Genomic DNA, 57671 nt, shown 5'->3' with positions numbered 1-57671 from the left:
AGCCAGATCGGCGTGGAAATCACCGACAGCCCCTATGTCGTGCTGTCGATGCGCATCATGACCCGTATCGGTACGCCGGTGTTGAAGGAATTGGGCGAACATGGCTTCTTCGTCCGCTGCGTCCATTCGGTCGGCATGCCGCTTGCGCCGGGTCAGGCCGATGTAATCTGGCCGTGCAATGACGATAAATGGATCTGCCATTTCCCTGAAACCCGCGAAATCTGGTCTTATGGTTCGGGCTATGGCGGCAACGCCCTGCTCGGCAAGAAGTGCTTCGCGCTGCGCATTGCTTCGGTCATGGCCCGCGATGAGGGTTGGCTTGCGGAACATATGCTGATCCTCAAGCTCACCTCGCCGGAAAATAAGGTTCATTATGTCGCGGCGGCATTCCCAAGCGCCTGCGGCAAGACCAACATGGCAATGCTGGAGCCGACGATTCAGGGCTGGAAGGCCGAAACCATCGGCGATGACATTTGCTGGATGCGTTTTGGCAAGGATGGCCGCTTGTACGCCATCAACCCGGAAGCCGGCTTTTTCGGCGTGGCACCGGGCACCAGCGTCAAGACCAACAAGAATGCGGTCGAAACCCTCTATGCCAACACCATCTACACCAATACGGCGCTGACCGCCGATGGCGATGTGTGGTGGGAAGGCCTGTCGGCCACCCCGCCGGAAGGCATGACCGATTGGCAGGGCAATGCTTGGGACCAGAGCAAAGGCACCCCGGCAGCGCATCCGAACGCGCGTTTCGCCGTACCGGCAGCACAATGCCCGTCGATTGCCGATGAATGGGACAATCCGGCTGGCGTGCCGATTTCGGCAATCCTGTTTGGTGGCCGTCGCGCATCGACCGTGCCGCTTGTCACCGAAGCCTTTGATTGGCAGCATGGTGTGTATCTCGCTGCGAATATCGCGTCGGAAGGTACGGCAGCGGCAGAAAACAAGGTCGGCGTTGTCCGTCGCGATCCGTTCGCGATGCTCCCGTTCTGCGGTTACAACATGGCCGATTATTTCGACCATTGGCTGAAAATCGGCGCGGAAGCCGCTGCCGATCCGGGCCAGTTGCCGCGCATCTATCTCGTCAATTGGTTCCTGAAGGGCGCGAACGGCAAGTTCCTGTGGCCGGGCTATGGCGATAACAGCCGCGTGCTCAAGTGGATCGTCCAGCGCCTTGAAGGCGAAGCAGCTGCCGTCGACACGCCGATTGGCCGTTTGCCGGAAGCAGGCGCCATCGACACCACCGGCCTCGATATCGATGCGGGTGCGTTGCAGGAATTGCTGACGGTCGATGTCGCCCGTTGGCAGGATGAAGCCAAGCTGAGCGCTGCCGATCTCGGCAAGTTCGGTGACAGCGTGCCACCCGCCTTGTGGGATGAGCAAAAGGCGCTGGAAGCACGGCTCGCTGCGGCGAACTGATCGCCTGACGCCTCAAGCGTGTAAGAAAAGCCCCCGCGATGACCAATGGTTGTCGCGGGGTTTTTCATGTCATCATTTCGCGTTACCCTCCCTCCCTTCGCGGGAATGACGAAGGCGGGAGAGGTTTCCTTTCAGACCAAAAGATTCTAGCCTTGGGGGATGCAAAAGCCGCGCATCCTGTTGACCCGAAAATGGCCCGATGAAGTCGAGGCCACGCTGGCCGATCATTTCGACGTGACGCTGAATGTCGCGGATCGGCCCTTATCCGGAGACACATTGGCGGCGGCGATGCGTGAATATGATGCGCTTTGCCCGACGGTGACGGACCGGATCGACGCGACAGTGTTTGCGGGCGAGGGTATCCGTGTTCGCCTGATCGCCAATTATGGCGCGGGGGTCGATCATATCGACCTTGATGCGGCACGTGTAGCCGGGGTGGCAGTATCGAACACGCCGGATGTGTTGACGCAAGCAACGGCGGAAATCGCGTTGATGCTGATGTTGATGGCGGCGCGACGCGCGAGCGAGGGCGAACGCGAATTGCGGGCAGGGGCGTGGACCGGCTGGCGACCGACCCATATGGTCGGCCAATCGCTGCATCAAAAACGGCTGGGGTTGGTGGGATTTGGCCGGATCGCACGGGAAACTGCCCGGATGGCGCGGGACGCATTCGATATGGAGATCGTCTATCATAGCCGCAGCAGGGCAGGTGTCGATGTCGAGGCGGCGCTTGATGCCCGATTTGAACCCGATCTGGGCAGATTGGCTGCGGACAGCGATATATTGTCGCTCCATTGTCCCGGCGGGGAGGCGACCCATCATCTGGTCGATGCGGCGTTGCTGGCGCGGATGAAGCCGAGCGCGATCCTGATCAACACCGCGCGGGGTAGTGTTGTCGACACAAAGGCGCTGGTCGATGCCCTTGCTAACCGCCAAATCGCAGCGGCAGGCCTTGATGTGTATGAAGGCGAGCCAGCAGTGCCGCCTGCATTGTTGACCCTGCCCAATGTCGTTTTGTTGCCGCATCTGGGAAGTGCGACGGTGGAAACGCGGCGCGCGATGGGGATGCGGGCGATTGATAATCTCATCGCCTTTTTCGCGGGTGAACCGCTGCGCGATCCATTGCCATGACCATGATGACTGATCCGGCTCACAAAGCGCTGGATATCGTCTTGTCCGCGATCATCGCGGCGCTTCGGCAGCATGCGGATGGGCCGTTGGTGGTCGGCATTTGCGGGGCGCAAGGATCGGGAAAATCGACGCTCGCCCGCCAATTGGAAGGCGCGTTGGCGGCACAGGGCCTGCGCAGCGTGACCTTGTCGCTTGATGACCTGTATCTGCCGGTTGAGGCGCGTATCAGGCTGGCGGATGAGGTGCATCCGTTGTTGCGGACGCGCGGCGTGCCGGGGACGCATGAGGTCGCGCTCGGCCTATCGGTGCTGGATGATGTGCGCGACGGGAAAGCCGTTCATCTGCCGCGTTTCGACAAGGCGACGGATAGCCGTGCACCCAAGGCTGCATGGCCGTTGGTGGCGGAACCCGTGGATGTAGTGCTGTTCGAGGGCTGGTGTGTGGGGGCGGTGGCCGAGGACGAGGCGGCCCTTGCCGTGCCGGTCAATGCGCTGGAGGCGGAAGCTGACCCGGATGGCCGGTGGCGGCAAATGGTGAATGCAGCGCTCAAGGGTCCATATCAGGATTTATTTGCGCGGATTGACCTGCTGGTCCTGCTGGCTGCGCCCGGTTTCGATGTGGTCGCAGGCTGGCGGATCGAGCAGGAGCATGAATTGCGCCGCCAACACGCAGGAGTCTCCGGCGGCACCATCATGACAGATGCCCAAGTCATGACATTCATCCAATATTATGAGCGACTGACGCGCCACATCCTGCGGGAAATGCCGGGCCGTGCCGATCTTGTGCTGTATCTGGATGCCCAACGCCGGGTCTTGCGCTGCGTTCATCGCCATGACGACACCGATATGGGGTGAATTGATCGCGAATATCCCCACGCCCCCCTTGGCAATATCGCTGGCGACTGCCTATATATTTCGCATGAGCGAAGAAAAAGAGCCAACACAGGCAGATGCAGCCTCCTCAAACGAGGATAAGGCCAAAAATGAAACCCCGGAAACGGCGACCGGCAAAAACCGCGCTTTATGGACAGGCGCAGCCGTCGGGATCGGTTCCGCCGCCATCGTGGCCGCCTTGTTGTACGCGAACAAGCGCCGCAAATAAGTTGAATTACTCCAGCGCGATGATGCGCTCGGCCATTGCCCTGTGACCTGACTTCCGACACTATATGTCTTCGGTCATATAAGGGGGGAGGGCGACGGAGAGATGACGAACATCGCGTTGCCTTGGATCGCAGCGATTTATGCGCTGGCCCTGTTCACGGGTGCCGCTTGGGTCCAGCGTCGGCGCGAACAGCTTGATCGCTCCCCCTATCGTATCCACGCCTATATCCTCGCCATCGGGGTCTATTGCACAAGCTGGACCTATTTCGGCGCGGTTGGCAGCGCCGCTGTCGATGGCTGGAGCTATCTGCCGATCTATCTCGGCCCGATCCTGTTGTTCGCCTTTGCGCCGCGTTTTCTCGAACGATTGACCGCCACGGTGCAGGCCGAGGGCGCGACCTCGCTGTCAGACTTTATCGGGGCGCGTTTCGGCAGGAGCCGGGGCGTCGCGGCGCTGGTGACGTTGTTGGCGCTGTTCGGCACGATCCCCTATGTCGCGCTGCAATTGCGGTCGGTCGGGATCAGCTGGTCCTTGCTGTCGGGCGAACCGGGCATCGCGATGCCGATCCTGTGGGCAGCGGGTGCGCTGGTCCTGTTCGCGATCCGATTTGGCACCCAGCGTTACGATGTCGCGACCCGGAACGAGGCGGTGCTGTTCGCGGTGGCGGCGGAATCGGTGTTCAAGCTGTTTGCGCTTGGCTGTGTCGCGTTGTTCGCCTGCCTGCTGTTTATAAAAGCGCCGCCCGCGCTGCAGCAGATGGGATTGCAGCATCTGCGTGCCAATTTTGCGATAGATCAGCTCGATAGCGATTTCGCGGTGATCACCATGCTGGCGATGATGGCGATCATCTGCCTACCGCGTCAATTCGCTATCGCGGTGCGTGAGGCGCGGGAGCCGGGCGATATCGTCCGCGCGCGCTGGCCGTTCATCATCTATCTGTTGCTGACCATCGCGGCAGTGATCCCGATCACGCTGGCGGGCCTGTCGTTATTGCCGCCACAGGCATCACCCGATCTGTTTGTGCTGGCGCTGCCGATTGCGGCCGGTTCTGGCATGTTGTCGATGCTGGTGTTTCTCGGCGGTGTATCGGCGGCGGTGGCGATGGCGGTGACCGAGACGATTGCCCTGTCGACCATGGTGTCGAATGATTTCGCGGCGCCGTTACTGCTGCGCCATCGCAGCGCTGAAGATGCAAATTTTGGCCGGATTCTCTTGTGGACGCGACGGGCGGCCATTGTCATCGTGATGGCGGCGGCGGCGAGCTATGCGCTGTTAATGCCGAGCAATGCCCAGTTGGCCTCGGTCGGCCTCATCGCCTTTGCCGCTATGGCCCAATCGGCCCCGTGGCTGTTGCTGGCGGTCTATCGCGCCGATAATGATCCGCTGGCGGCCAAGACGGGCTTGGCAACGGGGCTGGTGCTGTGGATGTACACTTTGTTCCTGCCGGGCATTGGTGGGAGTTTGCGCCTGCCGGGTCATGGGTCGCTGCTTGATCCGTCGGCGCTGTTGGGGGTGACCGGGCTTAGCCCGATTGTGCATGGCACGATGTGGAGCCTGGGCGGCAATCTACTCGCCTTTGCATTGGTCTCGATGCGGCGGGTGCCGCGTCCCGGTTTCAAGCTGCTGCCGCTTGGCCAGCGGGGGATCGGCACGATCGGCAATCTTGGCGCACTGCTCGATATGGCGGAGCGTTTCGCCGGGGCGGAGGTGGTGCGCGAGGCCTTTGGCGCGGAGATTGATCGCGATGGGCTGGTGGACCGCGCCTCGGCGCGCAAGGCGGAGCGGTTGATCGCGGGCGTGGTCGGGGCATCATCAGCGCGGCTGATCATGGCATCGGCCCTGTCTGGCGCACGTTTGGGGATTGAGGACATTGCGCAGGTGCTGGATGCATCGGGGCAGAGCCTGCGATTTTCGCGCGGGCTGTTGGCGGCGACGCTGGAAAATATCGATCCGGGCGTATGCGTGATCGACCGCAATCAGCGGCTGATTGCGTGGAATAGCCGCTATCTCGATCTGTTCAACTATCCCCCCGGCATGGTGCGGGTTGGAGCGTCTATTGCCGAGTTGATCCGCTTCAATGCCGAGCGCGGCGATTGCGGGCCGGGCGAGGTCGAGGGCCATGTCGCGCGACGGATGGATCATATGCGCGAGGGACATCCGCATAGTTTCGAACGCCGTCGCCCCGATGGCCGGGTGTTGAAAACGGTGGGCGGACCGATGCCGGATGGCGGTTATGTCATGTGCTTTACCGATGCGACATTGGAGGCGGAAACGCGCGATGCACTGGAACGCGCCCGCGCCGATCTTGAAAACCGGGTGGCATCGCGCACAGCGGAATTGTCGGATGCGAATGAACGGCTGGCGAGCGCCATGGCCGACAAGACCCGATTTCTCGCCGCCGCCAGCCATGATCTGTTGCAGCCTTTGCATGCGGCACGGCTGTTTTCGGCAGCGCTGCAACGCGATGTCCCTGAACATGCGAAAGTGACGTTGAACCGGGTGGATCGATCGATTGAGGCGGCGAATGATTTGCTGCGCGCGTTGCTTGATATTTCCAAGCTGGATGCGGGCGGGATTGTGCCGCACCCGACCCGTTTTCCGCTGCGCCGGATGCTGGAAGAACTGATCGAGAGTTTCGAACCATTGGCGGCGGAGCGCGGCCTGTTCTTGCGGCTGGGGCCATGCGATGCGGTGGTGGAGGCGGATCGTATCCTGTTGCGGTCCATCATCCAGAATTTCATGTCGAATGCGGTGCGCTATACCGAAAAGGGCGGGATCTTGATCGGTGTGCGGCGCAGACGCGGGGACGCTGGCGAAAGCAAGGCGCGGATCGAGGTCTATGATACCGGCCCCGGCATCGCGCCCGACAAGCAGCGCGTGATTTTTCGCGAGTTCGAGCGGCTGGGCACGAATAATGAGGCGGGAATCGGCCTCGGCCTCGCGATTGTCGAACGCACGGCGCCATTGGTCCATGGCCGGATCAGCTTGCGCTCCCAACTGGGGCGGGGGAGTTGTTTCTCGGTGGAATTACCCGCCTTGGCCGCCTCTACGGTCGTGGAAGAGCCAGTGGTCGAGCGCGTGGCGGTGTCGGCGGCGATGCGCTTGTTGATTGTTGATGACGATGCGGCGATTTGCGCGGCGATGTCGTCGCTGCTCATCAGCCGGGGGCATGAGGTGATCGCTTGCCAAGACCCGCATGCCGCCTTGGAGCAGGGCGGGCGTTTCGATGTGGCGCTGGTCGATTTCAACCTGAATGCAGACATGGACGGGATCGAATTGGCCGAAAAATTGCGTGCTCAACGCCCCGACTTGCGGGTGGCGCTGATCACGGCGGATCAAAGCGTCGGTATGCGCCAACGCGCGGCGGTGATCCGTTTGCCGGTGCTGGAAAAGCCGCTCGCGCCGATGCGGCTGGATGAATATCTGGCGCAGGAAAGCGCGGATTAGGTCTGAGTCATAGCCGCATCATAGGGGCTGTTATTGTCGCGCCTTCTCTTGCCGCTTCAGTTGTGGCCTCTTGCGGTTTCGGCCCCCCTTGTCATTTGTCTCTCCACCCTCGTCATTCCCGCGCAGGCGGGAATCCAGACAAGACGGACCTATAAGGAGCACATGCCCTTCGATTCGGTGGTGCTTATGGATTCCCGCCTGCGCGGGAATGACGAGTGTGGGGGTACGGGGGGGCAACCTAAGCTTTAATGCTGCATTCCGATGCCGAGCGCACGGGCAGCAAGCGCGGCCTGTGTCCGGTTCTGGACGCCGAGCTTGCCCAAGACCGCCGTCATATGCGCCTTGACCGTGGCTTCGGTGACGTTGAGGTCGAAGGCGATCTGCTTGTTCAACCGGCCATCGAGCACGCCGAGTAGCACCCGCAATTGGGTCGGCGTCAGTGACGCGACCTTTTCCGCCATGTCATCGACCGGTTCGGCCTCGATTGTGATGGGTGCCGCAGGGCGTTCGCCCGCAAGGGCGGCACTGATCGCGGCTTCGATGGCCTCCAATGGCTGGTCTTTACCGATAAAGCCGACCGCGCCGAAACGCCGGGCCTCTTGCGCGGCGATTTCCGCATCGGCGCTGGAGACGACGAGAATCGGCACGGACGGGCGTTCGGCATGGATCAATGCGACTCCGGAAAATCCGGTCGCGCCCGGCATTTTGAGGTCCAGGAGGATCAGGATCAAATCACTGGTCGCGCCCGCCATTTTGGTCGCGACATCCAGCGTTGACGCCTCGATTACCCGGCAGTCGGGGCACACATGCGTGACTGCCATGGCCATCGCCTGTCGAAACAGGGGATGGTCATCGGCAATCAATATGGCCCCTCCCGGCCCGGTCACGTGTTTCGCTTGTTCATTTGATCCTTGTTTAGGACCAAAGATCAGGCAGATACAAGCCTTGAGTCAGCCACCAATTTATCGACCACCGAGGGGTCGGCGAGGGTGGACGTATCGCCCAGCGACGACACATCGCCTTCCGCGATCTTGCGCAGAATCCGGCGCATGATCTTGCCCGACCGGGTCTTGGGCAGGCCGGGGGCGAACTGGATCACATCGGGCGTCGCAATCGGGCCGATTTCATGGCGGACCCATTGGATCAGCTCCTTACGCAGCGCATCCGATTCGGGCACACCCGCATTGAGCGTGACATAAGCGTAGATGCCCTGACCCTTGATGTCGTGCGGCATGCCGACGACGGCGGCCTCGGCGACCTTGGGATGGGCGACAAGCGCGCTTTCGACCTCTGCCGTGCCCATGCGGTGGCCGGACACGTTGATGACATCATCGACCCGCCCGGTGATCCAATAATAGCCATCCGCATCGCGGCGGCAGCCATCGCCGGTGAAATATTTCCCCGGATAGGTGCTGAAATAGGTCTGAAAGAACCGCGCATGATCGCCGTACACGGTTCGCATCTGGCCGGGCCAGCTTTGGGTGATGCAGAGATTGCCTTCGGTCGCCCCTTCCAGCAATTGCCCCTCAGCATCGACCAGCACCGGCTCCACCCCGAAAAAGGGCTTGGTCGCAGAGCCGGGCTTGAGATCGGTTGCACCCGGCAAGGGGGCTATCATGATGCCGCCGGTTTCTGTCTGCCACCATGTATCGACCACCGGGCAGCGGCTGTCGCCGACAACGCGATGATACCATTCCCAGGCCTCCGGATTGATCGGTTCGCCGACACTGCCAAGAATACGCAGAGATTGGCGCGAGGTGGCGGTGACATAGCTATCGCCTTCACGCATCAACGAGCGCAGCGCGGTCGGTGCGGTATAGAAGATGTTGACCTTCCATTTGTCGATGACCTGCCAGAACCGGCTGAAATCCGGGTAATTGGGCACGCCTTCGAACATCAGGGTCGTCGCGCCATTCGCCAGCGGGCCGTAGAGCACATAGCTATGGCCGGTGACCCAGCCGATATCGGCGGTGCACCAATAGACATCGCCCGGCTTGTAATCGAACACCAATTGGTGCGTCATCGCCGCCCATAAGAGATAGCCGCCGGTCGTGTGCAGCACGCCCTTTGGTGTGCCGGTCGATCCGGACGTGTACAGGATGAACAGCGGGTCTTCCGCGCCCATCGCCACAGCCTCGCAATCGGCGGTGACAAGCGCGCGTTCCGATTCATACCAGCGGTCGCGGCCTTCCACCATGTTGACCGGTCCGCCGGTGCGGCAGACGACCAGCACGGTTTCCACCGAGGGGCAGCCGTGATTGAGCGCCTCATCGACATTGGTCTTGAGCACGACTTTCTTGCCGCCGCGCAGGCCCTCATCGGCAGTGATGATCAGCTTGGAATCGCAATCGCGGATGCGGCTGGCGAGGCTGTCAGGCGAAAATCCGCCGAAAACCACGGAATGGACCGCGCCGATCCGGGCGCAGGCGAGCATGGCAAAGGCGGCCTCCGGGATCATCGGCAGATAGAGCGTGATGCGGTCGCCCTTGACCACATTATTGGCCTTCAGCACATTGGCGAAGCGGCAGACTTCCTCATGCAATTCGGCATAAGTGATGATGCGCTGATCATGCGGGCTGTCGCCTTCCCAGATGATCGCGACCTGATCGCCACGTTCGACGAGATGTCGGTCGATGCAATTGGCCGCCACGTTCAACTGGCCATCCTCGAACCAGCGAATGCCGAAATCCGCCTCATCAAAGCTGCTGCGATTGGTGGTGGTGAAGGGCGTGATCCAGTCGAGACGCTGCGCCTCGCGCTGCCAGAATATATCAGGGTTCTGGGACACCTCCATCCGCATCGCATCATATTTGGCGGCGTTGACATGGGCGGTAGCGCTGATGGCTTCAGGCACCGGAAAGATATGTTCCGACATTTAGCTCTCCTCTTTGTTTTCCATATTAATACGCAGCGCCAGCGCCGACACCCTCGACCAAGGTCTAACATGCCTTCGACCAAGGTCGCGCTATGCCATGACCTCCTACAGCGCAGATAAGCGAGATTGGCGGCGCAGAGATTCCGAAGAGCGGAACCGGCGTCAATAGTCCAAGCGTCACCAGTCAGCGTCAGGAGAGGGATATGGATAGACAGAGTTTACGGACCAAATACGGTTCAAGGCACAAATATCTGGCGGGTATTGCCACAAGTGCGATGCTGATCGCCACTGCGCCTGCGTTCGCTGCGCCACAGACGGCGCGCGAGGCAGAGTTGGAGAGCCGGCTGGAAAAACTGGAAGCCGCCTATTCCAACATGAACAATGAAGTGTTGCAGTTGCGGGCAGAACAAGAAGCAACCGCCGCCAAGGCGACTGCCGCTGCCGACGCGTCAGTACAGGCTGGACAGAAGGTGGCGGCGCTGGAAGCCAAGCCGACTGCCCCGCTTGAAGGGTTCAACGTGGGCGGGACCACGATCAAGATCAATGGCTTTATCAAGGCGAATGCGAGCTTCAGCCGCTATAGCGATGGCGATGCGGCGACGGGTTCGTTGATCAAGGATTTCTACGTGCCGGGGCAGGTGCCGGTCGGCGGGGTCCGCGAAGGCAATGATTTTACCGGCATCGCCAAGCAGAGCCGCTTCTGGCTGACGACAGCGACACCGGTTGGCAAGAAAATGCTGAAGGGCCATCTCGAATTCGATTTCCAGACGGCATCCGGCACACAGGGCAGCCAGCGCACGACCAATGGCTATAATTTCGCCTTGCGTCGCGGCTTTTTCACTTATGATCGATTGCTGGTCGGGCAGGAATGGTCGAACTTCCAATATGTCGCGGCCTTGCCTGAATCGACGGATTTCGTCGGCCCGACCGAAGGCACGGTGTTCGTGCGTCAGGCGCAGGTGCGCTATGCCTTCCCGTTGAGCAAGCAGGCGACGCTGACAGTTTCACTCGAAAGTCCGGAAACCGCATCGGTGACGACCGGTTCGCCGACAATGATTGAAAATGACGATGATCGCATGCCGGATGTGACCGCGCGGTTGAACTATGCGGGGAGCTTTGGCGAATTGTCGCTGGCAGGGATCGTCCGGCAATTGTCGGTTGATAATACGGTTGGCAGCAAGGTGATCGGCGATAATGCCACCGGCTGGGGTATCAGCGCGGCGGGCAAGATTCCGTTCGGCGCGAATAAGCAGCATGATTTCCGGTTCATGGCGACCTATGGCGATGGCATTGGCCGTTATCTGGGCCTCAATTTTGCGCCGGATGCAGTGCTGGCGAGTGCGGCCACGGGCCGGTTGGAAACCGTGAAGAATTTCGCGGGTCTAGCGGCGGTGCGGCTTGGTTGGACCAAGGTTGTGCGCTCGACCTTCATGGCGGGCTATCAAAAGGCGGATTATCCGAACGGTATTTTGATCCCCGGCCTTGCCAATCTCAAGTCATGGAGCGTGGCCGGCAATTTGTTCTGGTCACCTGCCAAGGGTTTCGACGTAGGCGGCGAATATCGTCACGGCGAACGTGAAGTGGTGAATGGGTTGACGGGGCAGTTCGATCGCCTCGAATTCGTTGCGAAATACAGTTTCTAACATACACAAATAGGAGAGGTTCAATGGCTACAGTGCTGAATGACAGCCTGCCTAAGCACCACACGGCCAACCAGAATGAAAAGCTGGTTATCGCCGCGTCGTCGCTTGGCACAGTGTTCGAATGGTATGATTTCTATCTTTACGGGTTGCTGGCCACCTATATTTCGGCGCAGTTTTTCTCGGGCGTGAATGAGACGACCGGGTTTATTTTCGCCCTCGCGGCCTTTGCCGCAGGCTTTGCAGTGCGACCATTTGGTGCATTGGTATTCGGGCGCATCGGCGATCTGGTCGGGCGCAAGAACACCTTCCTCGTCACCATGGGGATCATGGGTCTGTCGACCTTCGCGGTCGGTCTGTTGCCGTCTTATGCGTCAATTGGCGTGGCGGCGCCGATCATCCTTATCGTGATGCGACTGGCCCAGGGTCTTGCCCTTGGCGGTGAATATGGCGGTGCGGCGACCTATGTCGCGGAACACGCCCCCAATGATAAGCGCGGGCTGTACACCAGCTGGATTCAGACGACGGCTACCTTGGGCCTGTTTGCGGCCCTGCTGATCGTGATCGGCACGCGACTGGTCATCGGCGAAGAAGCCTTTGCCGCATGGGGTTGGCGTTTGCCGTTCCTGATTTCGATCGTCCTTTTGGCCGTGTCGATGTGGATCCGCTTGCAGTTGAACGAAAGCCCGGTCTTCCAGAAGATGAAGGACGAAGGCAAAACCTCCAAGGCCCCGCTGACGGAAGCCTTTGGTCAATGGGGCAATCTGCGCTGGGTCATTATCGCCTTGATCGGCGCAGTCGCAGGGCAGGCTGTGGTCTGGTACACCGGCCAATTCTATGCGCTGTTCTTCCTTGAAAAGATGATGAAGGTCGATGGTGCGACGGCGAACATCCTGATCGCCATTGCGCTGGCGCTCGGCACCCCGTTCTTCGTGTTCTTCGGCTGGCTGTCGGACAAGATTGGCCGCAAGCCGATCATCCTTACCGGTTGCGCGATTGCGGCATTGTCCTATTTCCCGCTGTTCACTGCCTTGACCACTGCCGCCAATCCGGCGCTTGCCAAGGCGCAATTGTCCGCGCCAGTCTCGATTGTCGCGCATCAGGATGAATGTTCGTTCCAGTTCGATCCAGTGGGCAAGAACAAGTTCGACACCAATAGCTGCGATATCGCCAAATCCTATATGGCCAAGACCGGTATCACTTATGGCAATATCGAAGCTGTGCCGGGTAGCGTGGCGCAGGTTCGTGTCGGCGAGAAAGTGCTGAGCGCACCGGATGTGGCGACATTGACGGGCGATGCGAAAAAGGCAGCGATCACCGGTTTTCAGGATGAGTTGAAGGCGGCGTTGGGCGAGGCAGGCTATCCTGCCAAGGCCGATCCCGACCAGATCAACAAGCCGATGGTCGTGGCAATCCTGTTCGCCTTGGTCTTGCTGGTGACGGCAGTGTACGGCCCGATTGCGGCCCTGCTGGTTGAATTGTTCCCCAGCCGGATCCGTTACACCTCGATGTCCTTGCCTTATCACATTGGTAATGGCTGGTTCGGTGGGTTCCTGCCGACCACCGCCTTTGCGATGGTCGCGGCGACCGGGAATATTTATTACGGCCTGTGGTATCCGGTCGTGATCGCAGGGGCGACGGTGATCCTCGGATTGCTGTTCCTGCCGGAAACATTCCGTCGCGATATCGACCAATAAAATTTGCGGCCCATTGGGTGGTAAAAAATGGGGGCGGTGGCAGCAATGCCGCCGCTTTCATTTTGTTGTCCTTTATTGCCCGTTTTGGCCATGTTGCAGTTGTTCAACCGACAGCGGCACTCTACCTTGGTCTAATGGCGAATGACGCGCTTCTTCGCCAAGGATGAGATGAACGCTGCGGAGTCCAGCAGCGCCCTTGCCAGTCAGGAGACCATGATGTCTGATCGTTACATCGAAGCCCATCGTCGCAGCATGACGGACGGCGACGGTTTCTGGCTGGAGGCCGCAAGCAAGCTGGAATGGGACGTGCCGCCGACACAGGGCTGGGTCGATGGCTTGGGCTGGTTCGCGGATGGCATGATCAACACCTGCCATAATGCGGTGGATCGCCATGTCGCCAATGGGCGCGGCGATGATGTCGCGGTGATTTACGACAGCCCGGTCACCGATCAACAGCGCCGTTTCACCTTTGCCCAATTGCGAGATGAGGTGGCGTTGGTCGCGGGCATGATGGCGGGGCTTGGCATCGCCAAGGGCGACCGGGTCGTGATTTATATGCCGATGGTCCCGGAAACATTGTTCGCGATGCTGGCATGCGCGCGGATTGGCGCGATCCATTCGGTGGTATTCGGCGGCTTTGCCGCGCCTGAACTCGCCAAGCGCATCGACGATGCCGCGCCGCGATTACTGCTGACCACCTCTTGCGGGATCGAGGGGCAGCGCGTGATTCCCTATAAGCCTTTGGTCGATCAGGCGCTGGAACTGGCAACGCATCGCATCGATCATGTCGTGCTGTTGCAGCGGCCACAGCTTGAGGCCGAGATGCAGGCCGGACGCGATCTCGATTGGGCAGAATTGCGGGCCAAGGCCCAGCCGGTCGGTTGTGTGCCGGTCAAGGCGACGGACCCGCTCTATATCCTTTACACCTCCGGCACGACCGGCACGCCAAAGGGCGTGGTGCGCGAAAATGGCGGCCATGCCGTCGCGTTGTCATGGAGCATGCAGCATATCTATGGGATGCAGCCGGGCGAGACATTCTGGGCGGCATCGGATGTGGGCTGGGTCGTTGGCCATAGCTATATCGTTTACGGGCCGTTGATTGCGGGCTGCACGACGTTGTTGTTTGAGGGGAAACCGGTTGGCACGCCCGATGCCGGGACGTTTTGGCGGACGATTGCCCGCCACAATGTCGATGTGTTTTTCACCGCGCCGACCGCCATTCGCGCGATCCGCAAGGAAGATCCGGACGGGCAATTCATCAAAGACATCGGGATCGGCAAGCTGCGCGCATTGTTCCTTGCGGGGGAACGCGCCGACCCGGATACGATCCATTGGGCAGAAGATATGTTGAATGTGCCAGTGATCGATCATTGGTGGCAGACAGAACTCGGCTGGCCTGCGCTCGCGACTTGCCTGGGGCTGGACGATAATAGGCGGCAGGCGGGGAGTGCGGGTTTCCCGGTTCCCGGCTATGCATTTTCGGTGCTGGATGAAGAGGGGAAAGACGTCACCCCGGGCCATAGCGGCCATGTCGCGATCAAATTGCCGCTTGCGCCCGGCGCTTATGCGACCTTGTGGAACAACCCGCAGGGCTATGCGAAATCCTTTCAGACCTTTCCGGGATATTATGAAACGGGCGATGCCGGGTTCATCGATGTGAACGGCTTTGTCCATATCATGGGGCGCACCGATGACATCATCAATGTCGCGGGCCATCGCCTGTCCACCGGGCAGATGGAGCAGATCGTCGCAAGCCATCCGGCGATTGCCGAATGCGCGGTGATCGGCGTGGATGATGATCTGAAGGGCATGGTGCCAATGGCCTTTGCGGTCGCCAAGGCGGGTTATGTGGCGGATGACAAGCTGGCACAGGCATTGATCGGGATCGTGCGGGCAGAGCTTGGCCCGGTCGCGGCGTTGAAACAGGCCTATATCGTCGATGCGCTGCCCAAGACCCGGTCGGGCAAGATCCTGCGCGCCACCTTGCGCCGGATCGCCAATGGCGAACAGGTCGAAACCCCGCCGACAATCGAAAATCCGGCGGTGTTGATCGGCATTCGGGAATTGTTTGCGCCGGAACATGCGGGCTGAAGCTGGGGCTGGTGCTTTCGGCCAAGCCTGAATGCGCGCAAGCGATCGGTTGCGTTATTTATCGCGGCGCGGCGCTGTCGGTGGACCAGCCGAGTGCCGGGATGCTGATCGATCGTTTGCCCGACATATCTTCGCGGCAGACGATCAGTTCGCGTTCCTCGATATAGGTCAGTAGGCGGCGCACGCGGCCAAGCGAACTTGTGCCATAAGTCCGGGCGATGCGTTCGTCATTCGGGCAGGGCGCATTGTCCCGCGCCGCCCGCGCGATCAACAAAAACGTGCCGAGCATATCATCCGGCAGGCCGGTGGCGACGGCCAGCGCACGTTGCCAATCCTCTTCATCCACCTCGTAAATCCCGGCGCGGGCACAGGCGAGGCGGCTGTTGAAGCCATTGGCATCCAGCGGCGGACGGGTAATCCCGGCCATCCGGCAGCGCACCTGAAAATCCTGAAACAACAAAGCCGCAGGGCGGAAGACATTTTCCTGTTCTTCTTCCGCCATCATCGCGCGCAGGGCATCGGCGATGACGGTTTCGACCTGTTCCGGGCTTTTGGCCTCGACCTGCGGCACCTTGATCGCATGGGCGATGACAGGCCCGCTGATCGCGGCGACCAGATCATCGGCAGCGGGCGGTGGCGGTGGCGTCGGTGCGGCAAACAGGAAGGTCGGCGCATCGACCGGTGCGGCCTCTGGCGCGAACAGCAGGGCTTCCATCTCCTCGCCACGCGCCTTGGGAAGGGGGACTAGCTTCGGGCTGATGCTGCGGGCCGAGGTCGCGACCGCGCCGATCTGCACTTCTACTGGGCGGCGCGAGATGGCGGGGCCAAGGGCAAGAAAGCGCCCGCGCTGCAATTCGCGGATCTGTTCGGCCTGACGCCGCTCCATCCCCAAGAGATCGGCGGCGCGCGCCATGTCGATGTCGAGGAACGTGCGCCCCATCAGAAAGTTCGAGGCCTCCGCCGCGACATTCTTCGCGAGCTTGGCAAGCCGTTGTGTCGCGATCACGCCCGCCAGACCACGTTTACGGCCACGGCACATCAGGTTGGTCATCGCGGTCAAGGACGCACGGCGCACTTCTTCCGACACATCGCCACCAGCAGCAGGGGCGAAAAGCTGCGCCTCATCGACCACGACCAGCGCCGGATACCAATGTTCGCGCGGGGCATCGAACAAGGCACCAAGGAAGTTGGCGGCACAGCGCATCTGGCCTTCGGCATCCAGCCCTTCGAGATTGAGTACGACCGATGCGCGATGTTCGCGGATGCGGGTGGCGAAATTGGTGATTTCCTTTACCGCATATTCGCCGCCATCGATCACGACATGGCCATAAGGTTCGGCCAAGGTGACGAAATCGCCTTCCGGATCGATGATGATCTGTTGGACATGCGGGGCCGAGCGTTCGAGCAGACGACGCAGCAGATGGGATTTGCCGGACCCAGAATTCCCCTGCACCAGCAGGCGGGTCGCCAGCAGTTCCTCGAGATCGATCGGCAGGGCGCTGCCCTTGCTGTCGATTCCCATGTCGATCTCTATCGTCATGCAGGCCAATTGCCGGTCAATGGTCTCAGGCGCAAGGGGGGCTAGCGATTTCGAGTGAAATGGCACATTTCACGGCTCGGAAATCGCGGTAAAAAGACTTTTAGGTTATTGGTTCTAAAATCTCAGGATCAGGGCCTTTGGACGAGATTATTTCAGCGTATTGCCGCCCGAGGACGAACCGGCGCGTTGGCCGCTGCCCGTTTTGAACTTGATGGTTGGTTTGAGCACCGCAGGCTTCAGCATCGTCTCCGGATCGACCTGTTTGGCCGAGACTTGGCGCAGGGCCGAGATAGCGTTGATCTTGTCGCCGATGATGTCGGTGGAGTCGACGCGGGCAGAGACGGTGTCGCCCTTGCGGCCTGCTTGGCGTTCTTCCAGCATGGCATAGCCTGCGCGCAGCAGCGCCTCGACATTGTTGTTGCGCGCAATCGAGGTCGGTGCGCCCAGCACGACCGCGATCAGTCGCTTGCCATTGTGGCTGGCGGCAGCGGCCAGCGTAAAGCCAGACAGCGCGGTATAGCCGGTCTTGATTCCATCGACGCCCAGCGCATTGCCAAGGAGCTTGTTATGGTTCGGCATGACCCGGCCACCCCAGGTGAACTGGCGCTGGCGAAAATAGGTGTAAAAATTCGGGAATTGCGACAGCATCGCGCGGCTGAGCGTCGCAATGTCGCGCGCGGATGAGCGGTGCGCAGAATTTGGCAGGCCCGAAGCATTGGCGAAATGGGATGATTTCATGCCGAGTTCGGCTGCGCGCTTGTTCATGCGTTCGGCGAATTTCGCCTCGGTCCCGCTGATATGTTCGGCCACGGCATAGGCCACGTCATTGGCCGATTTGGTGACGAGCGCCTGAATGGCTTCATCCACCGACAGGGTTTGATTGGGGCCGACACCAAGGCGCGAAGGGGCTTGCGACCGCGCGGTGTAGGAAAAGGAGATACGATCCGACATTTTCACGCGACCGGCACGGATTTCCTCAAACAGGATGAACAAGGTCATGACCTTGGTGATCGAGGCCGGATGACGGGCAGCATCGGCCTGATGGGCGTACAGCACTTCGCCCGACTGCGGGTCGATAAGAATTGCTGCATATTTCGGAATAGAGGTAAGACTGGCGCTATCGGCGGCCTGCGCAACTGTCACCTGTGCTGACATGCAACTCATTGCGAACGCAAATAAAATGCCGGTCATCTTGCGATTCATCTAAAAACCCCGAAATTTAGCCCTTTGCTTAGAGTAACAGAGTTAATTTCTCGTGTGAATCCCCGTTCGGCGCGGAAATCAGGCGGTCCGTCTAAGCGATTCAAATGGGCAGCAATTTTTTATAAATAATATACAAAAACCATATTTCAACCGGATCGCAACGCTGAATTTTCGTCAATTTTTGGTTTAACAGGCAGTTAACCATCATATTGGCCATCCTTTGGGCCATTTCTTTGATTGTGCCGATTTTCACAACGCAGGTGCAGCAATCTATCGCATCTGCCGTCATTTTGCTGTATGCGCCCGCCTTATGCTCAATCTCAACGGAATCACCGTGCGCCTTGGCGGCCGCACTATCCTCGACCGCGCGACCGCTGCGTTGCCCCCGAAAAGCCGGATCGGCTTGATCGGCCGCAATGGCGCGGGCAAATCGACGCTGATGAAGGTCATGATCGGCAGCTTCGATCCGGACGAGGGCAGCCTTGAAATGCCGCGCAATACGCGTATCGGCTATATCGCGCAGGAAGCGCCGAGCGGTACCGCGACCCCGATCGACACCGTGTTGGCGGCGGACAAGGAACGCGATGAGCTGATGCTCGAAAGCGAGACCTGCGAAGATCCGGACCGTCTGGGCGAATTGCATGATCGGCTGATGGCGATTGATGCCTATACGGCGCCCGCGCGCGCATCGCGGATTCTCGTCGGCCTTGGCTTTGATGAAGAGATGCAGGCGCGGCCATTGGATAGCTATTCCGGCGGCTGGAAGATGCGGGTGGCGCTCGCGGCCTTGCTGTTTTCCGAACCGGATTTGCTGTTGCTCGATGAACCGTCGAACCACCTCGATTTAGAGGCGACCCTTTGGCTGGAAAACTTCCTGAAATCCTATCCGGGGATGATGGTGGTGATCAGCCATGAACGCGATTTGTTGAACAACGTCGTCGATAACATCCTCCATCTGGAGAATGGCAAGACCACATTGTACACCGGCGGCTATGATGCGTTCGAGCGCCAGCGGGCTGAACGCGCGGCGCAATTGGCGGCGGCCAAGGCATCGCAGGACGCGCAGCGCGCCAAATTGCAGGACTTTATCGCCCGTAACAGCGCCCGCGCATCGACCGCGAAACAGGCCCAGTCGCGCGTCAAAGCATTGGCCCGGATGCAGCCGATTGCGGCGATGGCCGAAGATCCGACGCTCAGCTTCGATTTTCCCAGCCCGGATGAATTGAAGCCGCCGTTGATCACGCTCGATCTGGCGAGCGTAGGCTATGCCGACAAGCCGATTTTGCAGCGCTTGAACCTGCGGGTCGATCCGGATGACCGGATCGCGTTGTTGGGTCGCAATGGTAACGGCAAGACCACGCTTGCGCGGTTGCTGGCGGCGCAACTGACCCCGATGGATGGCGAGATGCAGTCATCGGGCAAGATGAAGGTCGGCTATTTCACCCAATATCAGGTCGAGGAACTGGACGGCACGGATACGCCGTTGCAGCATATGACCCGCGAAATGAAGGGCGCAAGCCCCGGCGCAGTGCGTGCACAGCTTGGTCGTTTCGGCTTTTCCGGCGACCGGGCGACCCAGCAGGTCAGCAAGCTGTCGGGCGGCGAACGCGCGCGTCTGGCGCTCGCGTTGATCACCCGCGATGCGCCGCATCTGCTCATCCTCGATGAACCGACGAACCACTTGGACGTCGATGCCCGCGAAGCACTGGTGCAGGCGTTGAATGCCTATGAAGGCGCGGTCGTGCTTGTCAGCCATGATCGCCACATGCTGGAATTGACCGCCGACCGTCTGGTGTTGGTGGACGATGGCACGGCCCGCGAATTCGCGGGCAGCGTGGAGGACTATACCGACTTCATTTTGGGCAAGAATCAGCCCAAGGGCGGTGCCAATGGCAAGGTCGGCGGTAAGAAAGATAAGAAGGCCGCGGCCCAAGAGCGCGAGCAATTGCAGCAACTTCGTAAGGCGGTGTCGACGGCAGAGGCCGAGCTTGCCCGCGTAACGGCGGAACGCAGCGCGGTTGACCGCGCGATGTTCGACCCTTCAGGTGCCGAGCCAAAATATGCGAAGCTCGCGATGGGCGCGTTGATGAAGCTGCGGGCGGAATTGGACGATGCGGTCAATGAGGCGGAAGCCAAATGGCTGGCGGCATCCGAGGCGCTGGAACCGGTGGAAGCGGTTTAAACTACCGCTCGAACCGTAAGATCACGCTCAAAAACGCCTGCCCATAAGCGTCGAGCTTGCGGCTGCCCATGCCGGAAATGTTGGACATGGCCTGCAAGTTGATGGGCCGGATCACCGCCATTTCGCGCAAACTGCTGTCATGGAAGATAACATAGGGCGGGACGCCCGCTTCCTTGGCCATTTCGCGGCGGCAGGCGCGCAGCGCGTCGAACAGGGGATCGTCGACCGGGTTTTCGGCATTGCCGCGTTTTGCACGGCGTTCGCGCTTGGGCGGGAGTGCGAGCGCAACCACATCTTCGCCGCGCAGGATCGCGCGGGCATTCGGCCCCAATTCCAGCCCGCCATGTTCATTCGCGCTGAGTGCATCGCGCAGCAGCAACGCGCGGGATACCGGCTTTAACAGCGCCGTTTCCTCGCCATCGACAATGCCGAACACCGACAACAGATCATGGCCGCGTTGTTTGACCTTGTCGTTCATCGCGCCAGTCAGCACCGCCTCGATATGGCCGCTGCCGAAGCTCTGGCCGGTGCGATAGACGGCGGAGAGGAATTTGCGGGCCGTTTCGGTGGCATCGATGGTTGCGGGCGGGTTGAGGCAATTATCGCAATTGCCGCAGGTCGCGGGCGGGTTTTCGCCAAAATGCCGCAACAATATCGCGCGGCGACAGGTGCCGGTTTCGACCAATGCGCCCAGCGCCGAAATGCGCGCGCGTTCGCCTTGTTGGCGCTTGTCCTCCAGTTCGGCGATCCGCATCCGGGCGCGGGCGAAATCCTCTGCGCCCCAAAACAGATGCGCTTCCGCCGGTTCGCCATCGCGGCCCGCGCGGCCACTTTCCTGATAATAGCCCTCGATTGATTTTGGCAGGCCCGCATGGGCGACGAAGCGCACGTCCGGCTTGTCGATCCCCATGCCAAAGGCGATGGTTGCGACCATCACCATGTCTTCGCTCGCGATAAAGGCGGATTGATTGGCGGCGCGGACCTCTGCGGGCAGGCCCGCATGATAGGCGCGGACTTCGCGCTTGCCATTACGGCCCAAGATCTCGGCCCATTTCTCGGTCGCGGCGCGGGTCTGGGCATAGATGATGCCGGGGCCGGGATTGGCCGCCACCAGATCGGCAATCTGGCGCGACAGGCCATCGCGATGATGGACGGCATAACGGATATTGGGCCGGTCGAAGCCGGAAATGATCATGCCCTCGCGCGGGATGCCCAATTGGACGAGAATATCCTCGCGTGTATGGGCATCGGCGGTGGCGGTCAGTGCGAGGCGGGCAATATCCGGAAATTCATCCAGCAAAGGCCGCAGCATGCGATAATCGGGGCGGAAATCATGGCCCCATTCCGACACGCAATGCGCCTCGTCAATCGCGAACATGGCGATGTTTGCCTGACGCAGCAATTGGCGGAAGCCCTCAGTGCTGGCCCGTTCCGGCGCGACATAGAGCAAGTCCAGTTCGCCCCGTTTCAACCGATCCTGCGTTTCGCGCCAATCGCTATCGACCGAGGTCAGGCTGGCCGCGCGAATGCCGACCGACTGGGCGGCGCGCAACTGGTCGTGCATCAATGCGATCAGCGGCGAGATAACGACGCACACGCCATCAAATGCGACCGCAGGCAATTGGTAACAGAGGGATTTGCCCGCGCCCGTCGGCATGATCGCAAGGGTATGCAGGCCCGCCATGACGCGCCCGATCACATCGGCCTGCACCCCACGAAAGGCGGGAAAGCCGAACACCTCATGCAACAGGGCAGACGGATCGCGGGTCATCACCGGATCAATGCAGCTTGGCGATCTTCAGTCCGTCCAGCTTGGCGCGATCCTTGACCGATTCTTCACTTCGGGTCAGCGCCTTGGCGATCTGTTTCAAGGGCATGCCCTTTTTGGCAAGGGTGTGCAGCTTTTGAATTTCGGCGCTGTTCCACGGTTGGCGGTGGCGCTCGAACTTGTCACCCGCCATTATCGGCGCTCCTTGGTTGCGGTAAAGCGGATCGTTGGGTGGCGGCCCATGACGTAATTCAGGTCCCAGCTGTCCTTGGCCATGAATACCGGCGCGCCATCGCGGTCGGTGGCGATGGCGGTGCGGTGGAGGCTTTGAAATTCCTTCATCGCCGCCGCATCGTCCGAAGCGATCCAGCGCGCCGTATCCCAAGGCGACATTTCCAGCGCGGCATCGACCTTATATTCAGCCTCCAGCCGCGAAATCAGCACTTCCAACTGCAATTGCCCGACCACGCCGACGATCATCTGCGCGCCAATCGAGGGGTGGAAGACCTGGGTCACGCCCTCTTCGGCCATGTCGTCCAGCGCCTTGCGGAGTTGTTTGGTCTTGGTCGGGTCTTTCAACACGACGCGGCGCAGGATTTCCGGCGCAAAGTTCGGCAGGCCGGTGATCGTCACATTCGGCCCATCGGTTAGCGTATCGCCGACGCGCAACGTGCCATGATTGGGAATGCCGATGATGTCGCCCGGCCATGCATCGTCCACGACTTCGCGGTCTTGGGCGAAGAACAGGATCGGACTGTGGATCGCAATCGCCTTGCCGGTGCCGACCTGATTGAGCTTCATCCCGCGTTTGAACCGCCCGGAACACAGGCGCATGAACGCGATGCGGTCGCGGTGCATCGGGTTCATATTGGCTTGCACCTTGAAGATGAAGCCGGTGACATTGGGGCTGTCGGGCGATACCGGGGCCGGGTCCGCCGGTTGCGGGCGGGGCGAGGGGGCGAAGCGCGCAAGAGCGCTGATCAATTCCGCCACGCCAAATTCTTTGAGCGCCGACCCGAAATACACGGGCGTCAAATCGCCGCGTCGATAGGCCTCGACATCGAACGGTTCATAGCCCGCCTGCGCCAGTTCCGCCTCTTCGCGCAAATGGGCGGCTGCATCGGCGGATACAAGCTGATCGAGCTTGGGATCATCCAGCCCGGACAAGGGCGTAATATCACCTTCAAAGGCGCGGCTGTCGCCGGTCGGGCGCATCAGGCGGTTTTGTTCGAGGTCGTAAATGCCCTCAAACTGCCCGCCCATGCCGACGGGCCAACTCATCGGGCAGACATGGAGCTGCAACTGATCCGCGACCTCGTCCAGCAGCGAAAATGGTTCGCGTCCTTCGCGGTCGACCTTGTTGACGAAAGTGATGATCGGGACCGATCGCAGGCGGCAGACCTCGAACAATTTGCGGGTCTGGGCCTCGATCCCGCGTGCCGCGTCGATCACCATCACCGCCGAATCGACGGCGGTCAGCGTGCGATAGGTATCTTCCGAAAAGTCTTCATGCCCCGGCGTATCGAGCAGGTTGAACGTCAGCCCGTCGCGGATGAACGTCATCACCGAGGAGGTGACGGAAATCCCGCGCTGTTGCTCGATTTTCATCCAGTCGGACCGCGCCCGGCGGTTCGCGCCGCGTGCCTTGACCTCGCCCGCCGCATGGATCGCGCCGCCGAACAACAAAAGCTTTTCCGTGAGCGTGGTCTTCCCCGCATCCGGGTGGGAAATGATCGCGAAGGTCCGGCGGTCATGGCCGTTGGCGTTCTGGGTGATGATGTCGATATTCATGGCCAGCCCGATAGCGGGTTTGGGCCGGGAAAGCGAGTTTCAATCAGGGGGCGATATGCCGCGCTCGATAAATAAAGGGGCGGTCTTGGCTTGTTGTGGCATCACGGTTTAGAGGTGAGGCTCGACAGGTTGGAGATCGAACGCCATGACGCCCCCTCGTGCCGCGATGAAGGCCTATGCGATGCTGGCGATTGTCATGCTGTTATGGGCGGGCAATTCGGTCATCGGACGTGCGATCAGGAACGATATTCCGCCCTTTACCTTTGGCTTTGCCCGGTGGGCTTTGGCGTGCCTGATCGTCCTGCCGCTGGTGGCAAAGCGGTTGCGCGCCGATAGGGCGATGTTGTTGCAGCATTGGCCTATCGTGTTGGGATTGGGGGTGATCGGGGTCGGCGGGTTCAATGCGTTTCTCTATTCCGGCCTGCATTATACCACGGCCACCAACAGCCTGTTGTTGCAAGCGGCCATCCCGGCGGGTGTATTGATCATGGATCGCCTCTTTTATGGCGTAAAGCCATTGCGCCAGCAGATTTTGGGCGTTTCCTTGTCCACCTTGGGCGTGTTGGAGATTATTTTCCGGGGCGATCTGGCGGCGATTACGGGGCTGCATTTTGGGCGTGGTGATGCGCTGGTCATGTGCGGGGTAGTGGCATGGTCGATCTACACCGCCTTGTTGCGCCGCCGTCCGCCGGTTGATGCCGCCAGCCTGCTGGCCGCGACCTTTGTGATTGGGGCAATGACGATGGCACCGCTGGCCGCGACCGAATGGACGCAGGCGATGCAGATTGTCTGGCGTCCCGGCGTGATCGCGGCGGTGGCCTATGTCGCGGTGCTGCCCTCGATTGTGGCCTATTTCCTCTATAATCGGGCAGTGGCCGATATCGGGCCGGGCAAGGCGGGGCAGGCGATCAGCCTGATGCCTTTATTCGGGGCATTATTGGCGATGGCGACGCTGCGTGAGCCGCTGCATGGCTATCATCTCATTGGTATGGGGCTGATTCTTGGCGGGATTGCGGTGACGGCGTTGGCGGGGCGGGTGAAGCGTCACCCCTCTACGTGATTGCGCGAGGTTCAGCACGGCATTTTGTCGGGCATAAATGATTGCAGCAGGAGATGACAACATCATGACCAGTTTCGATTTTCCCCAAGGCTATGGCCAGCGCCCGGACCCGTTTCCAGATAGCCCGCCGCATGAACCGGAAACCCCGTTTCGCCATCCGGACGAACGACCCGACGCCTCGCCGATCGAACAGCCGCCGGTAGACCCGGATCGTTATCCCGACCTATCGCCCAGCGAACAGCCTTATGTGCCGGATTCCATCCCCGATACCGGGCCGGTTGAATTGCCGCCCGGTTGATTGGCGTTGTAGCGCGCGCCGGCTTATCTCCTTTCCCATCTGTGTTACCTCCAAGGCCAAGGCGCGGGATCTTGGCGTTATCAAGGGGGTTGAATTGATCGCGGCGCGCATTGCATATCGCAGGCAGGGAAAAGGGGAGCATGCCAGATGCATATAGAAATGCTGCGCTATGATGCCGATGGGTTGGCGATGGAGAGCCATTTTTATGTCGATGATCGCCACGGCGCGGGTCGCCGTCCGGCGGTGCTGGTTTTTCCGGAAGCCTTCGGCCTTGGCGTGCATGCCAAATCGCGGGCGGAAAGGTTGGCGGGCTTGGGTTATGCGGTGCTGGCCTGCGATATTCATGGCCATGGCAAGCTTTATACCGAATTGGCAGAGGTCATGCCGATCATCACCGCGTTGCGCGACAATCCGTTGAAGATCAGGGCGCGGGCGCAGGCCGCGCTCCAGACGCTCCTCAATCGGCCAGAGGTGGACCCGACCCGCATCGCCGCTATTGGCTATTGCTTTGGCGGGACGATGTCGCTGGAACTGGCGCGTGGTGGCGCGGATATTCGTGCGGCGGTCGGCTTTCATTCCGGCCTTACGACGAAACGCCCCGATGATGCCCAGCAGATCAAGGCGAAGATTCTGGCCTGTATCGGCGCGGACGACCCCGGCATTACGCCCGCCGACCGTGCTGCGTTCGAACAGGAAATGCGGGCAGGCGGCGTGGATTGGCAGCTCCACCTTTATGGCGGGGTGGTGCATAGCTTCACCAATCCGGACGCGGCCAAAATGAGGATGCCCGATTTCGCCCGTTATGATGCGGTGGCGGATGCCCGGTCATGGGAGGCGATGACTGGCCTGTTTGCCGAGGTGCTCGCTTAAGTGCGGATAAGAGGGGGCTGAAATATGTCCCCCTTCCGCCTTATTTGTCGATCGGGCCAGCGATCGTTTCAACCGCTGCGACATCTCGCGGGGGGGCAGAAAGACAAGTTGCTGGCCAAAAGGGGGTGGTCCGGGGTATAAACATTGTTCAACGCCACAGCGAAGAAAGGGTGTCGATGCGTAATACGCTTCTCCGTTCTGCACCAATTTCTGCTGCATTTGGCGTGGCGTGCATGATTGCGTTGCCTGTGTCTGCACAAGAGATTGTCGCTGATGCACCACAGCTTGCCGCCCCAAATGATGCCGCACCGATTGAGGTTGTGCCGACCTGTGCGCCAAGCGATGCGCCGCTACCCGCCATTGCGCCCCCGACAGATACAATTGAAACCTTGCCGCAAAGTGGCCTGACAATCAGCCTGCCGCCAGAAATGGCCTCGCCAGAAACGCCCGTCGCCCCTTGTGCGCCCCCACCGCCGCCGCCGCCGGTGCGTCCGCCTGCGCCCAATGTCTTTGGCTCAGTCGCATTGCCGGTCGGATCGACTGCGCTGGATGCACGGTGGCAGGAGGTGCGGGCGCAAGCGCTTGGCGAGGATGATGCGCCGTGGCGCGCGATCATTGAGCGGGCGGGGCAACAGGATTTGTCCGATCAGATCTGGATGGTGAATGATTGGGTCAACCATAATGTCGCCTTTACCGAGGATCGGTCTCAGGATGTGTGGAGCGCCGCTGGCCAGACCATCCGTTCGGGCCAAGGCGATTGCGAGGATTATGCGATTGCCAAGATGGCGCTGTTGCGGCGGCTGGGCGTATCGGAGGATGATCTGTTTCTCGTCATCGTCCGCGATCTGTTTCGCAAGGCGGATCATGCGGTGCTGGCAGTGCGGCGCGGGGAGGGGATGCTGGTCCTCGATAGCCGGACCGACAAGATCCTGCGTTCGGACAATATCCCGGAATATCGCCCGACCATCGCCTATAGCGGGTCATTTGCTTGGACCTATGGCTATCGCGTCGGACGCGCAGATGCCCCGATGCCGGGGAGCGGGCTATAGAAATTGAGCTTCATCCCCGGTCGCAGGCGCAACCGGGGGGGGCTTCAGAACAATGTGGTCAGGCTGTAAAATAGCGCGCCCACCGCTGCCGAGGCCGGAATTGTGATGAGCCATGCGATCACGATCCGCCCGGCCACGCCCCAACGCACCGCCGAGGTGCGCTTGGCTGCGCCCACGCCGACCACGCAACCGGTGATCGTGTGGGTGGTCGATACCGGGATGCCGAAGGCCGAGGCCGCAAACAACATGACCGAACCGCCCGCCGAGGCGCAAAAGCCCTGATGATGCGATAATTTGGTGATGCGCGTGCCCATGGTCTCGATGATTTTCCAGCCACCGGACAAGGTGCCGAGCGAGATCGCGACATAGCAGGACAGCACCACCCAGCCCGGGACATGGAATTCACCATTCAGCAGGTTTTGCGAATAAAGCAGAACCGTGATGATGCCCATCGTCTTTTGCGCATCGTTCGCGCCATGACCCAATGAATAGGCTGCCGCCGAGAACAGGTGCAATTTTCGAAAAATGCCCTCTGCCGAACGCGCGGTCGCCCGCATGAATAGCCATGATGTCATCATGACCAAAGTCATCGACAGGATCAGGCCGAACAAGGGCGATAGCACGATGGCCGATGCCGTTTTGGTGACCCCCGCCCATACGATGCCATCAAAGCCTGCGCGACAGACGCCTGCGCCGATCAGCCCGCCGACCAACGCATGGCTGGAGGAAGACGGAATGCCCTTCCACCATGTCACAAGGTTCCAGAACATCGCGCCGACCAGCGCGCCGAAAATGACCTGCGGGTTGACGATGTCCTTGTCGATAATGCCCTTGCCGACCGTTTCTGCGACTTTCAGGCCGAACACCCAATATGCGGCGAAGTTGAAGAAGGCGGCAAACAGCACCGCCTGCACTGGGGTCAGCAGCCGGGTCGAAACCACGGTCGCGATGGAATTGGCGGCATCGTGCAGGCCGTTGAGGAAGTCGAAGGCGAGGGCAAGCGCGATGAGGGCGATGAGCAACGGCAGCGCGACGATGGTCGTTTCCAACATGCGGGCGCTCTTATGCGTGGTCGATCACGAGACCGTCGATCTCGTTGGCGACATCCTCAAACCGATCGACCACTTTTTCGAGATGGCTATAGATTTCGCGCGATACGATGAACCGCAGCGTATTGCTTTCGCCATGCGCCTTGAACAGCGCTTTCAGGCCTGCGGCATGGATCTGATCCGCCTGGCCTTCCATCTTTACCAGCCGTTCCGTCAATTCATGGAGCCGACCCGCATTGGCGCTGATGTCGCGCAGCAACGGCAGGGCCTCGGCCAATACGCGCGCGGCTTCGACGATGATCGCCGCCATGTCGCGCATATCCTGATCGAACTCCTTGACCTCATAAAGCTCGATCGCGCCAGCGGTCTGCTGCATCTGATCAATGGCATCGTCCATCGAACTGATCAGGCTGATGATCGCGCTGCGGTCGAACGGGGTCAGGAAGGTACGGCGCACGCTTTGCAGCACTTCCCGGATGATATTATCGGCTTCATGCTCGCGCTCGATGATTTCGCGGATATGGTCGTCCATCCCGGCGCCGCCCTGCAACAGCCGCGCCAGCGCATCGCTGCCAGCGGTCAGCGTTTCCGCATGGGCTTCGAACAATGCGAAGAAATTGCTCTGTTTCGGCAAAAGTGCCTGAAACCAGTGAAACATTCCAAATCCCCTCTTAAGTCTTCGGGCATGTGCCGATATGCCCGACCCCAATATTGCAGACGCCTCACTGGCCCTGAAATTCCGAATCAGGGCGCGCAATTCAGGCTCATCAACAGCTTCGGCGGCTTGCGTCAACGAGAACCATTGCCGGTCGCGCTGATCCTGTTCGTCCCATTCATCCAGTTCAGTCGTGACGGCGAGCGGAAATACGTCGACTTCCAGCATCAGCGATGCGCCATTGCGCCGCCGTTTGCGATAACGATACATGCCGACCGGGGCAGGGCAGATCGCGCCGATGACCCCGGCTTCTTCCTCGGCCTCATGCGCGGCGGAAGCATGGGGGGACAGACCCTTGACGACATTGCCCTTGGGCAGCACCCAGCGCTTGGTTTCGCGCGAGGTGACGAGCAAGATGCTGACCGGCGCGTCGATGGCGCTGCTGGTGGAACGATAGGGCAAGGCGGCGACTTGTCTGATAATCTTGATCCTGCGTGTGATAGTGGCGCGAGGCGATACGCTGCCGCGATGATATGGTCTGGTCCTATCGTCAATCGGCCTGCCGGTCGATATGGAAATATCGTCAATCCGGCGGGGCTTGACCTTTGCGGCAGATCGGGTGCCAATGTGTGGACGCGATCAAGGAGCGACAAAATGGCGGACCATGTGCATATCGCGGCGGCGGGCGGTTGTTGCGCTGCCAAGGCTAAAGAAGGCAGTGGTACGGCGACGGTGCTAGATCCCGTGTGTGGCATGACGGTCGATCCATTGACAACGTCGCATCATGCCGAACATGCGGGCGTGACCTATCATTTTTGCAGTGCCGGTTGCCGCACGAAATTCATCGCCGATCCGCTGCGTTATCTATCGCCTATCGCTCAAGCACCCGTCGATCTGCCTCCCGGCACGATCTGGACCTGCCCGATGGACCCGGAGATCCGGCAGGACCATCCCGGTCCCTGTCCGATTTGCGGCATGGCCTTGGAACCTGAAATGGTCAGTGCGGATCAAGGGCCGAATGAAGAGCTGATCGACATGAGCCGCCGTTTCTGGATCGGGCTTGTCCTTACCCTGCCTGTGTTGGCGCTGGAGATGGGCGGGCATTTGTTTCCCTTTGTGCATCATGCCATCGGGATGCGGCAGTCGATCCTGATCCAATGCCTATTGGCGACCCCGGTGGTGCTATGGGCGGGCTGGCCCTTTTTCGAACGGGGTGCGCGCTCGATCATCACCCGGCGGTTCAATATGTTCACCTTGATCGCCTTGGGGACCGGGGTGGCGTGGATCTACAGCATGGCCGCAACCTTTGCGCCCGCTGCATTCCCCGCCGCCTTTCGCGGGCCGGATGGCAGCGTCGATGTGTATTTCGAGGCGGCGGCGGTGATCGTGGTGCTGGTCTTATTGGGGCAGGTGCTGGAATTGCGGGCGCGGCATCGCACCTCTGGCGCGATCCGGGCGCTGTTAAACCTTGCACCGAAAATAGCGATCAGGATCAATGATAAGGGTGATGAAGCTGAGGTCGCATTAGAACTTGTTGTGGTCGGTGATCGGCTGCGGATACGGCCCGGCGATCAGGTGCCGGTCGATGGCGTGGTGGAAGAGGGGCGCTCTTCGGTCAATGAAGCGATGGTGACGGGCGAGTCCATGCCGCTCACCAAAACGGTCGGTGATGCGCTGATCGGCGGGACGCTTAATCAGAATGGCGCGTTGGTGATGCGGGCCAATAAGGTCGGGCGCGATACCATGCTCGCGCATATCGTGCAGATGGTCGCGGACGCGCAACGGTCGCGCGCGCCGATTCAGCGGCTGGCGGATCAGGTGGCGGGTTGGTTCACCCCGGCGGTGATGATGATTGCGGTGCTGGCCTTTGTCGGATGGGCGATCTGGGGACCGGAGCCGCGTCTGGCCCATGGGCTGATTGCCGCCGTCACGGTGTTGATCATCGCCTGCCCCTGTGCGCTGGGGCTGGCAACGCCGATGTCGATCATGGTCGGCATTGGGCGCGGGGCGGGCTTGGGCGTGCTGATCAAACATGCCGAGGCGCTGGAGCGGATGGAAAAGGTCGATACGTTGGTGGTCGACAAGACCGGGACGCTGACCGAGGGGCGGCCTTCGGTCACGCGCATCTTGTTGGACGAGGGCGGAGACGAAAGGGACATGCTGCGGCTGGCGGCGGGGGTGGAGCGGGCTTCGGAGCATCCGCTCGCCCGCGCGATTGTCGAGGCGGCGCAGGCGCGGGGCATATCCTTGCCCGCCGTGTCCGATTTCGACTCCCCGACCGGCAAGGGCGTGGTCGGCACTGTCGAGGGCCGGGTCGTGATCTTGGGCAGCGCGCATTTTCTGGAAGAACGCGGTATTGCGACCCGTGACTGGCAAGACCGGGCGAATGGGCTGCGTCAGGATGGCGCGACCGCGATCTTGATGGCGGTCGATGGCGAGACGGCTGCGATTTTCGCCATTGCCGATCCGATCCGCGCGACAACGCCCGCCGCATTGGCTGCATTGCGGGCCGATGGCATCCGTTTGGTGATGTTGACCGGCGATCATCGCGCCACGGCGCTGGCGGTGGCGCGGGTGTTGGGGATTGATGAGGTCGAGGCGGAGGTGCTGCCCGATCAGAAAAGCGCGGTGGTCAAGCGATTGCGCAGCGAGGGGCGGATCGTCGCGATGGCAGGCGATGGCGTGAATGATGCGCCTGCGCTCGCCGCCGCCGATGTCGGCATTGCGATGGGGGCGGGAACCGATGTCGCGATGGAAAGCGCGGGCATGACCTTGCTGCATGGCGATCTGAACGGCATTGTCCGCGCCCGTCATTTAAGCCGGGCGACCATGTCCAATATCCGCCAGAACCTGTTTTTCGCTTTCATCTATAATAGTGCGGGCGTGCCGGTGGCGGCGGGATTGCTGTATCCGTTGTTCGGCCTGTTATTGTCACCGATCTGGGCCGCGGCGGCGATGTCATTGTCCTCCGTCAGTGTAGTGATGAACGCGCTGCGGCTCAATCGCGTGCGGCTATGAAGATGGGTGCGCCACAGTCCACCACAAGTCGCAACAATACGTATATCATGGGTCGCCATCGGCAGCGATGATAGCCGTGTTCAGTTGATCAAGGAGCGCTTGTGATGATCCGCCGCATTACCCCGAAATCTCCCGCCAATGCGCCAGAGGACAATGCCGAGCAAACAGACGCGGGACAGGCGCAGGATATTGCCGATCAGGCGATGAACGCGGTGGATGAGGGCTATGAACTGAGCGAACATGGCGGACGTCCGAACCCGGCGCAGGTGATGCCCGATGATGTGCCTGACCTCATCGACAAGATGAACGAGATGGTCAGCAGTGGCCGGATCGATATGGACGCATTTGCCGGAGAGCCGATGCATGACGATGATGACGATGCGCTCGGTGACACCGATGATGATGGCGATGATCTAGCGGGTTAAAGCCGTTTGGACGTATCGCGCTGGCCCTGTTCCCGGCTCCATTCTTCGCCCAATTTACGCTTTTTTGACGGGGATCGGCGCGGTTGAACAGGGTGATCGCCCTGAAGATGAGGGCGGTTGCGGCGTTGGTGCCAACGTTGCGGCCGGCGATAGCTCAGCAGGATACCGCCGCCGAAAATCAACAGACCTGCGCCACCAGAAATGATCGCGAGCTTGAGTACGGCCTGTTCATATTCGATGAAATGCCCGGTGACATAATGGAACATCGACATTTTGGCATCGCATTTTGCATGCTGCGCCTCGACAATGGCCCGTTCATTGGGGGACAGGCTCATATGATCCATGTCGCCATGGATGCGTTGGCAAAGGGCGTGCAACCGTTCGGCATCGGCATAGCCTGCGCGAATGCGGTCGTCTTGAAACATCAAGGGTATGCTAAGGCAAAGTGCCAGCCACGTAATGAACCCCAATAGGGTCAGGGTGTGGGTCTTAGTCATGTGGCGGCATCCAAAGGCAACGCAAGTCGTGGCAGGTCGTGGAAGGCGTCATGTCCCGTTGCGGATATATCGGCCTTGAAAATGATCAAGATGCGTCAATAGCAATCAACTGCTCTACAGAACATAAAATATACCACAGTTATGGATTAAATTAAATATAAGTTTGTAGCAGGTGTACGAGAATGACGGTGCGCGTCCGCCGATATGCGCCCGTTGCAAGGTTCGAATGCCGGGTGTTATTTCTGCTGGCGGAGGCGCGTTGTGGCTTGAGCGGCGGGGCGCAGGTGTCTGCTCGACCGCCGACGCAGGGAGGGGGGAATCCGCAGGGGCAATGGTTCCGGCAGTTCCATCAGAAGCGGAAGCGCATCCGGATGCATCCCGTCCGTCTTGTAGCGATCATGGCGTTTTTGCCATACCAATTGCATCAGGGGGCTGGCCATTGGTGGCGTCGCATGATCGGCAAAGCTGCGATGAATGGCATAGAGGACGTGGCGACAATCGGGGGATTGGCAGCCGCATTGCATCCACCAATCGGGGTCGGCCTCGGTCGTGGAATAGTCGAGTGTGATTTCCTCGCCGGGATGGATGATGCGGAGCGCCCGCAACTGACGATGCGCGCCAAAGGCGGCATTGGGTGCGCAATGATGGTTGATGCGATCCAGCGGGGCAATAGGATCGATCCAGACATCGGGGCCAAGGCCGATATAATTGGGCCCATCCTCCGTCACTGCGCCAAAGATTGCTTTGCCGGATAATTGGCAAAGCATGTCGCCGGGTTCGAAATGCTGGCCTGCGAACATGCCAGCGCCATGGATACGGCTTTGGCCGATATAGATCGTCTTTGCCTCATCGACCCAGTCGCTGCGACGCGGTTTGCCGCGGAACGCAAGTAAAGCGACGCTGCCGTGCAGGAATGCGCTGAGTGCAGGGTAAAGGAGTAATTCCGGATGTTGCCCCCGGTCCGCGAGGATCGTCGTGATCGTGAGCGCGGTATAAGCGAGCGTCCAGATACACCAAGGCGCGGGCTGTTCCCGCTCCGGCGTCAGATAAGTGGAGCGCAAGACCGGAAAAAACGCGGTCAGCGTCGTGACATTGCCTGCGATGACAAAACCGGCGGCATAAGGCCCGATATCGCCATAGCCAAAGGCGATGGCGGCCCAAAGCACGGTCAGCCACACATCCGCCGAAAAGGCGATGGCCTCGATCCCGTCCACTGGCTCGGTCGCGCCACGTCGCAAGCAAAGCGCGGCCACCAGACAACTGAAAATAGTACAGGTCACGGGCAATGCGAGCACATGCCAGCTTGCCCCGCTGCCCGCTTCCAACAGCACCATGAGCGCGGTGCCATAAGCGAACATGAAGGAGCTGGCCGCGTTGGGGCGAATGACGCGTTTCAGGAATAAGCGGGAGTAGACAATCCAGCCTATCGCCTGAAGCATGGCCGCTATGAGGCCGAACGCTATGATCACACGGTCTCCCTGGTGACGATTATTATCAATCGCGTCGCGAAATGCTCAACTACTGCACATGATCTGGTGCAGTTAAACATATTGAATGAATTCCCCTTATAATAAACAGATTTTTAACCTGTTTTCACTACGATTGCCATATGAAAAATTTCTGGCGGCCTTGGCGCAACCCTCAAACAGCCACTGAACGAGCTGCAAGCTTGTCGGCGGCACGCAAGCTCATCACGACGATCATCATTTTGATGTTGATCGTCGGCGCGGCATTGGTCGGGGTTGTACTGTATTCGGCGCGGACAATGGATCGCAATACAGTCATCGCGCAGACCGAATTGATCGACAATTCATTGACCGCGCGGCTGACCCGTTCGTTGAGCGAATTGCGCAGCGTTGCATGGTGGGATGAGGCCGTTGTCAAAAGCGCTGGCCCGCAGATGGATCGCGAATGGCTCGACCTTGAAGTCGGCGTGTTCATGACAGAGTCATTTCATCACGACCGCATCATGATCCTCGATGAAAAAGAACAGCCGGTATACGGCTTTTCGGGCGAGGGGCCCACCGATGCGGCGGTGATGCGCCGGGATCTTGCCGCCATTCAACCGCTTGTCCAACAGGCGCGTGGGGGGGCGAATGCCTCACCCCGGATACTCGATCAGGAATTGATCAGCGCGGCGATGGAAGATAGCGGCTTTTCGAACCGGCGCTATGGTCGCGCGGCGGCGGCATTGCGCCGCATCGGCGATCAGGGTGAATTGGTCGCGATCATGGCGATCACGCCATCGGTTGATATGAAGTTGACGCCTGCACGTCCACGGCTCCTCGTCTCGTTCGTCACGCTCGATCCCACCTATTGGGAGCAGGCATCACGTGAATTGATGCTGTCCGACCTCGGATTTGCCAAGACGAACGACAAAAGGGGCGCGCGGTTCGAGCTTAAGTCCGACGATGGCCAGACTATTGGCAGTCTTGGCTGGACACCGCGCCGTCCGGGGGTGCTCCTGATTAACAAGGTGCTCCCGATTGTGCTGCTGGGCTTGGCCTGCGCGGTTGTGTTCTTTTCCGCACTTGCGCGGCGATTGACGGGGACTACGCGCGCATTGGAGGCACGAGAACAGTCCGCCCAGTTCATCGCGAACCATGATGTGCTCACCGAATTGCCCAATCGTCGGATGTTGGAAGCTGAAATGCTGCGCCATGCCGAAAATCCGCAGCGCATGCCGCGGCAGTTGGTGGTCGCTTGCCTCGACATTGATCGCTTCAAAGACATCAACGATACGCTGGGCCATCCGGCAGGGGATCAGCTCATCTGCGCCGTTTCTGGCCGATTGCGCGGCATGCTCAGCGCGGACGATGTGATCGCGCGGCTGGGCGGCGATGAGTTTGCGATCGTGCGCCCTTGCACCCGCGAAGATGACGCAGATCAATTGTTGCAACTCATCATGGATTGCGTCCGCGCTCCCTTCAAGATCAATGGCGCGATGATCGAGACGAGCGTGTCGGTTGGTCTGGTGCTGGCCGATGTGACCCGTGATTTCGACGATATCATGCGGGAAGTCGACATCGCTCTCTATGAAGCAAAGGGCAACGGGCGCGGTTGCGGGATTCATTTCCAGCCTGAAATGGCCACGAAAATCGAAAAGCGTCGGATGATCGAGGTTGACCTGCGTCAGGCCATCGCCAATCGCGAACTGACGATGATGTATCAGCCCATCGTTGATGCGAGTTCCGGTCAGATCAGTGCGGTCGAGGCGCTTGTCCGCTGGACCAGCGCGCGTCATGGCCCGATTGGCCCGGACATTTTCATCCCGATTGCGGAAGACGCGGGGCTGATGGCCGATTTGGGGCGTTTGGTCATCGAACAGGCGATCAGCGACAGCCGTCGCTGGCCGAATATCACGACGGCCATCAATATCTCCGCCGCCCAGTTGCGCGCGACCTCCATTCTTGAGGATTTGATGGAGCCGACCCGCCGTTTCGGTGTCTCGCCGCGCCAGATCACTGTTGAAATCACGGAATCGGTCCTGATGGGCAAGGATCAGCACACGATGCGGATTCTGAACACGCTCAAGCAGGAAGGCTTCACCCTTGCGCTGGATGATTTCGGCACGGGCTATTCAAGCCTGTCTTACTTGCGCGATTTTCCCTTCGACAAGCTCAAGATCGATCAGAGCTTCGTGCGCGATGTTGCGAGTTCGGAACGTGCCTTGGCCATTCTCCAGACCATCGCCAATTTCGGGATCGTCTTGAGCAAGGACGTGATTGCCGAGGGCGTCGAAACCGATGTCGAAATGCAGATCATGCAGGCGGCCGGTTGCACCCATTTGCAGGGCTATCTTTTCTCCAAGCCGGTGTCGGCGGATCATATCGAAACCATGGCGGCGCTTGGTCGGTTGGGCGCTGCGCGGGACAACAGCAAGGTCGCTAAGCGGGTGATCGCCAAGAGAACGCGCGAGAGTCGCCGCTGAGATGTAACAGCGGCGCGCCGTAGCGACTGGCCACAAGGCTAGTCTCCTTCCAGCAAGACATCGTTATTGTGGCCGGATAATATCGGCAGCGTTATCGCTGGCGGCGGTCGCTTGAGCCTATACGCTGCGCCTGATGGGGCGTCTGGTGGGGGTTTGGGCGGGCGCTATCCGTCGTTGTTGATATGTGCAGATAAGAACACGCGCAAAAAATATAAATTATAGGAGCAGATATCATATGGCGACCCTCGGTATTAGAAGTATAAGTCTATTTCTATTCGGGATTTCGGCCAGTATGGCATTGGCTGCCGTTGCTGCGCCCACTAGTGGCGATGCCTCTGCCGACGCCTATCGCGATGCCAATGGCAATATCAGCGAGGCGACAAGGGCCAAGGGCGAAAATGTCTATAATGGCCTGTGCATCGCCTGCCACCAGACCGGGGTGAACCGCGCGCCACAACGCTTCATTCTTGAACAAACCGCACCGGAATCCATCTATCGCGCGCTCACGAAAGGCGTGATGCAGGAGCAGGCGGCGGCGTTGAGCGATGATGATAAAAAGGCGGTTGCCGAATATCTGACCAGCCGCAAACTTGGCAGCACTGCGGCGGCCAAGCCGGTCATGTGCAGCGGCACCGCCGCGCAATTCGATCGGTCGCAGCCGCCCGCCTTTACCGGCTGGGGATTGGATCGGGCGAATAGCCATATGATCCCGACATCTGTCGCCGGTATCGACCGCGCCAATGCGTCGCGTCTCAAGCTGAAATGGGCGTTTGGTTTCCCCAATGCCCTGCGCGCGCGTTCCCAGCCCGCCATTGCGGGCGGTGCGTTATTTGTCGGCAGCCATGATGGCACGGTGTATGCGCTCGATCTGGAAACCGGCTGTGCGCGCTGGACCTTCTCCGCCGCCTCTGAAGTGCGGACGGCGATCATCGTTGCGCCATGGGCCGCAGGCGATGCAAAGGCCGCGCCCTTGGCCTATTTTGGCGACCTGACCGGCGATGTCTATGCGGTGGATGCATTCACGGGCAAGCAAGTCTGGCGCGTTCCCGCCGATGAGCATTCGAGCGCCACGCTGACTGGTGCGCCGACCCTTTATGGCGATACATTGTTCGTGCCGGTATCCTCGCTGGAGGAAGCGGCGGCGATGAACCCGGCCTATCCGTGCTGCACGTTCCGAGGCTCCATTCTCGGCCTTGATCCGCGTAACGGCAAGGTCAAATGGCAAACCTATCTGGTGGACCCATCGCAGCAGCGCGGCATCACGACCGCCGGGACCGAGCGATTTGGCCCCTCCGGCGCGCCCGTATGGAATAGCCCGGCGGTCGATGTGAAGCGCAACCAGATCTATTTCACCACCGGCGGCAATTATTCGTCACCCGTGACCGCCAATGGCGATGCGATCATCGCGATGGATGTGGCGACCGGGCGGATCAACTGGTCCTATCAGGCGATGGGCGGCGATGCGTGGAATGGCTCTTGCGAAGAGAAGGACAAGGCCAATTGTCCGGAAGAAGAAGGCCCCGATTATGATTTCGGCGCGGGCGCATTGCTGGCAACCGGCAAGGATGGCCGCGATTATGTCGTGACCGGGCAAAAATCGGGCATTGCTTATGGTCTTGATGCGGCAACGGGCAAGCTCGTGTGGCAACATCAGATCGGTCGTGGCGGCGTTGTCGGCGGCATTCACTTCGGTCTGGCGGCACATGACGGCGTGGCCTTTGTGCCGGTGAGCGATGTGCCGGATGGTCGTGAACATGCGTTGCCGGCGCATCCCGGCCTGTTTGCGCTGGATGTCGCGACGGGTGCCTATGTTTGGCAGTCGCCTTCCGCGAATGTGTGCGGTGATCGCAAATTCTGTCACCCCGGTTATTCCGGTGCGATCACCATCACGCCGGAATTGGTGCTGGCGGGCAGCAATGATGGCTATCTGCGAATTTTCGATGCAGCCAATGGCCAGAACATCTGGGAAGACGATACCGGCAAGACCTATCCGACCGTCAATAATGTCGCGGCCCATGGCGGGTCGATGGGCGGCGGCATTGCGCCGATTGCCTATAATGGCCTGTTGATCATGGGTTCGGGCTATGGATTTGCGGGCAAGATGCCCGGCAATGTGTTGCTGGTGTATTCGGTCAAATAACGATAGCTCTAGATCACACCGGATACTTGTACGTATTCGGTGTGATCCCTTCGTTCGGGAGTGAAGATTATCTGCTTTTCCCCAACGGCCAGTTTCAGTGTCGGAATTGCGCTGCTGGCGATTGGGGCGATGACCGTGCGCCGCGCCCGGCATATGAACGAACTGCCCTATGCGGCGATCCCCGTGATTTTCGGGGTACAGCAATTGATCGAGGGCGGGGTGTGGCTAGGCCTGTCCGCGCAATATCCCACAGCCCATATATTGGCGGTGGCCTATTTGCTATTTTCCAACGTGCTATGGCCCGTCTTTGTGCCGCTGGCAGTTTGGATGATCGAACCATCGGCGCAGCATCGCAGGCGCATCGCCTGGACAATAATGGTGGGCCTCGCGGTGGGCCTGTTCTATCTGGTCGCGATTATCTCCCATCCGGTCGGGGCGACGATCAAGGCGTTGCACATCAAATATCATTTGCCGCACCCGCATAAGCACCTCGTTTTCACCTTTTATGCGATGGCCACCTGCCTTGCCCCCTTGCTGTCCAGTCTGTGGACATTGCGCATGCTCGGCATCACGCTCTGCATCTCCATGATCACGGCCTATGTTATTTACACCATGTGGTTTGCGTCGGTCTGGTGCTTTTTTGCGGCGCTGATCAGTGCCATGGTTTTTCTCCATTTTTACGCGCGGCGCGGGTGCTTGCGCGCGCTTTTCGCCTGACCCCCGCCCGATCTTCACCTGCATCCGGGGCGGCTGTCTTTTTCATCAGCTTGCCATGCTGATCCTGATGTCGTCCTATCCGGCATCAGGTGCCGCCAGAGCGCCTTTTATCAGGTTCTGAAAGGCCACCCCGAATGACCGAAGCCGTTGCTCGTCCTGCGCACGTTCCTGCCGATCGCGTTGTCGATTTCGACATCTATAACCCGCCCGGGGTGGAGCAGGATTATGCCACCGCGTGGCAGGCGCTGCAAAAAGACGGCGGGCCGGGGCTGGTCTGGACCCCGCGCAACGGGGGGCATTGGATCGCCGTTGGGGGCGAACATGTCCGCAATCTTTGGGGCGATGCCGCGCGGCTGTCGTCCGAGGTGCTGTCGGTCACGCCGGGGCAGGGCGATGCCTTGCGCTTCATCCCGCTGCAACTCGATCCGCCCGCGCATAATCCGTTTCGCAATGCGGTGATGAAGGGCTTTGCCTCGCGCTTTGTCGTGGCGCTGGAACCTCAGGTCAAGGCCGTCGCGACCGAGTTGATCGATGAGCTGATCGGGCGCGGTTCTTGCGATTTCGCCACCGAATTTGCCGAGGTGATGCCGGTCAACATCTTCCTGTCGCTGATCGATGTCCCCTTGTCGGACCGCCCGATGCTGCGCGAATTCGGCAAGCAATTGACCCGGCCCGATGGCACAATGACGGTCGAACAACTGGCGCAGGCGGTCGATGATTATCTCTGGCCATTTTTGCAGCAGCGGCTCGAAAATCCGGGTGAGGATCTGTTCAGCCGCATTTTGTCGGTCCCGATTGATGGTCGCCCATGGACGGTGGACGAGGCCAAGCGCCTGACCCGTAATTTGTTGTTCGGCGGGCTGGATACGGTGGCGGCGATGCTCGGCATGATCGCGCTGCACCTTGCCCGCCATCCCGAACACCAGCGCCTGTTGCGCGAACAGCCCGATCTGATCCCGGGCGCAGCGGATGAATTCATGCGGCGCTACCCGACCGTATCGGTCAGCCGCAATCTCGTCACCGATGTCGAGCTGGATGGGGTGACGATGAAGGAAGGCGAGATCGTTTTCCTGCCGAGCGTGCTCCACAATCTCGATCCGCACAGCTTCGATGCGCCGGAAGAAGTGCGCTTCGACCGGGGGCTGAACGCGGCCCGCCACACGACAATGGGCGCAGGCCCGCACCGCTGCGTCGGCGCAGGGCTGGCGCGGTCGGAAATCATCATCTTCCTGCGCGAATGGCTCGGGCGGATGCCGGAATTCCGGCTTGATCCTGATAAGCCGGTGACGATGAAGGGCGGCACCGTAGGGGGCTGCAACACGATCCCGCTGCTTTGGGATAGCTGAGCGGGATCTGCGCTGTTGGCCGTCAGCCCTATTGGTCGCTTGCCGCATCCAATAGGGCGATCTGCGTCGGGTTCAGTTGCAGGTGCATCGCGGCGAGCAGGTCTTCGACTTGTTTGACATTGGTGGCGCTCGCGACGGGGGCGAGGATTGACGGGCGGCTGTTGATCCAGGCGAGCGCGACCTGCGCGCAATTGGTGCCGGTGTCCGCCGCCACCTGATCGAGCGCGGACAAGACGCGCATCCCCAAGGGGGTGAGATAGGGACGGACTTCTTCGGCGCGGGCATGGCCTGCCAAATCGGCTTCGCTACGGTATTTGCCGGTTAAAAAGCCGCTGGCCAGCGCCCAGAATGGTGTCACCGCAATGTCGTTGGCGACGCAATAATCCTGCAACTCGCCCTCGAACGCCGGGCGCGACATCAGATTATAGAGCGGCTGCAACAGATCGTAACGGGCAATGCCGGCAGCGTCGGTGATCGCGCGCGCCTCATTCAGGCGGGCGGCGGTGTAATGGGATGCGCCCAACGCGCGGACCTTGCCGGCCTTGACCAGTTCACCAAAGACTTCGACCGTTTCCTGAAGCGGGGTGTCGGCATCGTCGAGATGGGCGAAATAGACATCGACATAATCGGTCTGGAGCCTGCGCAGCGAGCCTTCTATCCCGTTGATGATTGCATGGCGGGACAGGCCGCCGAGTTCACCCGCCGCGCGACCGACCTTGGTGGCGATCATCAGCCTGTCGCGGCTTTTGCGCGCGGCGATCCATTCGCCGATCAGCGTTTCCGATTCCCCGCCTTTGAGGCCCGGAATCCAGGAGGAATACATATCGGCGGTGTCGATCAGTCGGCCACCACCCGCGACATAGGCATCAAGCACGGCAAAGGTTGCATCACGGTCGGCTGTCCAGCCGAAGACATTGCCGCCCAGCATCATCGGCGGTGCTTTTAGCCCCGATTTTCCGAGTGCGCGTTCTGCTGTCATCGCCCGTATTCCTCTCGCATATCATGCCTAATGCCGGGATGTGCGGCCCGGTCGATGCGTGCACCCTAAATGCTGTCCGGGCAGGGGCAAGCTGGCAAGATGGCAGGTGCGGGAATGGGGCTCAATCGCCTGATACAATGTCTAATCGCCATCGCATCCAAACACTCTATAAGTCCGCTTCAGTATAAAATTCGGGGTGGATGAGATATGACGACATCTTCACAAGCAGAACCGCAGGCGGCGGGGCGCGGGCGGTCGAAATGGGGCGTGGTGGCGCTGGTGGCTGCCGGTGTGGCCGGTCTTGTGGTGGCGATCCCCTATCTCAAAGCGGATGACGATGTCGGCGCATCCTCCTCGCCCAATGACTGGACCGGCTTTGGCCGCACCTTTGGCGAGCAGCATTTCAGCCCGTTGACCGAAATTTCCAAGGATAATGTCGGTCAACTGGGGCTGGCATGGTCGCTTGATCTGCCCTTGGGCAATGCGATTTCGGCCCCGTTGGCGGTCGATGGCGTGTTGTATATCGCGACCGGCTATAGCGTGGTGCGCGCGATTGATGCCGTGTCGGGAAAAATATTGTGGACCTATGATCCGGAAGCGCCCGCCGCCGCAGGCAGGAAATTACGTCAGGGCTGGGGCATTCGCGGCCTTGCCTATGAGGCGGGGCGGATTTTCGTCGGCACCCATGATGGCCGCTTGCTGGCATTGGATGCCAAGACCGGCAAGCCGGTATGGACGGCGCAGACCCTGCCCAAGGATGATCTGAGCTTCATCAGCGGCCCGCCGCGCGTGTTCAATGGCAAGGTCATCATTGGCTTTGGCGGTGCGGATGTCGATAATATCCGCGGCTATGTCACGGCCTATGATACGGCCACCGGCAAGCAATTGTGGCGTTTTTACACCGTGCCGGGCGATCCCGCCAAGGGTTTTGAAGATGATGCGCAGAAGATGGCCGCCAAGACTTGGGCAGGCGATTGGTGGCGTTATGGCGGCGGTGGCACGGTCTGGAATGCCATGACCTATGACCCGACGACCGACACGATGATCCTCGGCGTCGGCAATGGCGCGCCGTGGAATCACAAGATTCGCAGTAAGGGGCAGGGCGATAATCTGTTCCTGTCGTCGATTGTCGGGCTGGATGCCAAGACCGGCACATATAAATGGCATTATCAGACCAATCCGGGCGAAAGCTGGGATTATAATGCGTCGATGGATATCGCGCTGGCCGATCTGAAGATCGCCGGGAAAAAGCGCCAGGTCCTGATGACCGCGCCGAAGAACGGCTTTTTCTATGTCATCGACCGCACCAACGGCAAGTTGATCTCGGCAGAGCCATTTGTGAAGGTGACATGGGCCAAGGGCATCGACATTGCCACTGGTCGCCCGATTGAAGTGCCGGAATCGCGCTATCCGAATGGCTCCACCTTTGTGATGTGGCCCGGCCCGGTTGGCGCGCATACATGGCTGCCGATGGCGTTCAGCCCGAAACAGGGTCTGGTCTATATCCCGGCGATCGAAATGGCGACCAGCTATAATGACAAGGGCATCACGCGCGAAAATTGGGTGCGCGCGCCGGGCGCGGCGGTCGATGGCGCGACTATCCCGAATTTCGAGGTCAAGGAAGCGGGGCCGCTGAATGCGACCAGTTCGTTGATCGCGTGGAATCCGGTGACGCAGAAACAGGCATGGAAAGTCCCGACGCCGGGGCCTTGGAATGGCGGCGTGATGGCGACGGGTGGCGATCTCGTGTTCCAAGGCCGGATCGATGGCAAGTTCAATGCGTATGCTGCCGATAGCGGCAAGCTGTTGTGGTCTTATGCCGCGCAGGCCCCGGTCACCGCCCCGCCGATCAGCTTTGCCGTCAAGGGGCGTCAATATGTCACGGTGCTGACGGGCATGGGCACCAGCGGCGCGGCCTTTGGGCCGTTGTTGCCGGTGAGCATCGACTATCGCACACAGGCGCGCCGGGTGCTGACCTTCGCCCTTGATGGCAAGGCCGTGCTGCCGAAATCGGAACCCTTTGTGCCCGTGGCGAGCGAAGATGCGAGCTATGTGCCCAATGCCGCGCTCGCGGCCAAGGGGGCGGTGTCCTATGCGATCCATTGTGCGGTCTGCCATGGCATCAACGCGGTGGCGGCAGGCCATGCGCCTGATTTGCGCGCATCGATGATCCCGACCGATCAGGCATCGTTTGAGTCCGTCGTGCATGAAGGCGTGCTTGTCCCGAACGGCATGCCCCGGTTCGAGGAATTCGATCAGGTGAAGCTGGATGGGATACGCCAGTATCTGCGCGGCGAGGCCGATAGACTGCGCCAATCAAAGGGCAAGGCGGCGGCCAAGCCCTGAACTAAATTGCCCCGGCCATATGCGCTGTCATCGGCGCATATGGTCGGGAATTGCCGATGCTAGTTTCAGTCGAACCGGTCGGCGTTCATCACTTTAGTCCATGCCTTGACGAAATCATGGACGAAGGTGTCGCGATGATCGTCTTGGGCATAGACTTCGGCATAAGCGCGCAGGATCGAGTTTGATCCAAAGACCAGATCAAGCCGCGTCGCCGTCCATTTGACCTCGCCCGTCGCCCGGTCACGGATTTCATAGAGATCGCCGCCGATGGGATGCCAAATATTCCCCATGTCGGTCAGGTTGACGAAGAAATCATTGGTCAACAGACCCTCGCGCTGGGTGAACACGCCATGTTTTGCGCCACCATAATTGGCCCCCAACACGCGCAGGCCGCCGACCAATAGGGTCATTTCCGGTGCGGTCAGGCCCATGAGCTGGGTGCGGTCCAGCATCAGCTCTTCCGGGCGCACCGCATAATCCTGTTTGAGCCAGTTGCGATAGCCATCGTGGAGCGGTTCCAGCACCGCGAAGGAATCGGCGTCGGTCTGGGCATCAGACGCATCGCCGCGTCCCGGTTTGAAGGGGATTTTGACCATAACGCCCGCTGCCTTGGCCGCCTGTTCGATCCCGACATTGCCCGCAAGTACGATGACATCGGCGATGCTGGCACCGCTCTCCATGGCAATGGGTTCGAGTACGGCCAGCACCTTCGCCAGACGCGCAGGTTCATTGCCTGCCCAATCTTTCTGCGGGGCAAGGCGGATGCGTGCACCATTCGCGCCGCCGCGCATATCGGACCCGCGATAGGTGCGTGCGCTGTCCCATGCGGTCGCGACCATCTCGGCAGTGCTGAGGCTGCTGGCGGCGATACGGGCTTTCACCGCATCCATATCATAATCGGTCGGGCCAGCGGGGATCGGGTCTTGCCAGATCAGATCTTCCTGCGGGACATCCGGGCCGATGTAACGCGCCTTTGGCCCCATGTCGCGGTGCGTCAGCTTGAACCATGCGCGGGCGAAGACCTCCCGGAAATAGGCCGGGTCTTGGTGGAAGCGTTCGGAAATTTTGCGATAGGCGGGGTCTTTGATCATCGCCATATCGGCATCGGTCATCATCGGATTGCGGCGGATTGACGGGTCTTCGACATCGACCGGCCTGTCTTCTTCCTTGATGTTGACCGGTTCCCATTGATGCGCGCCCGCAGGGCTGAATTTCTGTTCCCATTCATGGTTGAACAGCATGTCGAAATAGCCATTGTCGAACCGGGTCGGATAGGTGGTCCATGCCCCTTCAAGCCCGCTGGTGACGGCATCGCGTCCCTTGCCGGTGCCGGTCGGATTGTGCCAGCCCATGCCCTGTTCCGCGACATCCGCGCCTTCCGGGGCGGGGCCGATCATGCTCGCATCACCATTGCCATGGCATTTGCCGATGGTATGGCCGCCCGCCGTCAGGGCGACGGTCTCTTCGTCGTTCATCGCCATGCGTTTGAAGGTCTCGCGGACATCCTGCGCCGTCCGCAAGGGATCGGGCTTGCCATCGACCCCTTCCGGATTGACGTAGATCAGGCCCATTTGCACTGCGGCCAGCGGGTTTTCCAATGCGGCGCTGTCTTTGCCGTCATAACGGTCCTTGCCTAGCCATTCCTGTTCCGATCCCCAATAGATATCGATTTCGGGATGCCAGATGTCCTCGCGGCCAAAGGCAAAGCCGAAGGGCTTGAGACCCATGGTTTCATAGGCCATGTTGCCGGCAAGGATCATGAGATCGGCCCAGCTGATCTTGTTGCCATATTTCCGCTTGATCGGCCACAACAGCCGCCGCGCCTTATCGAGGCTGACATTATCCGGCCATGAATTCAACGGGGCGAAGCGCTGGTTGCCGGTGCCGCCGCCGCCGCGGCCATCGGCGGTGCGATACGACCCCGCCGCATGCCATGCCATGCGGACCATCAGCCCGCCATAATGGCCCCAATCGGCGGGCCACCAAGGTTGGCTGTCGGTCATCAGCGCGCGCAAATCCTGTTTGAGCGCTTCCATATCGAGCGACTTCAATGCCTCGCGATAGTTGAAGTCCTTGCCCAATGGATTGGTCTTGTTGTCATGCTGGTGGAGGATGTCGAGGTTCAGCGCATTCGGCCACCAGTCCATGACAGATTTGCCGGTGGAGGTGTTCGCGCCGTGCATCACCGGGCATTTGCCCTGTGGCGAATTGGTGTCGCTCATTGCCATTCTCCTTATCCAAACCAGATTTATGCCATTTCATGGTAGCGGTAGTCGCGGATGATAGCGTCGATGATTTTGACGATAAAATTAATTAAATGAGCAAGGCTGATCGTAATATTCGATTGCCGTTGTGGTGGCGGCGGGCCTGATCCTGACGCCGAATTTCAGCCGATCATATTAAGCGGCAATTGCAATGAGCATGGCTGTCGGCGGATGAAATGACAATGGGTTGATCACTATCCTTGCAAATAAGACAAAATCATGGTGCTGTTTGTATCAAAGCAGGAGGATCGGCCACATGGATCATGTCATTTATGACATTTTGATCATCGGCGGCGGGATCAATGGCACGGCGATTGCACGGGCGGCGGCGGTGGCGGGCCTGAAAGTGTTGCTGGTCGAACAAGACGACCTTGCCCATGCGACGTCCTCCGCCTCTACCAAGCTGATGCACGGTGGCCTGCGCTATCTGGAGCGATATGAATTCCGGCTGGTGCATGAATCCCTGACCGAACGCGGGATCATGCTGCGTACCGCGCCGCATCTCGTGCAGCCGCTTGAATTTCATATTCCCCATAATGCCCAGATGCGGCCTTGGCTGATGATGCGGAGCGGCCTGTGGCTTTATGATCTGCTGGCGTGGCGCGGCCATCTGCCGCGTTCGCGCAGCATCGCGCTTGATGATCCGGTGGTGGTGAATGCCGGTCGCCGGGGGTTCAGCTATTGGGATGCGCGAGTCGATGATGCCCGGTTGGTCGTGCTGAACGCGCTGGATGCCGCGAACGCCGGGGCATTGATCCAGACCCGTACCCGCTTTGTCAGCGCAACGCGGGGGAAAGATGTGTGGACGGTGACGCTGCAGGCACCTGGGGGCGATCAAGTCGTTACCGCGCGGCGGATCGTCAATGCCGCTGGCCCTTGGGTGGAGCTGGTGTTGCGGTCCGGCTTTGGGCAGCGCGGGCCAAGCCGGTTGCGGCTGGTGCGCGGTAGTCACATCATCACGACGCGTTGTTTTGCGGGCGATCATGCATGGCTATTCCAGCAACCAGATGGCCGCATCGTGTTCGCCATTCCGTATTTAAATGCTTTCACCCTGATCGGCACGACCGATGAACCAGTCGATGGCCCGCATGAGGCCCAGATCAGCCCGGCGGAGGAGGAATATCTGTTGGCCGCGATCAATCGCTATCGCCGCACGCCGATTGCCCCCGCGCAAATTGTCACCAGCTATGCCGGCATTCGCGCCTTGTTCGACGATGGTGCGGGGTCGGCCAGCGCGGTCAGCCGTGATTATCATCTCGACCTCGATACTGCGGGGCCGCCTTTATTGAGCGTATTCGGCGGCAAGATCACCACCGCCCGCCATCTGGCCGAGGTCGCCTTGGCAAGGCTGGGCATCAAGGATCGACAGACGCGTCATCGCCCGTTGCCGGGGGGGGATATGCAGGATTTCGCGGCCTTTTTCGAACAGGCCCGCCAGCATTGGCCGTTCATGGATGGGGATCAACTGCACCGCATGGCGCGGGCCTATGGCACATGCCTTGCCGAGGTGATCGGCGATGCGCGGCGCGTTGATGATCTCGGTCGGGATTTTGGCGCAGGGCTGTATGCGCGCGAAGTCGATTATTTGATCGACAAGGAATGGGTGACCACCGCCGAAGATATTCTCTGGCGACGCACTAAGCTCGGCCTGCATTTGCAGGCGATACAGGTGGAGGTGTTAGATGCTTATATCGACGAACGTCGCAAATAATCGGGAGGGGGCGATCTTAAATTCGGAGCAATGCAGATAATGTGTCGGAAAGGCTGTTCATCTGCGGGTAATTATGATCATCTATGATTAACGATAAGGGGAGGGAGACAATGAATAGCAAAAATATTCAGCCCAGCAGCGTCGAACCATTTCCAGTCCAGACACGCTCATCCATCGTTACCGATGAACTCGCCAAATTAACCAGCGCTTTGCGGGAGGTTTGCCCGTTCGATGCGGTGATCACCTTCCATTTTGATGGCAAGCTCCACCTTCATATCGATGTGCGGAGCTTGGAAAGCGTGATGGGGATCGAGGCCGTGTTGCCGACATTGGGGGCCGGTTCATTCCATGATATTCAGCGTGGGCCGACCCCGCATCAGCCCTTTTTCCACCGCGTCAGCGCGATTGTCGACAGGTGAAGCGTGGCGGGCTTGGTTGTGATGCCAAAGCCCGCCATTCATTCACATTTACTTGAGAGGCAATAACGCCGCCCGCTGATAATAAGTGATGTCTTCGATCTCGATAATGGGCGAGGATACACCGTCCCATTGATCATGAGTCCGCTGCCAGATCGCGAACAGGCCGAGAATATGCGCCGGATCGCCGTGGATTTCGGTGAATGCGCCATTGAGTGAACGGGTGTCGAAATAGGCTGCATTGACCTCATCGGCATAAAGTTCGGTCGCCAGTTCATAGCCCAGATCGAGCCAGCGCTGGCGTTCCGCCGCAAAGTCGGAGACGAGATAGGCGATGTGGTGGAAACCTTCTTCGCCGGGCTTGAACATATCGCGATAGATTGACGGCTTATCGTCATGCTGTTCGATGAACTGGATCATCCGGTCGCCAAGATAGCCGAATGCATAGGATACATCCGCTTCTTGCTGGGTGCCGCGATAGGTGAATTCCTCGCAATGATGGTGGCGGACCATGAAGAACGGCCCGGCCCCATAGGCCTTGGCCCATTTGCGCGCGGCGTCGTCGATGCTGGTGACGAAATAGGCTTCCTGAAACATCGCGTATTTTTGGGTCATTGGTCATCCTTCCTTATAAATTTTCTGGTGGCTTTGTTTGTCATCCCTGAGGATGTTGCCGCATCAGCCCGATCTGCCAGATCAGCGCCTCGCGCTGGGCGGTTGGGGGCCATGCAGCGGGCTTCATGATGACCATGCTGACCAGACCGTTGAGGAATATCTGGATGCGTTCGGCATGGGACGGGATATGGAGATCGGCGGGCAATTCCCCCCGGTCGATGGCGTATTGCAGGATATGTGCCAGCATCTTTTGCGTTTCCTCGATCCCGGCAAGGCGTTCGGCGGCGAGGTCGGGATCATGGGTCACCGTCCCCCAGAAACCGAACCACGCCTGCCAATCGCGCAAATTGGCGGGGCTATTGGGCAGCAACAGCTCCAGACAATCGAGCAGGCTTCCGCCATCATCCATCTTGGCCTGCACCCGTTTCGGGGATTCGCTCAATACGGAGGCGAAGGCGGCAATCAGCAGATGCTGCTTGTCGCGGAAATAATGGGAGAGGATCGTCGAGCTATAGCCCACCCGACGCGCCACCGCGCGGACTGTCACCGATTCCATTCCGGTCTCGGCAATCATTTCCTTGACGACATTCGCGATCAACGCGCGTCGTTCATCATGATCGACAATCAATGGCATGTGGTCGGTCTATCCTCCCCCAAAAAGCGACTATTTCCGGTGTGGATCAAGGCAGGGTGTGCATCCCGCCTTCCAGCATGAATGTCTGCCCGGTCATATATCCGGCACCTTCGCCCGCGATAAACACCGCGAGCGGCCCTGCATCCCGTTCCGGATCGCCAAGGCGGCGCACCGGGATTTTTTCCTTCAACGCCTCGACGAAATCGGGGCGCGCGCTTTTCCATGCGTCGAACGCGCGGGTTTCAAGCGCCGGGTTGATGATGTTGACGGTGATCCCATGCTGGCCCCATTCGCGGGCCGCCGTGCGCGACAAGGCGCGGATCGCTTCCTTGGTCGTGTTGTAGCAGGTGTTGCCCTCGAAACCGATCTGGCCGGAGGAGGAGGCGAAGTTGATGATGCGGCCATAGCCCGCCTGTTTCATATGCGGGAAGGCGGCCTTCATGAACCAAAGGGATGCGGTCGCGCCGGTGCGGAACGTATATTCCCATTCATCCTCATTGGTGTCTTCGCAGGCGACGAACACGGTCGAGGGCTGTGGCGCGGCCTCGGTGCCAAAGCCTTGGGCGTTGTTCACGACGATGTGTAGCCCGCCAAAGCGATCGACGGTCTGTTGCACCGCTGCGAAGACCTGATCGCGCTGGCCGACATCGCAGGCGATGCCGATCGCCTCGCCGCCGGCAGCGCGAATTTCCTGCGCCACCGCCTCAACGGTTGCAGGCGTGCGCGAGATCACCGCGACTTTGGCGCCCGCCTTGCCATATGCAAGGGCAATAGCCCGGCCAATGCCACGCCCTGCGCCCGTAACAAGGGCAATTTTACCTGCAAGCGATTGTTCCATGATGAGCCTCTCCTTCATTCGATTTTTTTATTGTGCAAGCGTTGTATAAAAATGATTGGATGGCTTCAAGCAATTTCGGATGCTGGCCAAGGATTGTGTGGAGGGCCAAGAAAAAGGGGCCGCTAACTTGGTCAGCGGCCCCTATATTGTTTAGCTCGTTTGCACGGCGGACAATCGCCAATTGCCATGGTCCTCGCGGGTGAAGGTCCAGATTTCGGTCGTTTCGGTCGGCTGGGTCGGATCGCCCTTCACCACCTGATTGCTATCGCGATGGCGCATCACGTCGATGCTTTCATAGCGCATGGCGATGGTCGCATAATCCGTGCGGCCTTCGCGCCATGCTTCCGATACATCGGCCTGTAGCAAGCGCGTGGCGCTGACGTCGTTACGCAGGCCATTGGTGGCGTTGGTGCTGAGTTCTTCGGCCAGATAGGACATCACTTCCGGCGTGGTGAGGGTGCGTAAGCGGCCATAATCTTCCTTGCCGAACGCATCTTGCACATCGGCCAACAGGCGTTCGAATTCGGCCTGATCATTTTGGTTGATCGGAATATCCTGCGCGGCGACCGCTGCGCCGCCGCCAAATTGGGATGTCATGGGGCGGGGCTGAGATTGGGGCTGTTCGTTGCGCGGCGTGAACATCGATACATTATTGGCATAAGCGGGTGTCGTCTTGGGCTTGCGCCGGAACAACCGGAGCGCGAGCAAGGCAAGGCCGCCGAACATCGCCACCTGCAACAATGTCATCAAAAACCCGCTACCCAGCATCGAGCCAAAGCCATTGCCGAGTAACGCGCCGATCAACCCGCCTGCCAACAGGCCGCCGAGCAACCCGCCGCCAATCCCGCCAAATCGGCTTGGCGCTTTTGCCGATTGGCTGGTTTGGCCCGTCGCCGGTGCCGCCTGTTGCTTGGGCGACATCGAACGCTGGACTGGCGGCACATATTGGGGCGCGGTCGGGGTGGGGGTGGGGGCGGAATAGGTGCGCGCGCCGCGACTGCCAAAACCACCGCCGCGTCGTGCGTCTGCCGCAGGGGCGACCATCATCGCCACAGCAAGGCCCATCGCGAGCGTGCCGATAGGGCGAAATTTCATATCAATCATCTCTGTTGTCCTTCCCCCGCATCGGCGGGATATTGATAATTATGAATTGGATTTCGGATGGAGGGGCGGGCGACCCGATCAGGCCGCCTCCCGCTTCTGCCGGACGCGCCGGGACAGCATGTTAAGCCCCTCGACAGCCACCGAAAACGCCATCGCCGCATAGATATAGCCCTTTGGCACATGGGTGCCGAAGCCTTCCGCGATCAAGGTCATGCCGATCATGAACAAGAAGGCGAGCGCGAGCATCACGACCGTCGGGTTTTTCTCGATAAAGCGCGACAATGGTCCAGCTGCGGTCAGCATCACCGACACGGCGACGATGACGGCAAGGAACATGATCGGCACATGATCCGTCATGCCGACTGCGGTAATGATCGAGTCGATCGAAAAGACGAGATCGAGCATGATGATCTGCGCAATCGCCGCGCCGAAGGTCAGGCTCGTTTTCGGGCTGTCGAAGATATCGTCATTGGTATTGGCATCGACATTGTGATGGATTTCGGTGGTCGCCTTCCAGACGAGGAACAGGCCACCGGCAATCAAGATCAGGTCGCGCCATGAGAAGGCGTGATTGAATGCCTCAAACAAGGGCGCGGTCAGGGTGACGATGAACGCGATCAGGCTCAACAAGACAAGCCGCAGCCCAAGGGCGAGGCCAATCCCGATCTGCCGTGCGCGAGCGCGATATTGTTCGGGCAGCTTGTTGGTCAGGATCGAGATGAAAATGAGGTTGTCGATCCCCAGCACGACCTCCATCGTGATGAGCGCGGCAATCGCGGCCCAATTGGCGGGGTCGGCAAAAATGGCGAGAATATCAGTCATGGTTACCCTGATGTGCGGGCGGCAGGCCGCGCGTTTTTAAAGGAATTGCGTGTGGGGGCGAGGACATGGCGCGGGGGCCAAATGCGGGGGCACATCTGCAATCCCGCGCGCCATGTCCCTGTCCGGCTTTAGTCGAACAATTCTTCCAGAAAGGATTTCCGGCGCTTCGGGGGCCGGTGGCCATAGTCCGAATGGCCATAATCCGCAGGTCGATAGTCCGCAGGGCGCTGTTGGGGCGTGAAAGCGGGGGCAGCGGGTGCGGCAGGGGCCGCATCTTTCGCGCTGCGCTCGATGATCTTGTCGAGCTCGCCACGGTCCAGCCAGACGCCACGGCATTGCGGGCAATAATCGATTTCCACGCCCTGCCGTTCGCTCATGACCAGCGGGATTTGGCAGGTGGGACATGCCATGATGGGGTGGGGGGTGGGGGAATGGGCGTTTGTCACATACAGCTCCTCAATTGATGTAAATCGAGTATGCTGATGCTTAAAATATATCGTTGACCAGCATCGAGAATACTCGATGCGGTCCGACATCACGACCTAAAAAAAGATCGCCAGAGGGGCCCGGCCCGCCATGTTGAAATATGGCAGCGCCGGATATTCGTCAACAGGTTTTTGGGCGTCGTTTTACGAGGCGGCGGTGAGGAACGTCGCCGTTGGCTTGCCGTCCGGCCCATAGACAGGCTCGGTCAGGTCGACGCGATATTTGCGCGTGTCCGCCGCCAGAATCGTGAACGACGACAAATGCGCGATCATCAGGAGATAGGCATCGCCATCGAGATGTGCCTGCAAATCTGCGGCATTATCCCAATCTTCGAACACATGGACCCGGCCCGCATCATAAGGGTCGAGCGTCCACGCATAATGGCGGCAGCCTTGCTCCGCCAATGCCATTTCGATCAGGGGCTTTGCCCCGGCCAGCGCGTCCTGCCGGTTGGCGGGCGGGAAGTCGATTTCGCCAGCAATCACGATGCGCATTCCGAGCCTCTTTCCTCTGATTTCTAGGCCATGATTTCTAAGAGAATGACTGGGTGTCGGGAACTGGCACTTAGGTCGGTATTGCCGCACGGCCTTGCATAATTGTTCTCTTTATGTTCTTTTAAGTGTCTTATTCCCGATTCGGCAGACCCATGCGCAAGCCCGCGACCATTGAACATCTATATCTCGATTTCGATGGCTTCTTCGCCAGCGTCGAGCAGCAGCGCGACCCTCGCTTAAGGGGGCGTCCGGTGGGCGTCGTCCCCTATGAGGGCGGGCGGACCTGCATCATCGCGTGCAGCAAGGAAGCCAAAGCCTATGGCGTGAAGAACATCATGATGGTCGATGAGGCGCGCCGCATATGTCGGGACCTGATATTGGTGCCGCAAAAGCCGGACCTCTATCGTCGGGCGCATAATGCGCTACTGGCGGAGATTGCCTCTGTCATTCCCATCGATACGGTGAAGTCGATTGATGAGCTGGCGTGCACGCTGGATGAAAATCAGCGTCGCGACCCGGCAGAGCTTGCGATGCGGATCAAACGCGCCATTCGTTATAATATCGGGGCAACGATCACCTGTTCCATCGGCTTTGCCGCCAATCGGCACCTCGCCAAGATTGCGGGCGGCACGCAAAAACCGGATGGCCTGACCATCTGGCATCCCCATCTGATGCCCGGCCCTCTGCTCAAAGTGCCGCTGGAGGACATTCCCGGCGTCGGCCGGCGCATGGCCAAGCGGCTGGCGGGCCATCGCGTCGGCACGACCGGCCATTTGCTGGAACTTGCGCCCAAGCAGATGCGGGCGATCTGGCGCAATGTCACGGGCGAACGTCTGTGGTATGCGCTCCATGGATACACGATTGAATCCCCGCAATCCGAACGGGCCATGTTCGGCCATGCCCGCGTGCTGCCGCCGGAGGCCCGCAACCTCGATGATGCCTATGGGGTTGCCCGGCTGTTGTTGATCAAGGCGGCAAGGCGGATGCGGCGGGCGGATTATTATTGTCGCGGGCTGATGCTCTGGCTCAAATTTTATGATGACGATTGGTCGGACATGCGGACGTTGCCGCAGGTCAATGATGATCAGGCGGTGCTGTCCGCGCTCACTATCATGTGGGATATGATGACGGCAACGATGGGCCGCAAGGTGCGCGTGTTGCGCGTGGGCGTGACGTTGTGCGATCTGACTCCCGCCACGGCTCGGCAGCTTGACCTGCTGCACAATGATGATGCGGATCGCCAGAAATGGGAGCGGATCGGCAGCGCGATGGACGCGTTGAACACCCGGTTCGGCCGCACGGTCACGAACCTGGGGATATGGGCGCCACCGAAAGGCGGCAATGTCGGGGGCAAGATCAGTTTTACGCGCATTCCTTCTGCCGAGGATTTTCAATGAATTGGAAGGCCAATTTGCAGGTGCTGGATCTGGAGCCGGGCGATCGGCTGGAACTCACTTGCCGTACATGCGGCCATGTTCGCTATCTGACCGGCGAGACGTTGCTGGCGCGCAAAGGGGCCGCGCAGCTTTGGCTTTATCAGGTAGAGCAGCGCGCCAAATGCAATCAGCGCGGCTGTGGCGGGCCGATGCGGATGGCGATGCCGAGGGCAGGGGAAACGAGCGGATTTGTGGGCGGTATTGCTTAATATATGAGGTCTTTTCTTGCGATCATCGGTCATATCGCATCACCGCATGGCGGATCGTCGCTGGCAATGATGCGCAGCGTGTTCCAGCACCGCGCCATTTAGATGCAAAAACAAGCCCCCGCACGCATGCGGGAGCTTGTTTGCGAATAATCTTGCGACCTTTTACCAGAAGAAGTCGTAGATCACGTCAACCACTTCGCCGCTATAGATATCGACCAGCAGCACATCGTCATAATAACGTACCCAGCGATAAGGGCCGTACGCATCGGGCAGGCGGTAGGACCATGGATCGTTGATCCAGTAGCTGCGCCCGTAAAAGCCCGATCCAAGGTAGATGCCGATGCTCAACCGGCTGTAGCTATAGTTTCGGTAAGGCGAATAATAGCGCCCGGCCCGGTAATGATCGCGGTGCGTGTTGCGATAATGGCTCCAATTGTAGCGATGGTCGCGTCGCCAGTCGCGGCCCTCCCAGCGACGATGCTCGCCCCCGGTCCAGCGCGTGCCGCCATCGCGACGCCCATCCCGCCAGCCATCCCGTCTATCATCACGGGTATCGGCCCGGCGATCATCGCGTCGATCGGGTGCCACCACCGGCGAACGGCGCTGTTCGCTATATATGCTGCGGCTACCCTCCATGCCGAATGTGCCGCTTGGCGTGCCGCTGTCGCGCACTACGGGGCGGTGATCGCGTGATGCGTCGCGGCCACGATCCGGCATGGCCGGGGTCGCGCCGCCGCTGGCCTGGGCCGGACGTGACACTGTGCCGCCGCCGTCCCAGTCGCGGCCATAGCCGGGGCCGCGTTCGCGTCCGCCGCCGCGTGCCTCGCCGTCACCGCGCGTTTCGCGGCCGCTCCCGCGACTTTCGTCACCGCCGCGCGACCAACTGCCGCGTTCACGGCCATTTTCGCCATTGCCATCGGTCGGGCGCGTTTGCGCCGAGGCCACCGAGGTGATCGCCAGCGCCGTAGCAAGGGCCGCCAGTGCGCTTGTTTTCATGAACTTGATACCGGCCATAGCCGTCAACTCCGTATAAGATGTCGCATGGGGCGACTCCCTTGATACGGTGTATATGCCGTGGTGACTGACGCTTCACTGAACGGGAATGATGCCTTTCGTTCAGCTTTGCCACGCGCTGTCAGATGGCGAACCGGTATCGCCGATACCGGTTCGCCATCTATTTCTAGGGCGTTTTTGACAAATGGCTCATGCGGCGATCAAAACCGTGCGCGCAGGCCTGCTTGTACGATCCGTGGTGCGCCCGGGCGTGCCCCTGCCGGGGCAAAGGCGACATTATATTCGGCATCGAACAGGTTCTGGATGGTGCCAAAGACCGAGATCGGGCCAAAGACATCCACTTCCGCCGCTACATCGACCGTGACATGATCGTCGATCTTTTCACCTGCGGCGATCGCGCCGCGACCGGCTTTTGCCCGTGTCTCGCTGACCCAATTCAATGCAGCGGAGAGGCGCGCGCCCGTGAAGGAAATGCCGCTATTCAACGATAATTGATGGCGCGGCAAATAGGGGAGGCGATCGCCCGCCGTCACGGTTCCCCATGCTTCATAACCGCTGACGAAGCTGGTCTGGAACTTTGCATCGCTCAGGGTGTAGCTCAGCGATACCGGCACTTCGAAACCATTGTCTGCAATGCGGCCAAGCGTCCTGCCTGCGGTCAACTCAAGGCCTTTGACGCGCACGTTGCCGCCATTGAACTGGTCGCCGATGTTGCAATCCCCACCGGTCGATGCGCTGCAGGTGCCGACAAGGTTCGCATAGTCATTGTAAAAGCCAATCGCCTCCACATACCATGCGCCATCGCCCATTTTCAGCCCGGCCTCGTAATTCCATGACGTTTCGGCATCTGCAGTCGAGCCGGGGCCGGGGCTGGCGAAGCCGCGATGCGCACCGGCGATGATACGGATGTCGGGCATCACCTTCCATGTCACTGCAATGCCCGGAATCCAGACATCGACCTTGGATGTCGCGATCGTGGTTGCCCCTGCGCGGGTGGGATCACTGGTCGCCCAGCGGGTTTGCTTGAGGTCGATCGTTTCATAACGCAGCCCCGGCACGACGGTGAATGCACCGGCTTCGATGGTGTCGCGGATGAAGAACGACCAAGCCTGCGCCGCGCCGAGACGATTGTCCTGACTGCCGGGCGCACCGGCAGTCACCAGCACCATCCGGCCATTGACCATTTGATAGCGATCGTCTTGCTGGAAGCGATCTTCTTCATCTTCATGATAACGCGCCGAGAGCTCCAGGCCGTGCTTGATGCCGCCCGTCGCAAATTTTGCGCTCACCAGACTTTGAATGCCCGTGGATTGGTAGACGCGGTTGTTGTTACGCACCCGCAGCGCCCCGGATGCCAGCCCGGTAA

47 protein-coding genes (2 of these 47 only partly in view) are annotated in these 57671 nt (G+C 60.0%); 24 read left to right on the top strand and 23 right to left on the bottom strand.

The genetic code is table 11. The features are described from left to right. From K6117_RS07090 to K6117_RS07070, 5 genes are all read left to right on the top strand, one after another. Window positions 1-1416 carry the 3' portion of a phosphoenolpyruvate carboxykinase (GTP) gene (locus tag K6117_RS07090; protein ID WP_343211754.1) on the top strand. Its footprint begins 429 nt before the window's first position, so only the last 1416 of its 1845 coding nucleotides appear in the window; its start codon lies off the left edge, out of view; it ends in the stop codon at window positions 1414-1416. A 159-nt stretch (window positions 1417-1575) separates the two neighbouring features. Next, window positions 1576-2547, top strand: coding sequence for a 2-hydroxyacid dehydrogenase (locus K6117_RS07085; RefSeq protein WP_221793339.1), 972 nt, complete (start codon window positions 1576-1578; stop codon window positions 2545-2547). Between the two features lie 5 nt (window positions 2548-2552). Continuing rightward, complete coding sequence (locus K6117_RS07080; protein ID WP_221793728.1) at window positions 2553-3401, top strand: kinase; 849 nt, start codon at window positions 2553-2555, stop codon at window positions 3399-3401. A 64-nt stretch (window positions 3402-3465) separates the two neighbouring features. Next, window positions 3466-3648, top strand: coding sequence for a hypothetical protein (locus tag K6117_RS07075; RefSeq protein WP_221793767.1), 183 nt, complete (start codon window positions 3466-3468; stop codon window positions 3646-3648). A gap of 102 nt (window positions 3649-3750) precedes the next feature. Further along, window positions 3751-7095: a hybrid sensor histidine kinase/response regulator gene (locus K6117_RS07070; protein WP_221793337.1), complete on the top strand. Its 3345-nt coding sequence runs from the start codon at window positions 3751-3753 to the stop codon at window positions 7093-7095. A gap of 245 nt (window positions 7096-7340) precedes the next feature. On the opposite strand, the gene K6117_RS07065 is transcribed toward K6117_RS07070, so the two are convergent. After that, window positions 7341-7958, bottom strand: a complete 618-nt coding sequence (locus K6117_RS07065; protein WP_281422113.1) for a response regulator — start codon at window positions 7956-7958, stop codon at window positions 7341-7343. A gap of 65 nt (window positions 7959-8023) precedes the next feature. Next, window positions 8024-9970 carry an acetate--CoA ligase gene (gene acs / locus K6117_RS07060; protein ID WP_221793335.1) on the bottom strand — a complete coding sequence of 649 codons (1947 nt, stop codon included), beginning with the start codon at window positions 9968-9970 and terminating at the stop codon, window positions 8024-8026. A 203-nt stretch (window positions 9971-10173) separates the two neighbouring features. Here acs and K6117_RS07055 point away from each other — a divergent pair, with 203 nt between their 5' ends. The 3 genes from K6117_RS07055 (at window position 10174) to K6117_RS07045 (ending at window position 15398) form a co-directional block, all read left to right on the top strand. Beyond that, window positions 10174-11613: a DcaP family trimeric outer membrane transporter gene (locus K6117_RS07055; protein WP_246604923.1), complete on the top strand. Its 1440-nt coding sequence runs from the start codon at window positions 10174-10176 to the stop codon at window positions 11611-11613. Window positions 11614-11636: 23 nt separating this feature from the next. Next, entirely contained in the window at window positions 11637-13307 is a 1671-nt protein-coding gene (locus tag K6117_RS07050; protein ID WP_221793333.1) for an MFS transporter, read from the top strand. Window positions 13308-13523: 216 nt separating this feature from the next. Next, entirely contained in the window at window positions 13524-15398 is a 1875-nt protein-coding gene (locus K6117_RS07045) for an AMP-binding protein (RefSeq protein WP_221793722.1), read from the top strand. A gap of 58 nt (window positions 15399-15456) precedes the next feature. Here K6117_RS07045 and K6117_RS07040 read toward each other — a convergent pair whose 3' ends face one another. The 3 genes from K6117_RS07040 to K6117_RS07030 all read right to left on the bottom strand — a co-directional run bounded on the left by K6117_RS07040 (window position 15457) and on the right by K6117_RS07030 (window position 18430). Continuing rightward, window positions 15457-16938: a helicase HerA domain-containing protein gene (locus tag K6117_RS07040; protein WP_221793331.1), complete on the bottom strand. Its 1482-nt coding sequence runs from the start codon at window positions 16936-16938 to the stop codon at window positions 15457-15459. Window positions 16939-17085: 147 nt separating this feature from the next. Continuing rightward, window positions 17086-18141, bottom strand: a complete 1056-nt coding sequence (locus K6117_RS07035) for a D-alanyl-D-alanine carboxypeptidase family protein (protein ID WP_221793329.1) — start codon at window positions 18139-18141, stop codon at window positions 17086-17088. 100 nt (window positions 18142-18241) lie between these two features. Next, window positions 18242-18430: a hypothetical protein gene (locus tag K6117_RS07030; protein ID WP_221793327.1), complete on the bottom strand. Its 189-nt coding sequence runs from the start codon at window positions 18428-18430 to the stop codon at window positions 18242-18244. Window positions 18431-18451: 21 nt separating this feature from the next. On the opposite strand from K6117_RS07030, the gene K6117_RS07025 reads away from it, so the two are divergent. Next, window positions 18452-20323 (top strand): ABC-F family ATP-binding cassette domain-containing protein, encoded by a 1872-nt coding sequence (locus K6117_RS07025; protein WP_221793325.1) that lies wholly within the window; start codon window positions 18452-18454, stop codon window positions 20321-20323. 1 nt (window position 20324) lies between these two features. Here K6117_RS07025 and recQ read toward each other — a convergent pair whose 3' ends face one another. The 3 genes from recQ to K6117_RS07010 are packed head-to-tail and all read right to left on the bottom strand — an operon-like array spanning window position 20325 to window position 23882. Beyond that, the gene (recQ, locus tag K6117_RS07020) at window positions 20325-22094 is read right to left on the bottom strand and encodes a DNA helicase RecQ (RefSeq protein ID WP_221793324.1); all 1770 of its coding nucleotides are present in this window, start codon (window positions 22092-22094) and stop codon (window positions 20325-20327) included. A gap of 7 nt (window positions 22095-22101) precedes the next feature. After that, the gene (locus K6117_RS07015; RefSeq protein WP_221793321.1) at window positions 22102-22284 is read right to left on the bottom strand and encodes a hypothetical protein; all 183 of its coding nucleotides are present in this window, start codon (window positions 22282-22284) and stop codon (window positions 22102-22104) included. Continuing rightward, window positions 22284-23882 (bottom strand): peptide chain release factor 3, encoded by a 1599-nt coding sequence (locus tag K6117_RS07010; protein WP_221793319.1) that lies wholly within the window; start codon window positions 23880-23882, stop codon window positions 22284-22286. The genes K6117_RS07015 and K6117_RS07010 overlap by 1 nt, the downstream gene beginning before the upstream one ends. Before the next feature lie 145 nt (window positions 23883-24027). On the opposite strand from K6117_RS07010, the gene K6117_RS07005 reads away from it, so the two are divergent. The 4 genes from K6117_RS07005 (at window position 24028) to K6117_RS06990 (ending at window position 27159) form a co-directional block, all read left to right on the top strand. Continuing rightward, window positions 24028-24942: a DMT family transporter gene (locus K6117_RS07005; protein ID WP_221793317.1), complete on the top strand. Its 915-nt coding sequence runs from the start codon at window positions 24028-24030 to the stop codon at window positions 24940-24942. Between the two features lie 64 nt (window positions 24943-25006). Then, window positions 25007-25240 (top strand): hypothetical protein, encoded by a 234-nt coding sequence (locus tag K6117_RS07000; protein WP_221793315.1) that lies wholly within the window; start codon window positions 25007-25009, stop codon window positions 25238-25240. A gap of 147 nt (window positions 25241-25387) precedes the next feature. After that, window positions 25388-26110, top strand: coding sequence for a dienelactone hydrolase family protein (locus K6117_RS06995; RefSeq protein ID WP_221793313.1), 723 nt, complete (start codon window positions 25388-25390; stop codon window positions 26108-26110). Window positions 26111-26286: 176 nt separating this feature from the next. Next, window positions 26287-27159 carry a transglutaminase-like cysteine peptidase gene (locus K6117_RS06990; RefSeq protein WP_221793311.1) on the top strand — a complete coding sequence of 291 codons (873 nt, stop codon included), beginning with the start codon at window positions 26287-26289 and terminating at the stop codon, window positions 27157-27159. 44 nt (window positions 27160-27203) lie between these two features. On the opposite strand, the gene K6117_RS06985 is transcribed toward K6117_RS06990, so the two are convergent. After that, window positions 27204-28211, bottom strand: a complete 1008-nt coding sequence (locus tag K6117_RS06985) for an inorganic phosphate transporter (protein WP_221793309.1) — start codon at window positions 28209-28211, stop codon at window positions 27204-27206. Window positions 28212-28221: 10 nt separating this feature from the next. After that, window positions 28222-29325: a DUF47 family protein gene (locus K6117_RS06980; RefSeq protein WP_246604922.1), complete on the bottom strand. Its 1104-nt coding sequence runs from the start codon at window positions 29323-29325 to the stop codon at window positions 28222-28224. 192 nt (window positions 29326-29517) lie between these two features. Here K6117_RS06980 and K6117_RS06975 point away from each other — a divergent pair, with 192 nt between their 5' ends. Together K6117_RS06975 and K6117_RS06970 are read left to right on the top strand one after the other, a co-directional pair. Next, a complete protein-coding gene (locus K6117_RS06975; RefSeq protein WP_221793307.1) occupies window positions 29518-31881 on the top strand; it encodes a heavy metal translocating P-type ATPase in 2364 nt (787 codons plus the stop codon). A 104-nt stretch (window positions 31882-31985) separates the two neighbouring features. Further along, window positions 31986-32306 (top strand): hypothetical protein, encoded by a 321-nt coding sequence (locus tag K6117_RS06970; protein ID WP_221793305.1) that lies wholly within the window; start codon window positions 31986-31988, stop codon window positions 32304-32306. Here K6117_RS06970 and K6117_RS06965 read toward each other — a convergent pair. Together K6117_RS06965 and K6117_RS06960 are read right to left on the bottom strand one after the other, a co-directional pair. Next, the gene (locus tag K6117_RS06965) at window positions 32303-32734 is read right to left on the bottom strand and encodes a hypothetical protein (RefSeq protein WP_221793303.1); all 432 of its coding nucleotides are present in this window, start codon (window positions 32732-32734) and stop codon (window positions 32303-32305) included. The genes K6117_RS06970 and K6117_RS06965 overlap by 4 nt on opposite strands. Before the next feature lie 305 nt (window positions 32735-33039). Continuing rightward, the gene (locus K6117_RS06960; RefSeq protein WP_221793301.1) at window positions 33040-34242 is read right to left on the bottom strand and encodes an SET domain-containing protein-lysine N-methyltransferase; all 1203 of its coding nucleotides are present in this window, start codon (window positions 34240-34242) and stop codon (window positions 33040-33042) included. A gap of 230 nt (window positions 34243-34472) precedes the next feature. Here K6117_RS06960 and K6117_RS06955 point away from each other — a divergent pair, with 230 nt between their 5' ends. The 4 genes from K6117_RS06955 to K6117_RS06940 all read left to right on the top strand — a co-directional run bounded on the left by K6117_RS06955 (window position 34473) and on the right by K6117_RS06940 (window position 40937). After that, window positions 34473-36734: a bifunctional diguanylate cyclase/phosphodiesterase gene (locus K6117_RS06955; protein ID WP_221793299.1), complete on the top strand. Its 2262-nt coding sequence runs from the start codon at window positions 34473-34475 to the stop codon at window positions 36732-36734. A 292-nt stretch (window positions 36735-37026) separates the two neighbouring features. Continuing rightward, window positions 37027-38874, top strand: a complete 1848-nt coding sequence (locus K6117_RS06950; protein ID WP_221793297.1) for an outer membrane protein assembly factor BamB family protein — start codon at window positions 37027-37029, stop codon at window positions 38872-38874. 60 nt (window positions 38875-38934) lie between these two features. Continuing rightward, window positions 38935-39591 (top strand): DUF6629 family protein, encoded by a 657-nt coding sequence (locus K6117_RS06945; RefSeq protein ID WP_221793295.1) that lies wholly within the window; start codon window positions 38935-38937, stop codon window positions 39589-39591. 134 nt (window positions 39592-39725) lie between these two features. Then, entirely contained in the window at window positions 39726-40937 is a 1212-nt protein-coding gene (locus K6117_RS06940) for a cytochrome P450 (protein WP_221793293.1), read from the top strand. Between the two features lie 28 nt (window positions 40938-40965). On the opposite strand, the gene K6117_RS06935 is transcribed toward K6117_RS06940, so the two are convergent. Next, a complete protein-coding gene (locus K6117_RS06935; protein WP_221793290.1) occupies window positions 40966-41916 on the bottom strand; it encodes an aldo/keto reductase in 951 nt (316 codons plus the stop codon). A 207-nt stretch (window positions 41917-42123) separates the two neighbouring features. Between K6117_RS06935 and K6117_RS06930 the strand changes: the two genes are divergently transcribed. Continuing rightward, window positions 42124-44262 carry a PQQ-dependent dehydrogenase, methanol/ethanol family gene (locus K6117_RS06930; RefSeq protein WP_221793288.1) on the top strand — a complete coding sequence of 713 codons (2139 nt, stop codon included), beginning with the start codon at window positions 42124-42126 and terminating at the stop codon, window positions 44260-44262. Window positions 44263-44327: 65 nt separating this feature from the next. Here the strand turns inward: K6117_RS06930 and katG are convergent, their stop codons facing one another. After that, the gene (katG, locus tag K6117_RS06925) at window positions 44328-46490 is read right to left on the bottom strand and encodes a catalase/peroxidase HPI (protein ID WP_221793286.1); all 2163 of its coding nucleotides are present in this window, start codon (window positions 46488-46490) and stop codon (window positions 44328-44330) included. Window positions 46491-46782: 292 nt separating this feature from the next. On the opposite strand from katG, the gene glpD reads away from it, so the two are divergent. Together glpD and K6117_RS06915 are read left to right on the top strand one after the other, a co-directional pair. Beyond that, window positions 46783-48237 carry a glycerol-3-phosphate dehydrogenase gene (gene glpD / locus K6117_RS06920; protein ID WP_221793284.1) on the top strand — a complete coding sequence of 485 codons (1455 nt, stop codon included), beginning with the start codon at window positions 46783-46785 and terminating at the stop codon, window positions 48235-48237. Window positions 48238-48347: 110 nt separating this feature from the next. Continuing rightward, window positions 48348-48656: a hypothetical protein gene (locus K6117_RS06915; RefSeq protein WP_221793282.1), complete on the top strand. Its 309-nt coding sequence runs from the start codon at window positions 48348-48350 to the stop codon at window positions 48654-48656. A 48-nt stretch (window positions 48657-48704) separates the two neighbouring features. Here K6117_RS06915 and K6117_RS06910 read toward each other — a convergent pair whose 3' ends face one another. From K6117_RS06910 to K6117_RS06880, 7 genes are all read right to left on the bottom strand, one after another. After that, window positions 48705-49268 carry a VOC family protein gene (locus K6117_RS06910; RefSeq protein WP_246604921.1) on the bottom strand — a complete coding sequence of 188 codons (564 nt, stop codon included), beginning with the start codon at window positions 49266-49268 and terminating at the stop codon, window positions 48705-48707. Window positions 49269-49308: 40 nt separating this feature from the next. Continuing rightward, entirely contained in the window at window positions 49309-49902 is a 594-nt protein-coding gene (locus tag K6117_RS06905; RefSeq protein ID WP_221793281.1) for a TetR/AcrR family transcriptional regulator, read from the bottom strand. A gap of 46 nt (window positions 49903-49948) precedes the next feature. After that, complete coding sequence (locus tag K6117_RS06900) at window positions 49949-50740, bottom strand: SDR family NAD(P)-dependent oxidoreductase (protein WP_221793279.1); 792 nt, start codon at window positions 50738-50740, stop codon at window positions 49949-49951. A gap of 150 nt (window positions 50741-50890) precedes the next feature. Next, a complete protein-coding gene (locus tag K6117_RS06895; RefSeq protein WP_221793277.1) occupies window positions 50891-51844 on the bottom strand; it encodes a Tim44 domain-containing protein in 954 nt (317 codons plus the stop codon). Between the two features lie 78 nt (window positions 51845-51922). Next, on the bottom strand, window positions 51923-52666 hold the full coding sequence (locus tag K6117_RS06890; protein WP_221793275.1) for a TerC family protein: 744 nt from the start codon (window positions 52664-52666) through the stop codon (window positions 51923-51925). A 128-nt stretch (window positions 52667-52794) separates the two neighbouring features. Beyond that, complete coding sequence (locus tag K6117_RS06885) at window positions 52795-53043, bottom strand: TFIIB-type zinc ribbon-containing protein (protein ID WP_246604920.1); 249 nt, start codon at window positions 53041-53043, stop codon at window positions 52795-52797. Window positions 53044-53295: 252 nt separating this feature from the next. Next, entirely contained in the window at window positions 53296-53646 is a 351-nt protein-coding gene (locus tag K6117_RS06880; protein ID WP_221793273.1) for a putative quinol monooxygenase, read from the bottom strand. A gap of 152 nt (window positions 53647-53798) precedes the next feature. Here K6117_RS06880 and K6117_RS06875 point away from each other — a divergent pair, with 152 nt between their 5' ends. After that, window positions 53799-55043, top strand: coding sequence for a Y-family DNA polymerase (locus K6117_RS06875; protein ID WP_221793271.1), 1245 nt, complete (start codon window positions 53799-53801; stop codon window positions 55041-55043). After that, on the top strand, window positions 55040-55291 hold the full coding sequence (locus K6117_RS06870; RefSeq protein ID WP_221793269.1) for a hypothetical protein: 252 nt from the start codon (window positions 55040-55042) through the stop codon (window positions 55289-55291). The genes K6117_RS06875 and K6117_RS06870 overlap by 4 nt, the downstream gene beginning before the upstream one ends. A gap of 162 nt (window positions 55292-55453) precedes the next feature. On the opposite strand, the gene K6117_RS06865 is transcribed toward K6117_RS06870, so the two are convergent. Further along, a complete protein-coding gene (locus tag K6117_RS06865) occupies window positions 55454-56305 on the bottom strand; it encodes an RcnB family protein (protein ID WP_221793267.1) in 852 nt (283 codons plus the stop codon). A gap of 200 nt (window positions 56306-56505) precedes the next feature. Beyond that, on the bottom strand, window positions 56506-57671 hold the 3' portion of the coding sequence (locus K6117_RS06860) for a TonB-dependent receptor family protein (protein WP_221793265.1). The gene runs 1099 nt beyond the window's last position; 1166 of the gene's 2265 nt are visible here — the last part of the coding sequence; its start codon lies beyond the right edge, outside the window — the gene reads right to left on this strand; it ends in the stop codon at window positions 56506-56508.

This window comes from Alteraquisediminimonas sediminicola, assembly GCF_019740335.1.
In the GTDB taxonomy this organism is placed as follows: Bacteria; Pseudomonadota; Alphaproteobacteria; order Sphingomonadales; family Sphingomonadaceae; genus Alteraquisediminimonas; species Alteraquisediminimonas sediminicola.
Note: the sequence above shows the minus strand (reverse complement) of the source record. Positions and strands in the feature narration are given on the sequence as shown.

Bases quoted from the DNA above. Each gene is read 5' to 3' on its own strand.
- K6117_RS07045 (WP_221793722.1), top strand. From the start codon at position 13,524: ATGTCTGATCGTTACATCGAAGCCCATCGTCGCAGCATGACGGACGGC.
- K6117_RS07040 (WP_221793331.1), bottom strand. From the start codon at position 16,938: ATGACGATAGAGATCGACATGGGAATCGACAGCAAGGGCAGCGCCCTG.
- K6117_RS06970 (WP_221793305.1), top strand. From the start codon at position 31,986: ATGATCCGCCGCATTACCCCGAAATCTCCCGCCAATGCGCCAGAGGAC.
- K6117_RS06870 (WP_221793269.1), top strand. From the start codon at position 55,040: ATGAATTGGAAGGCCAATTTGCAGGTGCTGGATCTGGAGCCGGGCGAT.
- K6117_RS06960 (WP_221793301.1), bottom strand. From the start codon at position 34,242: ATGCTTCAGGCGATAGGCTGGATTGTCTACTCCCGCTTATTCCTGAAA.
- K6117_RS06910 (WP_246604921.1), bottom strand. From the start codon at position 49,268: ATGACCCAAAAATACGCGATGTTTCAGGAAGCCTATTTCGTCACCAGC.
- K6117_RS06975 (WP_221793307.1), top strand. From the start codon at position 29,518: ATGGCGGACCATGTGCATATCGCGGCGGCGGGCGGTTGTTGCGCTGCC.
- katG (WP_221793286.1), bottom strand. From the start codon at position 46,490: ATGGCAATGAGCGACACCAATTCGCCACAGGGCAAATGCCCGGTGATG.
- acs (WP_221793335.1), bottom strand. From the start codon at position 9,970: ATGTCGGAACATATCTTTCCGGTGCCTGAAGCCATCAGCGCTACCGCC.
- K6117_RS07005 (WP_221793317.1), top strand. From the start codon at position 24,028: ATGACGCCCCCTCGTGCCGCGATGAAGGCCTATGCGATGCTGGCGATT.
- K6117_RS07030 (WP_221793327.1), bottom strand. From the start codon at position 18,430: ATGACGGCAGATGCGATAGATTGCTGCACCTGCGTTGTGAAAATCGGC.
- K6117_RS06880 (WP_221793273.1), bottom strand. From the start codon at position 53,646: ATGCGCATCGTGATTGCTGGCGAAATCGACTTCCCGCCCGCCAACCGG.
- K6117_RS07085 (WP_221793339.1), top strand. From the start codon at position 1,576: ATGCAAAAGCCGCGCATCCTGTTGACCCGAAAATGGCCCGATGAAGTC.
- K6117_RS06895 (WP_221793277.1), bottom strand. From the start codon at position 51,844: ATGATTGATATGAAATTTCGCCCTATCGGCACGCTCGCGATGGGCCTT.
- K6117_RS06940 (WP_221793293.1), top strand. From the start codon at position 39,726: ATGACCGAAGCCGTTGCTCGTCCTGCGCACGTTCCTGCCGATCGCGTT.
- K6117_RS06905 (WP_221793281.1), bottom strand. From the start codon at position 49,902: ATGCCATTGATTGTCGATCATGATGAACGACGCGCGTTGATCGCGAAT.
- K6117_RS07075 (WP_221793767.1), top strand. From the start codon at position 3,466: ATGAGCGAAGAAAAAGAGCCAACACAGGCAGATGCAGCCTCCTCAAAC.
- recQ (WP_221793324.1), bottom strand. From the start codon at position 22,094: ATGACCCGCGATCCGTCTGCCCTGTTGCATGAGGTGTTCGGCTTTCCC.
- K6117_RS07035 (WP_221793329.1), bottom strand. From the start codon at position 18,141: ATGAATCGCAAGATGACCGGCATTTTATTTGCGTTCGCAATGAGTTGC.
- K6117_RS07000 (WP_221793315.1), top strand. From the start codon at position 25,007: ATGACCAGTTTCGATTTTCCCCAAGGCTATGGCCAGCGCCCGGACCCG.
- K6117_RS06950 (WP_221793297.1), top strand. From the start codon at position 37,027: ATGGCATTGGCTGCCGTTGCTGCGCCCACTAGTGGCGATGCCTCTGCC.
- K6117_RS06995 (WP_221793313.1), top strand. From the start codon at position 25,388: ATGCATATAGAAATGCTGCGCTATGATGCCGATGGGTTGGCGATGGAG.
- K6117_RS06915 (WP_221793282.1), top strand. From the start codon at position 48,348: ATGAATAGCAAAAATATTCAGCCCAGCAGCGTCGAACCATTTCCAGTC.
- K6117_RS07050 (WP_221793333.1), top strand. From the start codon at position 11,637: ATGGCTACAGTGCTGAATGACAGCCTGCCTAAGCACCACACGGCCAAC.
- K6117_RS07070 (WP_221793337.1), top strand. From the start codon at position 3,751: ATGACGAACATCGCGTTGCCTTGGATCGCAGCGATTTATGCGCTGGCC.
- K6117_RS06865 (WP_221793267.1), bottom strand. From the start codon at position 56,305: ATGGCCGGTATCAAGTTCATGAAAACAAGCGCACTGGCGGCCCTTGCT.
- K6117_RS06885 (WP_246604920.1), bottom strand. From the start codon at position 53,043: ATGAGCGAACGGCAGGGCGTGGAAATCGATTATTGCCCGCAATGCCGT.
- K6117_RS07015 (WP_221793321.1), bottom strand. From the start codon at position 22,284: ATGGCGGGTGACAAGTTCGAGCGCCACCGCCAACCGTGGAACAGCGCC.
- K6117_RS06985 (WP_221793309.1), bottom strand. From the start codon at position 28,211: ATGTTGGAAACGACCATCGTCGCGCTGCCGTTGCTCATCGCCCTCATC.
- K6117_RS06935 (WP_221793290.1), bottom strand. From the start codon at position 41,916: ATGACAGCAGAACGCGCACTCGGAAAATCGGGGCTAAAAGCACCGCCG.
- K6117_RS06930 (WP_221793288.1), top strand. From the start codon at position 42,124: ATGACGACATCTTCACAAGCAGAACCGCAGGCGGCGGGGCGCGGGCGG.
- glpD (WP_221793284.1), top strand. From the start codon at position 46,783: ATGGATCATGTCATTTATGACATTTTGATCATCGGCGGCGGGATCAAT.
- K6117_RS07055 (WP_246604923.1), top strand. From the start codon at position 10,174: ATGGATAGACAGAGTTTACGGACCAAATACGGTTCAAGGCACAAATAT.
- K6117_RS06990 (WP_221793311.1), top strand. From the start codon at position 26,287: ATGCGTAATACGCTTCTCCGTTCTGCACCAATTTCTGCTGCATTTGGC.
- K6117_RS06890 (WP_221793275.1), bottom strand. From the start codon at position 52,666: ATGACTGATATTCTCGCCATTTTTGCCGACCCCGCCAATTGGGCCGCG.
- K6117_RS06900 (WP_221793279.1), bottom strand. From the start codon at position 50,740: ATGGAACAATCGCTTGCAGGTAAAATTGCCCTTGTTACGGGCGCAGGG.
- K6117_RS07025 (WP_221793325.1), top strand. From the start codon at position 18,452: ATGCTCAATCTCAACGGAATCACCGTGCGCCTTGGCGGCCGCACTATC.
- K6117_RS07010 (WP_221793319.1), bottom strand. From the start codon at position 23,882: ATGAATATCGACATCATCACCCAGAACGCCAACGGCCATGACCGCCGG.
- K6117_RS07080 (WP_221793728.1), top strand. From the start codon at position 2,553: ATGACTGATCCGGCTCACAAAGCGCTGGATATCGTCTTGTCCGCGATC.
- K6117_RS06875 (WP_221793271.1), top strand. From the start codon at position 53,799: ATGCGCAAGCCCGCGACCATTGAACATCTATATCTCGATTTCGATGGC.